Source organism: Nonomuraea monospora, from assembly GCF_039531895.1.
GTDB classification, from domain to species: Bacteria; Actinomycetota; Actinomycetes; order Streptosporangiales; family Streptosporangiaceae; genus Nonomuraea; species Nonomuraea monospora.
In genome coordinates, this window is the sequence record NZ_BAAAQX010000060.1 from 1 (window position 1) to 50,825 (window position 50,825).

Sequence of the window (50,825 nt, forward strand, 5' to 3'; positions counted from 1 at the left end):
TGCGATCTTGCCCTCGGCGACCAGGGCCAGGACCACGGTGGCGGTGAAGGTCTTGGTGTTGCTGCCGATCCTGACGTGCCCGTCCAGCGGCGGCTCGGCGGTGCCGCCCAGCTCGGCGAGGCCGGCGCTGGCGGTCCACTCGCCGTGCGGGTCGTTGACGCGCAGCGTCACGCCGACGATTCCGGCGTCAACCAGCTCCTGGAGGATCGTGCGCAGCTCGGGCCGGTCCTGCCCGGCGTCGAGCGCTTCGGTGATCTTGCGGGCCATCTCGGTCATGGTGGGGCTGGGCTTGCCCTGGGTGGCGGCCTCGACGGCGACCAGGACGGTACGGCGGAAGTTGCCTGCCTCGGCCCGGTTCTGCTGCCGCAGCAGGCTGACCGACGCGGTCAGCGCGGGCAGCACCTGGTCTGCGAGGCCGGCCACGCTCTTGTGATTGAGGCCGCTGGGCGCCTTGGCGAGCACGTGCCCGGTCAGGCCGGTCGCGGAGGTCAGGGCCAGGCCGGCCTGGGTGCCGGCCCGGTGGGCGGAACCGGCGGCGCCGGCGGCGGACATCAGCGCGACGGCGCCCCAGGCGGCGGTGCGCAGGGTGTGCTGGTCCTGCTCGGAAAGGGTGAGGGACATGGCGGTGCTCCTTGAAGGTCGTTCTGGCCTGTCGGCGCCGGGGGCCGGTGGCGACGACAGGAACGTTACGGCTGTTGCCACAGGTTTGGCAACTCTTTGCCAACACCAATTGCCAAACGGGCGGCAGGCCTCGCATTGAGGCTGGCAATAACTTGTCTCATGTGTGGCAAGTGAGCTACCCTCGGGCCTGACGCGCTCGCGTGACGCCACCTCGACCCGAAGGTCCGGACATGCTCGAACAACCAGTCTTCGGCCGCCGCCTCAGGCAACTGAGAACCGAACGCGGCCTCACCCTGGCCGCCCTCGCGGGCGACGGCATGTCAACCGGCTACCTGTCGCGGCTGGAGTCCGGCGCCCGCCAGCCCACCGAACGCGCCATCGCCCACCTGGCCGCACAGCTCGGCATCAGCCCCGCCGAGCTCACCCAGTCCACCGCCACCTCCCTGGCCCAGAGCCTGACCCTGGCCACCGGCCTCAGCCAGGACGAAGTCGGCCAGACCCTCAGCCAAGCCCTGAAGGTCTCGGGCGGTGAGGATCCGCTGCTGCGCTGGCAGGCGCTCTGGCAGGTCGCCGAATGGCGCCAGTGGCGGCAGGAGTACCCCGAGCAGCGGGCGCACCTCGACGAGCTGGTCACGCTCAGCGAGCAGATCGGGCTGCCCGAGCTGCAGTCCAGGGCGCTGGCGGCGCTGTCGCGCTGCCTGCGCAGCACAGGTGAGGTCGGCGGCGCCGTCGAAGCCGCGACACGCGCCCACGAGCTGGCCCGGCGGGAAGCGCTGCCCGCGCGCGTACAGGCCTCCACCCTGCTCGCGCTGGTCTCGGCGCTGGCCGAGGCCGGGCGGCTGCCCGACGCCGCCCGGCACGCCGACGAGCTGCTCACCGTGGCGGGCGAGGTCTCGGGCGCGCTGTGGGCGCAGGCCGTGTGGACCGTGGCCAACGTCCGGGTCCGCCAGGGCGACCTCGACACCGGCGCGGAGCTGATGAACCAGGCCATCGACGGCTTCGACGGCCGCGACGACCTGATCATCTGGATGCGGCTGCGCCTCAGCGCCGCCCGGCTCGCGCTCCTGGCCGTTCCGCCCAGAACGGAGTCCGCCCGGCAGCGCGTCCAGGAGGTCCAGGCCGCGCTGCCGTTCGCGGCGGCGCCCGCCATCGAGCAGCAACTCCTGGCCGTACGCGCCCGTATCGCCGTCCAGGCCGGCGACCTCGACGAGGCCCGCACCGTCCTGGACCGGCTGGCCGGCTTCGACGACCTGCTCAGCTACCAGGAGCGGATCAGGCTCGACGTGCTCCGCAACCGCGTCCTGCTCCTGGAGGGCGAGAAGGACAGCGCGCTCGCCGGGCTGCGCGCGCTCGCCGAGCAGGCACAGCAGAACGGCAGCATGGACCTGGCCGCGGAGATCTGGCGACTCGTCGCCGAATCGCTGGCCCAGTAGGGGGTTCAGCCCCGACGCAGCAGGCCGCGTTCCATGGCGACCACCACCGCGTGGGTGCGGTCACGGGCGTCGAGTTTGGCGAAGATCCGCAGCAGGTGGGTCTTGACCGTGGCTTCCGCGATCACCAGCCGCCTGCCGATCTCGGCGTTGGACAGGCCGTCGGCGACCGCCGACAGCACGTCCTCCTCGCGGCTGGTCAGCGGAACGTGTGCGGGCCTGCGCATCCGGGCGACCAGGCGTTCGGCGACCCTCGGCGCCAGCACCGTCTCACCGCGGGAGGCGGCGCGGATGCCGTCGGCGAGTTGCTCCCGGGTGGCGTCCTTGAGCAGATAGCCGACGGCGCCGGCCTCCACCGCGCGTTCGATCTCGGTGTCGGTGTCGTAGGTGGTCAGGATCAGGACCCTGGTCCTGACCGGTGCGGCGGTGATCTCGACGGTCGCCGCCACTCCGTCCATGACGGGCATCCGCAGGTCGAGCACGGCCAGGTCCGGTTCCAGGCGCAGGACCAGCTCGACCGCTTCCCTGCCGTTCCCCGCCTCGCCGACGACCTCGATGCCCTGGTCGTCGGCGAGCAGGGCGAGGACGCCGGCGCGCATCACCGTGTGGTCGTCGGCGACCACGATGCGGACCCGGTCCTGGACGTGTCCGGAGGTGCTGTTCATCAGGGGTTCGTCCTCAGAGGTATCGCGGCCAGGATCCGGGTTCCCGCGCCTGCCGCGCTGGTGATGGTGAGCTCGCCGCCGAGTTCGTCCAGCCGTCGCCGCATGCCGTCCAGGCCGAACCCGATGGACTCGCTGACGTCGAAGCCCCGGCCGTCATCGGTGATCTCCAGCTCGATGGCCTCCGGCCGCCGCGCCAGCACGACACCGACGGTGGTGGCCTGGGCGTGCTTGCGGACGTTCGCCAGGGCTTCCTGGGCGCAGCGCAGCAGGGCGATCCGGCCGGTCTGGTCGCAGTCCACGTCGGGCAGGTCGGCCACCATGGTCAGGCCGGTGTCCTCGGTGAAGCGCCGCAGGGTCCGGTGCAGGGTGCGGGAGATCGGATCGGGGGCGAGGCCGCTGCGCGGCGCGGACCCGACCAGGGCGCGGGCCTCGGTCAGGTTCTCCCTGGCGGTCTGCTCGATGGATCGGAGCTGGTCCACGGCTCGTGCGGGGTCGTCGTGGACGTTCGTGCGCGCCGCCACCGTGAGGGCCACGATGGAGGCGAAGCCCTGAGCGAGGGTGTCATGAATCTCCCTGGCCATGCGCTCGCGTTCCTCCGCCATCCCTCTGCGCCGGTGTGCCTCCGCCAGCTCCTCCTGGGCGTCGGCGAGCTGGGAGCGCAGCCGGGCCCGTTCGTCGCGCAGTGCCAGGGCGCGGGGTGTGGCCACGGTGATCAGCACGGCCACCGCCCACACCGCCGCGGAGGAGATGGTGTTGGTGGTCAGGGAGCCGGCGCTCCAGCCCTGCCTCAGGGCCCCGCCGATGGTGATGGCGACGGCACCCAGCCCGCTGGAGACGATGGCCGGGATCAGCGCGTCCACATAAATCATGAAATGCGGGAGCATCACCGTGTACAGCACCCCGTACCCCGGGCGCAGGTAGGCGAGTGCGCCGATGACCGCGATGAGCACGCCCACATAGGCGTACCCGAGCCGCACGGGGTTCGCCTTGCGGGTGCGGACGAGGACGCAGCAGGCGCCCAGCACGGCCATCAGCGCCAGCGATCCGTACTTGGGCCAGGGCGGGAGGTCGCTGAGTACGGTGATCAGGGCCAGCAGGCCGATGATCGCCCACGAGAAGACCTCCCACCAGTGGAGCATCCAGATCCAGAACGGGTCTCCGCGCTGTGGCCGATTGAGCATGGAGGTCAGCGTACGATCTCCAGAGAAGGCGCCGTCGCGCCGGGGCGGGACGTCAGGCCGGCGGCACCCGGGCCGCGCCGCCTGGGCCAGGCCCGGTCGCCGAGCAGCCGCAGCGCCGCGGGCAGGATCAGCAGCCTGATCACGAAGGCGTCCAGCAGGACGGCCAGGGCCAGGCAGAAGCCCATCTGCTTCATCTCCGTCAGGTGCAGGAAGACGAAGGCGGCGAAGACGGTGACCATCACGACAGCCGCGCTGGTCACCACCTGGGCGGAGCGCCCGATGCCCTCCACCGCAGCCTGCCTCGCCGGCACGCCACGGTCCATCGCCTCCTTGATCCTGCTGATGACGAAGAACTGGTAGTCCATCGAGAGCCCGAAGAGGATGACGAACAGGAACAGCGGCACCCGGGAGGCGATCGCGCCGAGCGAGTCGAAGTCGAGCAGGCCTTCCGCCCAGGTGCCCTGGAAGACGATGACGAGCACGCCCAGCGCCGCCCCCGCGGACAGCAGGTTGAGCAGGACGCCGAGCCCCGCGATGACCGCCGAACGATAGACCAGCAGCGTCATCAGGAAGGTCAGCAACAGCAGGCTGCCGATGACCAGGGGCAGCTTGCCGCTTTCATGCCGGACGTAGTCCTGGCCACGGGCCACGTCGCCGCTGACCGCGGTCTCCGCGCCGGAGATCTTGCCGATGGTGGCGGGGATGTAGCTCTCGCGCAGGCGTTGCAGGGAGGCGACGGCTCTCGCGTCCTGGGCGGGGTGAGGAACGGCCAGCTCCAGTACGGCGGTGCGGCCGTCGGCCGAGACGCGGATGATCGGTCCGGCGGACCGGCCGGTGGCCGTGGCCTTCTCGGTGTCGGAGTTGGTGCTGTTCGAGGCGGCGGTGGAGGCGAACAGCGGGTCGGACTGGGCGCGCCCGGCGAGCTCGGTGAGGGCCTGGCGGATCTGCGGGGCGCGCTCGGCGGTGGACCGCACCACCACCTCGTGCTTGACCAGGAGTTCCGGGTACGCGGCGGTGAGCCGGTCGTAGGATTGCATGGCCGGGATGTCCCTGGAGAAGGTGTCCCTGCCGGGGTCGATCAGCTTGATCGTGAGGACCGGAGCGGCCAGCCCCAGCATCAGCAGCGTCGATGCGACCAGGGTGACGACGGGATACCGCTGTGCGGGGCGGAGCAGGCGGCCGAGTACCTGGCGATCGGTGCGTACGCGTCCGGCCCTCTTCCGCGCGCGGCGCTCGGCTCGCCGTCCCAGCTTCACCAGCAGGGCGGGCAGCACGGTGAGCGAGCTGGCCATGGCGACCGCCACCACCAGGATGGTGCCGGTGGCCAGGGAGGAGAAGATCACGTCCGAGGCCAGGTAGAGGGTGGCGGTGGAGACGATCACGGCGAGGCCGGAGGCGACGATGGTCCTGCCCGCGGTCGCCGCCGCCAGCTCCACCAGCGCCTCGCTGCTCAACCGCCCGCCGGCTCGGGCTCGCTCATCGCGTTCCCGCTTGAGATAGAACAGCGTGTAGTCGACGCCGACGGCCAGGCCGATCAGCAGGATCATGTTCGTGCCCACGCCGGCGTCGGGCACCAGGTGGGAGACGACCATGGACAGGCCGAGCGCCGCGGCGATCGAGGAGAGCGCCAGCATCAGCGGGACTGCCGCCATCACGATCGACCCGAAGACGCCCAGCAAGGTGATCACCGTGACCGGGAATGTGATCTTCTCGGAGAGCGCGAGATCCTCGCCACGCTGATCGTTGACCCCCTGGCTGATGGAGGGCGACCCGGTCTGCTCGATCCGCAGGCCGGGATACCCCGCCGCGATCTTCTCGGTCAGCGCCCGCAACGGGACGACGTTCTTCTTGCCCTCCAGCTCGGGCCCGTGGAGGACCACCGGGACCCGCAGCGCCGTACCGTCCCTGGAGGCGACGGGCGCGCCGACCCGGTTCACCTCAGGGAGGCCGCGCATCGCGGCGGCCAGGTCCGTGGCGGCCTGTCTCGCCGAGGAGGTGGCCAGCGAACCGTGGACGGCGGTGATCAGAATGTGGTCGGTGGGTTCGCGCTGCATGCCTGCCTGCTCGGCGACCGTCTCGGCGCGTCCGGCCTCACCGACCCGGAAGTCCTGTGTGGTCGCCTCGTTGGAGCCGAGCGCGAGGCCGGCGCCGAGGCACAGGACGACAAGGACGATCCAACTGATGATCGCCCGCCAGGGATGGCGCGCGCTCCAACGAGCAGCCGTTGTGGGGAGATTCCTCATGCCCACGATGGTGCTCGTCAGAGCCTCCGTCTCGGCAGCGGCGATGGGTTGAACCTGTTGTCCACCGATCGGTGGACAGCCGGACCTCGGCCCGCCCCCAGAGATCAGCGTTTGCGCTTCTTTCGCCGGCCTCGATCCCCCGGCCGCCGGGTGGGGACGAGGCGGAGGGGATGGCGGGCGGTTCTGCGGAGCGGCTCGGCCACCAGCTCGCGTAGCTCCCGCAGCCCGACGACATCAGGATGCCCCGACGCCAGGATCGCCTCCACGAACCCGTACGCGTCCCCACCGCCCATCCCCCTGAGCTGCTCGACCAGCCCCTCAGGCCCCGCGAGCTCCAGCATGGAGAGGAAGTTCTCCGCCCCCATCAGCAGGTGCTCCCGCTCGCTCAACGACCCGGGATCCATCTCCCCGTCATCGATGAGCAGTGTCCACGCGGCGGGCCCCAGGACCGGGTCGTGACGGAGGTCGTGCAGGAGTCGCCTGCCGGGAAGGGCCTCGGCCAGGACGCGCAGCATCGCCGCCACCCGCGTACGGAACGGGCAATCCCGCACGGCCTGCAGCAACGTTTCGAGGTTCTGGCCCGGCCGGGCCAGCCACCCCTGGAGTTCCGTGGTGGCGTCCTGCGGCGGGTAGTGCTGGGTGAGCACGCCGAGCAGTTCGGCCGGCGGGGCGGTGGCGAGTTCGCCGAGGAGAGGGGCGTCGCGGCCGTCGGTGAGGAGGCTGTCGCGGACGGCGCGGAGGCCGAGCGGGGTGAGGCGGATCAGCGGGAGGTCGGGCTCGGCGAGGGCGGTGCGCAGGCGTTCGGTCGCCTCCGGCGAGAAGACCTCGTCGAGGTCGCTCGCGTAGAGGGGGTCGGCGGGGCCGCGGGTGAGCTCCACGGCTCCGAGGTCGGACAGCACCTCGAACATGCGCCCCAGGTCCTGGGCGACCTCGCGGCGCCAGAGATCACGCAGGCGCTCGTTCTCCTGGTCGAGAACGAAGTACTCCTCGCAGGCCAGCCACACCGTCTCTTCGAGGCGGACCACCGGCATGTCGTCCAGCCCGTACATGGAGTTGAGCACGTCCGGCAGGATCTCGCGGAAGATCTCGGCCAGGATGGGCTCGGGACGCCACGTCGTGACGGGCACGGTGACCACCCGGCCCAGCTCCGGCAGCACCTCGAACGCGCGCCGCCACAGCGCCTCCGGGTCGCGCAGCAGCGGTGCGGCCTTGGCCACGCGGAAGAGCCGGCCCTTGCTGGTGCGGGTCAGGCGCAGCTTCTTCGCCCAGGCGAGCAGGAGGTTGAGCTGCGGCAGATCGGTGGCGCTGCGGACGCGCAGCCCGTCCTCGCCGGTGCCCAGCAGGGCCGACACCTCGAGGGCGTCGGCGACGCGGAGGTTGCCCGCGGCGGTGAGGGCGCGGCCGTCCTTGCCCGCCCAGTCGGCCAGGGTGATGAGACGCTGGACGGTCTTGCTGCGTGCGGCGGCCTCCGTCAGCTCGGACGCGGGCGGCAGGGAGATGGGCGGCTGGGGGAAGGCGCGTTCCTCCTCGATGCCGCCGTACAGGAAGCGGTTCTGCATGATCTGGTCGAGCACCTGCTCGTCGTACGGAACGCGTCCGGCGTCCAGGTCGCGCTTGAACCGCTCGAACGCGCCCGGAACGGTGAGGTCCACGCCCTGGTCGAGCGCCGTGTGCGCCCAGAACGTCGCCACCCCTCGCAGCGTGGGATCGTCGAGCGCGGCCGAGTACTCCGCCCGCGTGCCGTCGATGATCTCCTCCGCCTCCGCGGGCGTGGCGCCGCGCGGGTCGCGCAGGCCCGTGACGTCGAGGAAGCGCAGGTACGTGCGCAGTGTGGCCGGGGCGAGGTCGAGCTCCTCCCGTGGGGCCGTCACCTTGTACGGCACGTACCGCAGCAGGAAGAACCTGATGCTCGCGCCGTCCCAGTACGCCAGCCGGCCGTCGCGGCTCTCGTGCCGCGCGTCCACGGCGGCGGACAGCAGCAGGTCGTCGACCGGGTGCCCGTGCTCCTGCGCCCAGGTGACACATCGCCGGATCAGCAGGTCCTTGGCGGCCTCGAACTCCTCGGCCTCTTCGGGATCGAAACAGGTACGCACCAGTCCAGCCTCCCATCCTTCGGGAGCTTCCGTGGCCCGGGCGATGAGATCGCCGTGCGGGCCGTCGAATCCCCCGCTGCGGGGGATGACAGGCCCCTGCCGGCGGCTCGATGCTGGCGCGGTCTGCCCCGCGAGCGGTCGAAGCGGTGCCCGGGACCGCGGCGCGGCGTCTGTGGACCGTGAGTGCCGAGAGGTGAGCGACATGGCCAAGAAGAACAAGAAGCACCAGGCGCCGGAGACTGCCGCCGACCCGGCTCAGAAGCTCAAGCGCAAGGACTACGAGGCGGAGATGCGGCGGCTGCACGGCGAGCTGGTCGCCATGCAGGAGTGGGTCAAGAGCACGGGGACGAAGGTCTGCATCGTGTTCGAGGGGCGGGACACCGCCGGCAAGGGAGGCACGATCAAACGCATCACCGAGCGGGTCAGCCCCCGCGTGTTCCGGGTCGTCGCCCTGCCCGCGCCGACCGAGCGCGAGAAGTCGCAGATGTACATGCAGCGGTACGTTCCGCACTTCCCGGCCGCCGGTGAGGTCGTGATCTTCGATCGCAGCTGGTACAACCGCGCCGGGGTCGAGCGCGTGATGGGCTTCTGCAAGCCGGAGGAGACCGAGCAGTTCCTCAAGCTGGTGCCGTCGTTCGAGAAGGCCATGGTCGACTCGGGGATCCTGCTGCTCAAGTACTGGCTGGAGGTCAGCCCCACCGAGCAGACGCGGCGGCTGAAGAGCCGCATCCATGACCCGCGCAAGGTCTGGAAGCTGTCGGACATGGATCTGAAGTCCTACAGCCGCTGGTACGACTACTCGCGGGCCCGCGACGCCATGTTCGCCGCCACCGACACCGCCTGGGCGCCCTGGTACATCGCCGTCACCGACGACAAGCAGCGGGGGCGGCTGAACATCATCAGCCACCTGCTGAGTCAGATTCCCTACAAGCCACTCGGCCACAGGGAGTTCGCGCTGCCCAGGCGGCAGCGGGCCGACGGGTATGTGGAACCCAAGGTGCCGCTGAAGTACATCCCCACTCCGTACTGAACAGCCTGCCGGGACGCTGGTCACTCACTGTCAGCTCATGGCGGCGAGGGCTTCCCGGCAGCGGCGGAGCAGGCTCTCGTCGTCGGTGATCTGCGCGCTGCCGTAGCCGCTGTCGGACGCGTTGTGCCTGCGCACCCGTCCCAGCTCGGCCTCCAGGAGCGGACGGGCCTGCGCCGCGGCCCGTCCGAGCTCGGCGCAGAGCTCGGCCGCCTTCGTCCGGGTGTGCTCGTTGAGCTGCCACACGCGCGCCACCACCGGCAGCGCCACCTCGGGGTCGCCGGTCAGCCGGTACAGGGCGCGGGCGGCGGCCAGCGGGACCCAGCCGTGTTCGTCCTTGCGCTTGGCCAGGCGGCGCAGCAGGGTGATCCTGGCCTTCGCGGCCCGGTCGTGCTCCGTCATCGCGGGGGCCATCTCGCCGAGGAGGTCCATCGCTGCGCCGATGGCGTACTTGTCGCCTTCGCTGAGGTGACGGTCCACGACGGTGATGGCCGCGTTTACGTCCCCTGTGACCAGCCATAACGCCTTCGCCGCCCGGATGGACAGGCCTCGCTCCGGCGAGGCCGCGGTCTCCCGCAGGATCGGCGCGCACGCGGAGGCGGCGGGCCCGATCGCCGCGATCGCCGCCAGCCAGCCCTCGGTGACCGGCTGGCCGAGCAGGTCGGGCAGGGCTTCGGCGGCTGCCGGTCCGATTCTGGACAGCGTCCAGGAGATGCTCTCAAGGCGGTGGTCGGCGGGCAGGTCGCGCAGGCGGCGGCGCAGCAGGGGCAGTAAGGGCGCGGCCCGGGGTCCGAAGCCGCCCGCGAGCTGGGCCGCGTCCCTGGGCAGGTGCTCGCGCTCCAGCGCCCAGGCCAGCATCGGCAGTGCGCGGTCGTCGCCCGTGCCGCTCAGCGCTCTCAACGCCGGACTCACGGTCGGCTGGTCGCCAGGCCATTCGATCACCCACGGCAGCTCCGCGTCCTCCGCGACGCGCCTCTTCGTGGCGGACAGGGCCTCCACCAGGGCGTCCGCGGCGGGCGCCGCCAGCTCGCCCAGATCCTCCAGTACGTTGATCGCTCTCGACCTCACCACGGCGTCCGGCCGCCCACTTCGGCGGCCGTCGAGAACGCGTTCGCCGAGGACGGTGACGAGCTCGGTGTAGTCGCCGCGCCAGTTCGCGAACAGGACGTGCGCGGGGCCCATGGCGTCCACCTGGCACTCCCGGTTGGATGAGCGCAGCAGGGCCGTGAGGAGGCGTACGCGATCGTCCACGCGGTCGCCCAAGCCTTTGGACACCGCATGCACGAGTTCGCCCGCGTCGCGTTCCTCACGTGCGCGCCGCAGCGCGCCGACCAGGGTCGGGGTCTCGAAGTCCGCGGGCGTGCCGGTCTCGTAGAGGGCGGTGAGCAGGTCGAGCGCCTCGCCGACCCCGACCCCCGGGCCGCCGCCGCCCAGCTCTGCCAGTGCCACCAGCCTGACCTGCGGTTCCGCCTCCGCGGCCAAGACCTTCCCCAGCCAATCGCGTACGTCCTGGTGGTGGCCCAGCGCGGCCACCGTCCGCACGATGGCCGCCCGTACGGTCGGATCGCCCTCGCTCTCCATGCGGCCGGTCAGGCTCTTCACCGCGGCCCGCGCCCCGTCCACGCAGGCGGCCAGCAGCCCGGCCGCGGCCTCGCGCACCTTCGGGTCGGGGTCGCCGAGCAGGCGCTCCCACAGGGGGAACGCGGCGGTCACCGCTTCGTTGGCCTTCTTGTACGGCCCGCTCAGCTCGGTCGGATCCTCGGCCGAGGCGATGCTCGCCAGCAACTCCACCACCTCCGCCCGGCCCGGCAGCTCGGGGGCCGCGGCGATGCGGAGGAGGAAGGGGATCGCGGCCAGGGTGCACGGGTAGACGTCGCCCTGGTGGTGCACGGCGCCGTACATGGCGTCGAGGGCCGTCTCACGTACGGCGGGGTCGGGGTCGGCCAGGCCGCGAAGCAGGTCAGGGACCTCCGTGGCGGGGCCGTAGGCGTGACGCATGCGGCTCCACCGGATGTCGCCCAGCCCGGCGAACAGGTCCACTTCGTTGGCCATGGTGGAGATCCTGCCGCAACCCACCGACATTCCTGGTCCTACAGCCAGGTCGCTTGCACTAATGCGCCAGTGGTACGCGCGCCGGAGCGAGCACCGGGTAGTCGGTGTAGCCGAGCGCGCCGCCTCCGTACCAGTGCTCCACGCGCACCGGGTTGAGCGGCGCGCTGCGGCGGAGCCGTTCGACCAGATCGGGGTTGGCCAGGAAGGCGCGGCCCAGTGAGATCAGGTCGGCGCCCGCCGACAGGAGCCGCTCGGCCGCGTGCCGTCCGCCGTCGGCGGGCAGCGGGGTCGGCCAGGGGAGCGACGGGTTGGCGATCAGCGCCGCCGGCCAGTCGTCGCGGATGCGGCGGAACAGGGGCTGCTCGGGGTCGGCGAACACGACGTGCAGGTAGGCCAGGCCCTTGTCCGCCAGCGCGCCGACGAGCGCGGGATAGACGTGCTCGATGTCGGTCTCCCGCATGGCGTTGGCCGTGACGCCGGGTGCGATGCGCAGGCCCACCCGCGACGGGCCGATCGCGTCGGCGACGGCCTCGACCACCTCGACCGCGAAGCGGATGCGGCCGGACACCGAGCCGCCGTAGGCGTCGGTCCGGCGGTTGGTGACGTCCGACAGGAACTGGTGGATGAGGTAGCCGTTGGCGCCGTGCACCTCCACCCCCTCGAACCCGGCGTCAATGGCCCTCCTCGCGGCGGCGGCGAAGTCCTTTGCCGTGGATCGGATCTCCGCCACGGTCATCTCCCTGGGCACGACCCCCGGCTTGGAACCGTTCGGTGTGTGGATGGAGTCGGGGAACGCCACCGGTGAGGGGGCGAGCGGCGTCAGGCCGGTGGTGTCGGGGTGGCCGATTCGTCCGCCGTGCTGCAACTGCAGGAACATCGTGCCGCCCGCCGCGCGCACCGCGCCGGTGACGCGCCGCCAGCCGGTCACGTGCGCGTCGTTATAGAGAGCGGGAATGTCGGGATAGGTCTGGCCGACCGCGTTCGGCGTGGTGGCCTCGGCGATGATCAGGCCGGCGGACGCGCGCTGGGCGTAGTACGTCGCCATGATCGGCTCGGGGACGCCGTCCGCCGACGCCCGGTTACGCGTCAGCGGCGCCATCACCAGGCGGTTCGGCAGGTGCAGGGCGCCGAGCCTGGCGGGCTCGAACAGGCGGGAGGTCAACGCTGTGCTTGACATGGTCGTCGTCCGATCTCTCATGTTCGCGGGGCAGTGACGACTGTGCTCTTGAGCGCTTCGGACCGGCTGATGATCCGCTGATGGTCCGCCGGCCGGTGCTGTGTACGGTGACCACTGTGTGGTTCGGGGTGCTTGGTCCGCTGATGGTGCGGGACAACGAGGGCCGGCCGGTCAAGGTGGTCGAGGTCAAGGTCCGGGCGCTGCTCGCCGACCTGCTCGTGCATGAGGGACGGCCTGTCTCCGCCGATCGGCTCATCGACGACCTGTGGGGTACGCAGCCGCCGGGCAATCCCGCCAACGCCCTTCAGGCCAAGGTCTCCCAGCTACGCCGGGCTGTGGGTCGTGAGCGCGTCGCCTACCAGGCGCCTGGCTACCTGTTGCGGCTCGGGCCGGCCGATGAGGTGGACGCTGATCGGTTCCAGGTGTTGGCGGCGCAGGCGGGCTCCAGCGATCCGGCGACACGGGTCGCGCTGCTCAACGAGGCGCTTGGGCTGTGGCGCGGACCTGCGTACGGCGACTTCGGTGACGAGGAGTTCGTCCGGGCGGCGGTGCATCGGCTGAACGAGCAGCGCCTTGCCGTCGTGGAGGAGCAGGCTGAGATCCGGCTGGTCGCGGGTGATCATCTGTTGCTCGTGGGGGAGCTTGCTGGGCTGGTGGCACGGTATCCGTTGCGTGAGCGGCTGCGGGGTGTGCAGGTTCGGGCGTTGTACCTGGCTGGGCGGCAGAGTGAGGCGCTGGAGTCGTACGAGGAGTTGCGGCGTCGGCTGGCGGAGGAGTTCGGGGTTGATCCTGGGCCGGAGCTGGTGGCGCTTCATCAGGCGATTCTTCGGCAGGATGTGGCGCTTGGCCTGCCTTTTGGTGTCGTTGCGGATCGGCAGCGGGACGACGCGTTCGGCTTCTCGGCGGACACTGCGCCTGGTCTTGCTGTGGACACGATGCCCAGCCCGCCGCCCGGCGTCCCGGAGGGTTCGCGTCGAGGCGCGTCGTCCGGCCTGGCTGGCGGCGGTCCGGCGAACCCGCGCTCAGGCACGTCGCCTGGCCTGGCCGGCGGCGGTCCGGGTCGTCCCCTAGCGAATCTTCCCGCCCAGCTCACCGCCCTGGTCGGGCGTCGGGATGACCTGGAGGAGATCGACGGGCTGCTCGGTGGTGCCCGTCTCGTCACGTTGGTCGGGCCTGGTGGGGTGGGCAAGACGCGGGTCGCGGTGGAGGTCGCGGCCCGGATCGCGGCGCGGGCGCCAATGGAGGGCTCGTCTCGGGATTCGCGCTTTTCGGACGGGGTTTGGCTGGTCGAGCTCGCTGACCGGCGCGGGGGCGTGGCCGACCTTGCGCAGGCGGTCGCGGCCACGCTGGGCCTGAGCGCCGACGTCCCAGCTGGTCCACCGCATCCCACCCCGACCCCGACTGGTCCCAGCCACGCACCGGTCGACCCGCCGGGTCCTAGCGCGTCGCAGGCACCCGTCGGCCGGCTCGCCGCCGCCCTGCGCGAGCGCCGGATCCTGCTCGTGCTCGACAACTGCGAACAGGTCGTCGAGCCGGCCGCAGAGCTCACGGACCTGCTGCTGCGCGCCGCGCCTGGGGCGCGCATCTTGGCCACCAGCCGGGAGCCGCTCGGCCTGACCGGCGAAACTCTGTACCAGGTCGAGCCGCTCCAGCCTGACGACGCGATCCAGCTGTTCACCGAACGGGCGAACGCGTCCGCCCCGGGCTTCGCTCTCGACGGCGAGACCCGCGAGGCGGTGACCGAGATCTGCCGCCGCCTCGACGGCATCCCCCTCGCGCTGGAACTGGCGGCCACCCGGGTGCGGGGCTTGGGCGTGCGGGAGCTGGCAGCGCGGCTCGAGAACCGGTTCCGGGTGCTCACGGCCGGGCAGCGGGGCGCGCCGGCGCGGCAACAGACCCTGCGGGCGATGATCGACTGGAGCTGGGAGCTGCTCAGCGAGCCGGAACGGGTGGTGCTGCGCCGCCTGGCCGTGCCCGCCGGCGGTTGCACGCTGGACGCTGCCGAGGCCGTGTGCGCGGGGGCCGGGGTTCCGCGCGAGGAGGTACTCGACCTGGTGACGCGCCTGGTCGACCGGTCCCTGGTGGTCATGACCGACAGTCCTGCGGGGGCTCGGTATCGGCTGCTCGAGTCGGTGGCGGCGTACGCGATGGAGCGGCTGCACGAGGCGGATGAGCTTGCCGGCGTCCGTGAGCGGCACCTGCGCCATTACCTGGGCCTCGCCGAACAGGCCGAGCCGCACCTCCGGGGGTCGCGGCAGCAGGAGTGGCTCGCCCGGCTCGACGCCGACGCCGCCAACTTCCGGTCGGCGCTCCAGGAGGCCGTCCTTTCGAGCGCGGACGCCGTCGGGGGTGGAGCTGCCGTCGCAAGCGCGGCTGCCGTCCCAGGCGGGACTGCCGTCGCAGGCGAGACCTCCACCACAGGTGAGATTGCCACCGCAGGAGGGGCCGCCGTCGCAGGCGAGGTCAGCGTCGAAGAGGGGGATGCGGTTACAGGCGGGGCTGCCAGCTCGGGCGCGGTTGTCCGGCTGGCCACCGCCCTCTGCTGGTGGTGGCTGCTGCGCGGCCGGCTGAGCGAGGGCCGCCGCGCCCTGTCATCGGTGCTCACCGTCGCCCCTCACGCCGCCGAACTACGCGTGCTGGAGAGCGCGTTCACGCTCCTCACCGGCGACCGCTCCCACCCCGAGCTGCCCCCGCACGAGGAAATAGCAGATCCGGTACGCCGGGGCCGGGCGTTGTGGCTGTACGCGTACGGCCTCTTCCACGCCGGCCTCCCGGACACCGCCGAACAGGTCAACGCCCAGGCGCTGAACCTCCTGTCCACCGACGAATGGGGCACCGCGGCCGTACTCGGACTGCGGGCCATCACCGCGCTGGCACGCGGCGACCTCGACGCCGTCGTCCAGGACGGCCTGCGCAGCGCCGCCCTCTTCCACCAGCTCGGGGATCGCTGGGGCGAGCTGCAGACCGCGTCGCCCCTCTCCACGCTCGCCGAGATCAAGGGCGACTACGCCGAGGCCACCCGCCGCCAGACCGAGGGGCTGGGCATCGCCGAGGAGCTCGGCCTGGCGGCGGAGGTCGCCGCCCGCCGCTCCGGGCTCGGCCGCCTGGCGCTGCTCTCCCACGACTGGGACCGCGCCCGCGACCTGCACGAACAGGCCCTGCGGCTGGCCAGGGAGCAGGGCTACGTGTACGGCGAGGTGCACGCGATCATGGGGCTCGCCCTCGGCGCCCGCCGCTCGGGCGACCTCGACGCGGCGGAGGCGTACCTGGCCCGGCTTCGCGACGAGCTCATGTCCTCACCGGCCGGCGAGCACCTGCTGCTCGTCGAGCTGGGCTTCACCGCCGAGCTGCGCGGCGACGCGGCGCGGGCCGCCGACTGTCAGCTGCGCGGGCTGGAGGTCGCCCGTTCGATCGGGGAGCCGCGGGCGGCGGCCCTGTCGTTCGAGGGGCTGGCGGGCGCGGCGGCACTGTCCGGCGACAGGAGCCGGGCTGAGGGCGCGGTGCTGCTGCTCGGCGCGGCGGACGCGGCACGGCGCAGCGTGGGCGCCCCGCTCCCGGCCGCCGAACGGGGGGACGTCGATCGGATCATGGCGGTGACGAGCGCCGTCCTGGGGCAGGCCGTGCACGCGGATACGTTCCTGCGGGGCACGAAACTGACGCCGGAGGAGGCCGCGCGCCTCGCCCGCACTTTGTTGACCGAGACGCGCACATCCTGACCAAGGGCTCGGGCGGGACCACCGGAACAACGCCTTGGCCTGACGACATCGCCCTACGTGTGGATACCTGGCAGGCCTTCGACGACGATTGGCGGCTCGTGCCGACGTCGTCCCATCTGACGCTTCAGACCAATCCAAGCGATTCGGTTGCTGCCGCCGATGGTGCACAGTCCAATGGCTCCCGTCTTCAAACCCCCAAGCCAAGCCGACGCGCCGAGGGAGTTCCTATGACCCGGGAGCAAGTGGAACAGGCCCTGCGCCGGGCGGAGCAACTCGCCGATCAAGCCAGACCTGCCCTCGACCGGGTAGCCGCGCTCATGGGCCAGAACATCTGGACCGGCCCCGCCTCACAGCGTTTCGCCGACGAGCTGGCCGCCCAGCGCCAGGCCCTCAGCAGGGGATGCGCGGATGTGGTGGACGAACTGCGGGCCCTGCTGGCCCGAACGCCGGCCGACCGGCCCGGTTAGCCCATGGGCCAGTTGGAGGGGATGGTTCCTGACGGCGTCCGCGCGTTGAAGGCCGAACTGCACCAGGCCGAAGTCGCGCTGGAATCCATCGGCGCGGAATTGTGGAGCATCCTGCGTGGCGCCTGGCTGCCGACTGCCTCGGCCGACACCATCCGCCAGACGGCTGCCTGGGCCGGCGGTCAGGGGCCGGAGATCAACAGGCGGCTGGTGCTCCTGGAGCGCATGGAACTGGCCAGGCCGGAACTGTTCGGCGCGGGCAAGCCACCGATCTCCGTCGACGACTCCCTGCTCGCGCCCGGAGCGCCCCTGCCCACGGCAGGCACCATATGGGATCGCCTCGGCCAGCAACTCCAGGACGTCTTCGACCCGAACCTGGTCTCCAACAACCCGCTGGCCGAGCAGGCCAAAGGCGCCGTGGAGAGCGTCGCCGGGCTGGGCCAGCTGGTGGTCGACTACTCCCCCACCCGCGCCGCCGTCGACTTCATGGGCTGGCAGCGCAGCGTCAACGACCTGACGCAGTCCCTGATCTCCGCCGTCCAGAACCCGGCCGAGTTCGGCAAGGCCGTACTGGATTGGGACACCTGGGCCTCCAACCCCGAGCGAGCCTTCGGCCGCCTCATCCCGGACATCCTTGCCGCCGTCACCTCCGCGGGCGCCACCAGCACCGCCTCGGCCGGCACCCGTGCGGTGGGAGCCCTCGGCAGAGCCGCCAGGAACACCTTCCGCCGCAAGCCGTCCTCCTCCTCTACACCCGGCGAACTCGGCCGCATCGGCGAAACCCCTCCCCCACTCCGGGCGGACGGCCAGCCGCACGGAAGCACTCCAGAACCCCGCCCCGGTGGAGACTCTTCAGCGAGCAAGCCGACGGCACCGAGTACGGACCTGCCGAAGGAACCTCTACGGCACCGCACCAACGCCGACGGACGCGCATGGGCCCAAGACCACATGCCGCTGCCAGAGCTGATCGAAGAGGAACTGCGCGCACTGCAGTACTACGGCAGATCCGGCTACGCGGAGATCAACTCCGCCCTGCGGAAGAAGGCCGCTGATCCCGGCGTCTCCTGGTCTCCCGAAGTGTCCGACTACATCACCGCCATGGACCAGGCGATCGCCAAATCCCACCTGCCAGCCGACGTGGTGCTGCACCGAGGCGTAGGGAAGAAGCTTCTGGACTCGCTGGGGGTCGACATCAAGTCGGTCGACGAGATGCAGCGACTGCGAGGACGCGTCATCACCGAGCCGGGATACTTGAGCACGAGCGTGGGCCGGCGAGGCGGCTTCGATGGAGATGTTCGGGTGATGTTGCGGGTCCCCAAGGGGTACGAAGCGCTCAACATGTACCCCATCACCGGGCTCATCACCGAACGCGAGATTCTCCTGCGTCGCGGCACGACGTACATCGTGCGTGGCGTGTACCGCAAGGACGGCAAGTGGTACATGGAGGCCGACGTCGTACCGGAGGGCTGGACCAAGCCGCCAGACTGGAATGCCCCGCCGTCCATGGATGCCGACCTGGGTTGGAAAGGACGATTCGATGACTGAGACGCCGAACCCCCGATTCCACGACGCCACCGCCATTTTCGCTTCGGAGAACGACTCCTACGATTTCAAGGCCACCGGTCCTGTACGGCGAGCCAAGGTGTACGACCAGCGCGGGCGACTGGTCGGAGATGTGTGGACCGATGACCGTCACGCCGCGGGGTTCACCCTCGTCGACGACCCTGCACCGGACATGGGGCATGTCGCGGGACGCATGGATCAGATCCTCGCCCAGGCATACAAGGCGGGTGTTCCCGCCGGCGAAGTGTTGAATCCCGCCTTGTACGTCCCGGACTTCGAAATGCGCGTAACGCCGTAGAGCGGTCACGTCTTCACGTCGGGAACCATGTGCGATTCACAGCCATGGAGGCGCTGGCGGTCCCACCGCAGGCGGCCAGGTCACCGGTGGTGAAGCCGTCCGGGGCGCAGGCCGCCGAACGGGCGGGGTCGCTCGAGGTGAGCGGCTGGGTACACAGACCCTCGTCACTTCGGTCACCTGCGGAAACGTGCGCCATCGAGCCTTTCCGTGTCAATGGCTCTTGACCGCCGTCAGCATCCGTGTCTAGATCGAAAAGGCCGTCCCGCCGCACCCTCCGGAGGACCCCACATGGCCGCAGCACCGACTCTCAGGCCCCGATGACCCGGCCGGACCACTCGACGACACGACCGCCCCGCCGAGGACAGGCGTTACGCATCTCCACCGTCCTGGCCGGGCTCCTCAACCTCGCCCTCGCCGCGCTGCTGGCCGGCATCCCGTCCAGTTCGCCCGTCCTCGATGAAGTGCCCATCCCCGAGAACCACGCCGCCGCCCCGCTGCCCGCCGTCGCCACCCGCGTCCATCTCACCGCCTCCCCCAGTACGAGCGCCACACAGCCGCGTCGCACCACCACCACCGCTCCGACCCGCGAGCACAGCCGTCACCGCCCGAAGACCACCCCCAGCCCGCAGCGCTCCACACGGCCGGCTGTCGTCCGCACGGCGCCGGCCAGGACGACCCAGGTGGCCGCCGCGCCGACCACGTCGCGCCGCCCGGCGCCGGCGACGTCCAGCCCCGCCAAGGCCGAAGAGACATCGGAGCCTCAGCCGTCCAGCACGCCGGAAGCGGCCTCCCAGCACACCCCGCCGGGACAGACCCGAGAGCCACCGGGGCAGGTGAACAAGGAGAACAGCGAGGACACGCACACCCCGCCCGGCCAAGCCAAGAAGTCCGAGGGATAGCCGCCCGGCGATTGCCGGTACGCCATGTCGGATGGCGCGCCGCATTGCGGCAAGACGCCTGAGCGGGGCCGCCGGGGTCCGGCGACGCGACCGAGGCGCAAAGGCTTGAGAATGACCTCACCGTCGCCGGGCGGGCACGCCGTCCGCACCGGTGACAACGGGCTGCGCACCGTACGAACAGGCCAGCAAGCCCACGCGGGTGCTGGTGGATCGCCCGCGAGCGGGTGCTCAGTTCAGGTGTGAGTCGCCCCGATGGCGATGTCACCAATTGTCGTGCCCGGCGCCAGCTCCGCCGTCCCTCGGCGAAGCTCTCCAGCGATGTGCCAGTACATAGCGATGTCGCATCGACCCAAGTTGGCGAGGCCGTCCTCCCCGCCCAGGAAGAGCGGGACGCCATACCCCACGCACTCACCGAAGCCCAGGGGCGCCGCGTCGGTGGCGCGCCACTGTTCGTAGAAGCTCTTGGCCAAGGCCTCGTCCGCGTACTCGACCAGTTCGCCCTCGTGAAACTCGGAAAAGGGCAACGGAATCTCAAGCACCTCTCCCGCCCCCGGCTCCAGCATGGGCGTTGAAGGCGTCGGCCTGAGCGCGGGACTGCCACGTGTGGATCCGGTAGAGGCCGCCGTTGAAGGTGGATCCGCCGAAGGCCGACAGCAGGCGGTCGGCCGCTGAAGGGCGTTCCTCGGGGACGTGACCGTCGGTTCCCGCCGTCAGTGAGAAGGCTCGCAGGAACCGATCCAGCATGCTGTTGACCTCATCTTCCACCCACGGGAAATCGCACTATATCCCCATATGTCCGGGTTGTGAGGAGGTCATGCCGGGCCGGTGATCACATCCATGGGCGGCGAACGCGGCGGCCAGCAGAGTTGCACTCAGACGATGCGAGGGAGTCATCATGAGCACGCGACTGCTGCAACAGGAACAGAAGGTCACCACCTGGCACGGCCCGCTCGGCTGGTGCGCGGCGGCGATGGCGGTGCTGGCCACGGTGAGCGCCCTGGGGCTGGTGATCGACGCGCGGACGCTGGTGGACGGCCAGGGCGTATGGCTCAAGCCGTTCAAGTTCGCGATCTCCTTCGGCCTGTACGCCGGAACCCTCGCCTGGATGATCAGTCAGGCCGGGCGCCGGCGGCGGACGTTGTGGTGGCTGGGCACGGTGACCGTGGCGGGGTTCGTCGTTCCGGAGATCTCGGCCATCACCTTCCAGGCGGCCCGCGGCGTCCCCAGTCACTTCAACTTCTCCACCGGCCTGGACGAGACCGTGTTCATGGTCATGGGCGGCGCCGCGTACCTGGGCTGGTTGATGACCTTCGCGCTGGGGGTCTTCCTGGTGGCGCAGCGGCGGGTGGATCGGGCGATGGCGTGGGCGATCCCGCTGGGGATGGTGATCTCGCTGGCCGGCATGTCGGTCGGTTATCTGATGACCGCTCCCACCCCTGGGCAGGCGGAGGGTCTGGCGAGCGGGCTGCGGCTGGCGACGATCGGGGCGCACAGCGTGGGGGCTCCTGACGGGGGCGCGGTCATGCCGGTTACCGGGTGGGAGACGGGCGCTGGTGACCTGCGGGTGGCGCACTTCGTCGGGCTGCACGCGATGCAGGTGGTTCCGCTGGTCGCGATCGGGTTGAAGCTGGCGTGCCGCCGCTTTCCCGTGCTGGCGGGCGTCCGCACGGCGTTGGTGGTCGTCGCGGCGTCCGGTTACGCGGGGGTCACCGGGCTGGTGTTGTGGCAGGCGCGGCGCGGTCAGGCTCTGGTCCAGCCCGACGCGCTGACCGTGATGGCCGCGGCGGCTCTGGTCGCGGGAGTGTGCGCCTGCGCGGCTGCGGTGGTCAAGTCTGCCGCCAGGACTCGGGAAGTGCCTCGACTGAGGCCCTGACATCCGTAAGATATGCGGCTCAAGCATCGGATGCTACTTAAAGGGGCATAAGTGACGGTCCTTTCCCGCAGGACTCTTCTGGCGGCGGCGCCCGCGGCGGCGCTGCTCGCCGGACGACCGGCGCAGGCGGCGCCGCCGACCCCTGTCGTACGCACGTCGGGAACGGTGCCGGCCCAGCTGGCCGGGTTCGACAACGTGCTCAAGAAGTTCGTGCTGGACCGCGAGATCAGGGCCGCGCAGCTCGCGATCATGAAGAACGGCAAGATCCTGCTCGCCCGCGGCTACTGCTTCGACGACTACTCCAGGGCGCCCGTCACCCCGACGCCCACGTCGTTGTTCCGGATCGCCAGCCTGAGCAAGAACATCACCTCGGCCGCCGTCATGCGCCTCGTGCAGGACGGCAAGCTGAGCCTGTCGGCCAAGGTCACCCAGTTGCTCGGCCTCACCCCGGCCGACGCCCGGATGGAACAGGTCACCGTCCTGCGCCTCATGCAGCACCTCGGCGGCTGGGACCGCGACGTCTCCGGCGACCAGCTCTGGCGGGACCACACCATCTCGGCCGCGCTCGACGTGCCGCTGCCGATCGGGCATGACGACATCATCCGGTACGCCACCGCCCGCCCCCTCGATTACGCCCCGGGCACCAAGATGGTCTACAGCAACTACGGGTACCTGCTGCTCGGCCGGATCATTGAGAAGGTCTCGGGGCTGCCCTACGAGGCGTACGTCCAGAGCAAGCTGCTCCAGCCGCTCGGCATCACCCGCATGCAGCTCGGCCAGAGCCTCAGGACCGAGGCCGTGGCCGGCGAGGTCAGGTACGAGTCGCAGTACACGAACAAGACCGTGCTGGACACGTCCGGCACCACCGTGCCGTACCCCTACGGCGGCTTCAACATGCCCAACCAGGACGCCAACGGCGGCTGGCTGGCCTCCGCCGTGGACCTGGTCCGCTGGACGCTCGCCTTCGACCGGCCGGGCACCGTGCTCAGCTCGGCCTCGATCGCCAAGCTGGTGGCCAAGCCGGAGATCGGGGTCAACGAGTACGGCTCCTGGTACGGCGGCGGGTGGTGGTGCCGCCAGGTCACCGGTCACCTCAACACCTGGCACAACGGGTCGATGCCGGGGACCTTCAGCTATCTGGCGCGGCTGCAGAACGGGTTCAGCTATGCCCTGCTGTTCAACCGGCGCGAGGAGACGGGGTCGCTCGACTACGACGGGATCGACGACGACATGAACAAGGTGACCGTGTCGTCCTGGCCGACCACCGACCTGACCTCGAAGTACTTCTGACCTGCCGCGTCAGGGGGCGTGGACGACGGGCACGTCGAGCGCTCGCAGCGTGGCGTTGCCGGGATCGACGTCGGTGACGATCCCCGCGACCTCCGCCAGCGGCAGGACGGCGAACCGGGAGGCGGCGCCGATCTTCTCCGCGCTGCCCAGCACGTACGTGTCCGCGGCCTGCCTGGCCAGGGCGCGTTTCATGGCGGCCTCGTCGGCGTCGCCGGTGGTCAGCCCCGCCTCGGGATGAACGCCGGTCACGCCGAGCAGGAACAGGTCGGCGTTCAGGCCGCGGGCGGCCTCCACCGCGGCGGCGCCGCAGGCGACCATGGAGTGCTTGAACAGCCGGCCGCCGATCAAATACACCTCCACGTCGCGGTGCTCGGCCAGCGCGCTGCCCACGGTGGGGCTGTGCGTGATGACGGTGGCGCGCAGGTCGAGCGGGAGGGCGCGGACGACCGCGAGCGCGGTGGTGCCGCCGTCCAGGATCGCGGTGCTGCCTGGCTGGATCAGCGCCGCGGCGGCGGCGGCCACGCGTTGTTTGCCTGACACCTCGACCCCCTGCCGGGTGGCGTAGTCGGCGATGGCCGGCGAGACGGGCAGCGCGCCGCCGTACACGCGCTGGCACAAGCCCGCGGCGGCGAGGTCGCGCAGGTCGCGGCGGATGCTGTCCTCGGAGATGCCGAGTTCGGCGGCGAGGTCCTTGGCGATGATCCGGCCGTCGCGGTGGAGGCGGTCGAGGAGCAGCTCACGGCGTTGGGCGGCCAGCATGCACGTTTCTCCTTGTTCTTTCCGATTGTTTCCGATTATAGTGACGCATCGTGATGATTCTGATAGCAGGTCCCTACCGTTCCGGCACGGGCGACGACCCGGCACTCATGGCGAGCAACCTGGCCCGGCTGGAGGAGGCCGCTTGGCCGATCTTCCGTAGCGGCCACGTCCCGATGATCGGCGAGTGGGTGGCGCTGCCCGTGCTGCGCGGCGCGGGCGGCACCGGGCCGACCGACCCGGTCGCCGAGCAGATCATGTATCCCACGGCCGAGCGGCTGCTGCGGCACTGCGACGCGGTCCTGCGGCTGCCGGGTGAGTCGAGCGGCGCCGATGAGGACGTGCGGATCGCCGTCGAGCGCGGCCTGCCCGTCTACCACCGCGTCGAGGACATCCCCGGCTACCGGGCCGCCGCCTGATCGTCTCCGACGATCTAGAGTGAGGCCCGTGTGGTACGCGCTCATCGCCGTCGCAGTGCTCGCCGTCGTCGCGGTCGTCGCCCGGCGCCGGCTCGTCGTCGTCCAGGTGAGCGGTGTGAGCATGGCGCCGACCTACCGTCCGGGTGACCGGGTGCTGGTCCGCAGGACCGGCGCGGTGCGGCGCGGCCAGGTGGTGGTCTTCGAGTCCACGCGGCCGTCGGGGTGGGGCACGGGCCCGCCGGCGCCTCCCTGGGCGATCAAGCGGGTGACCGCGCTGCCGGGCGACCCCGTGCCCGCCGACGTGGCGGAGGCCGCGGCGGCGACGCCCGGCGCGCGCGTGCCCGAAGGTGCGCTCGTGGTGGTGGGGGACGGCACGTCGAGCGCCGACTCACGGGTGTACGGCTATCTCCCGGCAGACCGCGTGCTCGGCGTGGTGGTACGCAGACTGTCCTCCGGCCCGTCGGGAGACCCGGTCGCGTAGCCGTCGGCCTGCAGCGTGAACAGGCGGGCGTACTCACCGCCCATGGCCATCAGCTCGTCGTGCGTGCCGCGTTCGGCGATCCGCCCCTCGCTCAGCACCACGATGAGGTCGGCGGCGCGCACGGTGCCCAGCCGGTGCGAGATGAGCACGCTGGTGCGCTCGCCCCGGTAGGCCCGCAGGCTGGTGTGCACCTCGTGCTCGGCCTGGGCGTCGAGACCGGAGCTGGGCTCGTCCAGGATGAGCAGGTCCTGGCGCTGCCGCATGAACGCGCGGGCCAGCGCGAGGCGCTGCCACTGCCCGCCGGACAGGGAGACCCCGGCCTGCTCGTCGCGGTCGCCGAACAGGCGGCTGAGCATGGTGTCGTACCCGCGCGGCAGCGCGGTGACCGTCTCGTGGACGCCCGCGCGGCGGGCCGCGTCGCGGACCTGCTCGCCGTCCGCCGTCAGGTCGCCCAGCAGGATGTTCTCGGCGGCGGTGAGGTCGTAGTCCATGTAGTCCTGGAACACCGCGCCGATACGGGCGCGCAGGTCGGCCGGGTCCGCGTCGCGCAGGTCCACCCCGTCCCAGGTGATGCGTCCGCGGATCGGGTCGTACATCCGGCACAGCAGCTTGACCAGCGTGCTCTTGCCCGCGCCGTTCACCCCGACGAGGGCCACCGTCCGCCCGGAGGGGATGAACAGGTCCACCCCGCGCAGGATCCAGGGGTGCTCCTCGCTGTAGCGGAACCACACGTCGCGCAGCTCGATCCCGTCGCGCAGCGCGGGCAGCGCGGCGGGCTCGCGCGGAACGGGCAGGTCGGGCTCGGCCGCCACCACGTCCGTGTAGTGGCCGAACATCAGCAGCGCGTTGTGCACGTCCGCCCACTGGCTGACGATCGCGGTCAGTGCCGCCTGGACGCCCGCGACGGCGGCGACGAAGACCGTCACGTCGCCCACGCTGATGCCGCCGGAGGCGGCGCTGAGGATCGCCCACAGCAGCCCGCCGGCCGCGACAGCGCTCCCGAGCAGCGCCATCACTCCCTGGCTGCGCAGCGCACGGCGGTCCACGTCGCGCTCGGCCCTGTTGATGCCGCGCACCTCGCCGAGCATCCGCTCGCGCAGGTGGTCGCCCAGGCCGAACAGCCGCACCTCCTTGGCCGCCTCCGGCCGGGTGAGCAGGTCGCCGTAGAACACCTGGCGCCGCATGGCGGGCGTGATGTCCCACATCACCTCGGCACGCTTGCGGCTGAGCACAAGCTGGATGCGCACGGAGGGCAGCGCGGCGACGACGATGACGGCGACCATGAGCGGGTTGACGGCGGCCAGGGTGACGGTGAAGCCCGCGAGGGTGATGACCGCCTGGCCGATCGCCAGCGCGCCGACGACCAGGCGGTCCGGCGCGCTGTGACTCGACTCGTACGCCAGCCGCAGCGTGTCGTGGAAGCCCGGCGTCTCGAACCGGCTGAGCCCGGGATGGCGGTTGACCGCCCGGAACAGCCGGTCGTAGATGAGCAGGCAGATCGACCTGCGCAGTTGCGCCTTGGCGTAGTCGGACACGTGCGGCAGCACGATGACGGCCAGGCCGCTGAGTGCGAGCCCGCCGGCCGCCGGGGCGAGCGCGGCGAACCCGTCGCCCCTGACGAGCGCGTCGAGGACGAGTTTCGTCAGCCAGGCGGTCGCGACCGGCGCCAGCCCGCCGAGCACGCCGAGGACGGCCGCGCCCACGGCGGCCACCGGGTGGGCCTTCCAGGCGAGGGCTGCGGCGACGCGGATCCGGCCGGGCATGGGGGTCGCCATGCCGGTCAGACGTTCGCGGGGATCGGCAGCTCGTGCGTGGAGTGCGCCGACGCCGTCACGGCGCCCGCGCCGTCCACGAGGTAGAAGCCGGGGAACGGCGGGCGTCCGAAGGCCGTGTAGAGGTGGCCGTCGCGCTCCTCGGTGACCACGGTCGCGTGGCCGGCGAGGGCGGCGGTGAACGTCTCCGCCTTCGGCCCGCCGCCCACGACCAGCGCCAGGACGCGGTCACGGCCCAGGTGGCGGACTCGTTCGGCGAACTCGGGCAGGTGCTCGTCGCAGGCGGAGCAGTCGGTGGAGAACATGCCGACGACGGTCGTGCCGCCCGCGGCGCCGAAGGTGGCCCGGCTGACGGGCGCGCCGGTGGTGTCCGTCGCGGTGAAGTCGGGGAGCCGGGTGCCCGGCGGGGTGAAGGCGGGGGGCACCGGACTTCCAGCCACGGTCCGCAGGACGTTCGCGTGCTCGCGCAGGCGGCGGATCACGGCCAGCAGCAGCAACAGGTTGACGGCGCTCAGCAGGCCGACGAAGACGACGGCGGCCACGAGGAAGGACATCGGCGTCCCTTACGGTTCAGCGGGGCGGGGGTGGGACCGGGTGCAGGAGGTCGGCGAGGTCGTCGGTGAAGACGGCGAACAGCGCGATCAGGCCGCCGGCGGCGAGTGCCAGGACCGCTCCGGCGGGGTGCGCCTGCGTGCCCGCCTGTGTGGATGAGGCTGCCAGGCCGGTGACGGCCACCGCGATCAGGACGGCGTTGCGGACGAGGTGCCGGCGGCTCAGCGGCGCCGACGAGGTGCTGAAGCAGTTGCAGGGGGCCCGGCTGCCCGAGCGGAGCGCGTACCGGATGCCGAGGGAGAAGGCCAGCAGCACGGCACCGGCCAGGCCCAGCCCGGCCGGCGCCGTGAACTCCATTGTCAGCAGCAGGACGGTGGCCGTCTCGACGGCGACCACCGTGGCGGGCAGCGCGGCCGGGACCCGGCCGCGCGGCAGCGGGACGAGCGCCGGCACCGATCGCCGGAACGCCTCGAACGCCTCCCGCCCGCGCACCTTGCCGGCCACCGCCGCCAGGAAGACGATCCCCAGGGCGCAGCGGGCGGCCAGCGCGACGTACTCCATGCCGCTGATCCGTTCGGCCGGAGGGTCAGCGGCAGTAGGTCTTGCCGGCGTAGATGCAGCAGCGGATGCCGGTCGAGGTCCACCAGCAGGGCTCGGCCTCGGCGGTGGTGGTGGGCAGCAACCTGCTCAGCAGCCGATCGCTCATCTCGTTGAGTGCACGGAACACAGGGATCCTCCTCTGGTGCGAGCCGGCGGTGGGGGAATGCCAGCCAAGGCCGACATACGCGATTTGGGTGATCAGCGCCGCCGACACCTGGACAATAACCACGGATGATCAACTGAAGTAAGCAGTCGGGGCCGACAGCAACCTGCAATGCCGTGCAGCTTGCTGTCACAGGCGCACCACCAGCCGCGCCGGCCCCTTTCGCTACATCGGGAGCCACATGAGCCTCAGCAGTCTCGGACTGACCGACTTCGAGGAGATCGTTTACCACGACCTCCTGTGCGGCCGCGAAACGACGGCGTGCGACCCGGACGGCCTGCGAGCGGCGCTGCAGCGGCTCTCGGCGCTCGGCCTCATCCGCTTCGACCCGTCGGGCCGGCCCGTCGCCGTCGATCCGGAGATCGGGATCAGCCGCCTCATCCGGCGGCGGCTGCTGGAGACGAACGCCGAGCAGCGCCGCATCTCGGCGGCGTGGGAGGCGGTGCACCTGCTGAGCGCGCAACAGCGCGGGCCCGACCGCACGGTCGCCGTCGAGCAGATCGACGGCGCCGACCGGATCAACGAACGCATCTGGTCACTGGCGCTCGACGCGCAGGAGGTGCTGGCCATGCAGCCCGAACGCTACCGGCCCTGCCTCGGCAGGCTGCCCGTCCACCTCCAGCGGCTCGGCGAGGGCGCCCGCTGGCGCACCATCGTCTCCCGGCAGAGCCTGCTCGACCCTGAGCTCATGGAGTACTGCGTCACGCTGCACCGCGCCGGCGACCACCACCGGCTCGTCGACGACGACGGGCAGCAGATGGTGATCGTCGACCGTTCGGTGGTCTTCGTCCCCAGCGAGCCCGGCGGCGGCGAGCGGAGCGCCCTGATGATCTCGCAGGCGGGGGTCGTCGCGACGATGACGGACCTGTTCGAGCGCGTCTGGGCCCACGCGCAGGACCTCGAACCCCGCGACGCGCCCGATTTGACCCTGCGCGAGCGGCGGGTGCTGTACCTGCTGGCCGGCACCCGCAAGGACGAGGTGGCGGCCAGGGAGATGGGGGTGAGCCTGCGGACCTATCGGCGGCACGTGGCCGAGCTGCTCGAACGGCTCGGCGCCGCCAACCGGTTCCAGGGCGCCCTGCTCGCCAAGCAGCAGGGGTGGATCTGAGCCTGGGACGAACCCGTTCCCTACGTTTCGATGGTGCTCGATCACCCGCAGTGACAAAGTGACCGTGTGCTGACTGGAGTCGCTTCCCGTGGGCTGCCGCAGTGGTCCCGCCAACGCAGCCCGGGGCTCGCCGCGCTCGCCGTGCTGCTGGTGCTCGGTGGCGCGCTGGCCACGATGACGCTGGTGATGCGGGCCGACGAGCGTACGTCCGTCGTCCGCGTCGTCAAGCAGGTCGGCGCCGGTCAGCCCTTGGGCCCCGACGCGCTGCAGGAGGCGCGCGTCGCCGACGACGGGGCCGCGTACTGGCCCTGGTCGGAGCGTGAGAAGGTGGCGGCGGCCGTGGCGGCGGTCACGGTGCTGCCTGGCACGTTGCTCACCCGGCCGATGATCAGGGGTGGTGACGGCGGTGCGGTGGCGGGGCGGGCGGTCAGGGTGGGGCTGGCGCTCAAGCCCGGCCAGGCGCCCTATGACCTGCAGCGGGGGGAACGGGTTCAGCTCATCCACGTGCCCGGCCGCAGGCAGGCTTCCGACGTGCCGGTTCTTGTCGCGGAGGAGGCGATCGTGGACGGCGTGAGCTACACGTCCGGGTCGGCCGATCTGGCCACGGTCATCGTCGACAGTGTGGTGGCGCCCGTGGTCGCGGCGCACGCCGTCAGCGGCGAGATCGCCATCGCCGCCATCCGCTCCCAGCCCTGATCCGTTCGGTGGTGTTCAGCGCGGCATCGCCCGGGCGTGCCGCGCCGTGAGCTCCGCCCAACGCCCGGCGCTGCCCTCCGGCAGTCGGGTGGCAGGCCCGCTCACCTGGACATCCCGCCAGCCGTCGAGCTCTGATCGGTGGAGTTCGGCGCCGCCGCGCTGGACGAGCACCAGTGCGGTGGCGATGAAGCCCTCCATGAGGGCGTGCAGGATGGGATGGTTCGTCCGCTCGTAGCGCTCGACCAGGGCGCTCACGAAGGCGGTGAAGACCTCCAGGTCGATCTGGCACTCGTCGTTCTCCATCGGGCTGAGCCCCGTCGGCAGGCCCGTTTCCGGGGCGAGGGCGTCGGCTGATCGCAGGAACAGCGCGGACACCCCGTTCGACGGGTTCCAGAGGACTTGCTCGCCGACCTGGTAATACTGGCTCACCACACCTCCCGCCGGGAATGCTTGTCATCCCCCCATGATGAGCCTGACGATCGCCGGCGGACGCCCGGTCAGCTCGCGGCGGCGCGATGCCCCACGGGGCGGCGGCGCAGGGCGGGGTCGGTCAAGGGGGCCGGGCTCCAGAGGCCGACCGGGTGGTAGACGTTGGTGCCGGGCGGTACGAGCTCGTCGATCCGGTCGAGCACGCTGTCGTCGAGCACCAGCGAGGCCCCCTTCAGCAGGCCTTCGAGCTGCTCCATGGTGCGCGGGCCGAGGATGACCGAGGTGACGGCCGGGTGGGACGCGGCGAAGGCGATGGCCAGCGCGGGCAGGGTGCAGCCGATCTCGTCCGCCAGTTTCACCAGCTCCTCGACGACGTCCAGCTTGGCCGCGTTGACCGGGATGGACGGGTCGAAGCGTTCCGGCGCGCGGGCGGCGCGGCCGCGCGCCAGGTCGACGTGCCGGTCCTTGCGGTAGCGGCCGGTCAGGAAGCCCCAGCCCAGCGGGCTGTAGGTGAGCACGCCCAGGCCGAGCCGCTGCGCGGTGGGCAGGACGTCGCCCTCGATGCCGCGGGCCAGGATGTTGTACGGCGGCTGCTCGGTGCGGAAGCGGTAGAGGCCGCGCTGCCGGGCCACGTGGTAGGCCTCGACCGTCTCGTGGGCCGGGAAGGCGGAGCTGCCGAAGGCGCGGATCTTGCCCTGCCGCACCAGGTCGGTCAGGGCGGAGAGGGTCTCCTCGATGTCGGTGCGGTGGTCGGGGCGGTGGATCTGGTAGAGGTCGATCCAGTCGGTACGCAGCCGCTTGAGGCTCGCCTCGACCTCGCGCACGATCCAGCGCCGCGAGTTGCCGCCCCTGTTGGGCCCCTCCCCCATCGGGAAGTGCACCTTGGTGGCCAGGACGACGTCGTCCCGCCGCCCCTGCAGCGCCTTGCCGACGATCTCCTCGGACTCGCCCGCCGAGTACATGTCGGCGGTGTCGACGAAGTTGATGCCGTGGTCGAGGGCGGTGTGGATGATGCGGATGCTGTCTGCGTGGTCGGGGTTGCCGGCCGAGCCGAACATCATGGTGCCCAGGCAGTGGGTGCTGACCTCGATACCGGTGCCGCCGAGGATGCGATGTCTCATGCTTCGGAACCGTAGAACCTAGAGCCGACTCTAGGGCAAACTGGGCCGCATGTCGGGTTTGAGCATCGGCCAGGTCGCCGAGCGCACCGGGCTCAGCGTGCACACGCTCCGCTTCTACGAGCGGGAGGGGCTGCTGGCCCAGCCGGTGAGCCGGGGGGTCGCGGGGCACCGAATCTACAGCGAGGACGACGTCGGCTGGCTGGGCGTGTGCATGCGGCTGCGGGCGTCCGGCATGCCGTTGACCGACATCCGGCGCTACACCGAGCTGGTCAGGGCGGGGCAGGGCAATGAGGTGGAGCGGCTGGAGGTGTTGCGCGAGCATCGGGATCGGGTGGTCGCGCAGATGCGTGAGCTGGACGAGTGCCTCAAGCTGATCTCCCACAAGGTGGCGATCTACGAGGGTCGGCTGGGTCTGCGGGACGGCGTCACGGAGTGCACACCCTGACGTCAGCCCCTCGACGCCGCGGACATCAGCACGTCCACCTCGCAGCCCGGCAGGGCCGGGTCGAAGCCGTGCTCGGCCAGCCAGCGGATCGCCAGCAGGCTGCGCAGCGACCACCCCGCGCGGATCACCTCGACCTCGGCGTCCGCGCCGTAGCCGGCCACGACGTCGGCGAGGTGCTCCTCGTGGCCGAGCGTCAAGGTGGCCAGGTCGTACATGGGGTCGCCCTGACCCGCCTCTGACCAGTCGATCACGCCGGTGATCTCGTCACCCTCGACGAACACGTGCGTGAGCTGCAGGTCTCCGTGCGTGAACGCCGGGGCGCCCGGCCGCAGCGCGTCCTCGGCGATCCGGCGGTTGCGCTTGACGACGTCGGCGGGAAGGACGTCGTTCGCGATGAGCCAGGCGCATTCGTCGTCGAGGCGCGACGCCTCCTCCTCCAGGTTCCGGCCGCCCGGCCAGGGCGGCGGCGGGGCGTCGTGCAGCATGCGGGCGGCGGCGCCCGCCGCGGCCCAGGCCGCAGGGGACGCGTCCGACGGCTCGCCCAGGCGGCCGAGCGCCGTACCAGGGACGGCGGCGAGCGCCAGAACGGGCGGGTTGCGCCACAGGACCTGCGGGGTCGGGATCGGCGCCAGGGCCATCGCCTCGACCTCTACGTCGATGCGTGTCTGAACGCTGTCGATCTTCAGGAAGACGTCGCCTGCGCGTAACGTCGCGCGTTCGCTGTGGGCGACGACGACCTCGATCTCTGTCACATCGGCCCATTATGGCGAGGACGCCTCCCGGCGTCGCCACATTTATCGCCCGCCACCGCCCGGCGGCGGCGCGCTCAGCTCCGGGCCGAGCCTCCGCCGCCGCCGATGACGGCCTGGCTGCTGCGGAGGAACGAGGCCGCGACGGCCGCCGGCTCGTCGAGGTAGCCGGCGACCATGGCGCCATCCCGGACCAACATGAGATCGTCGGCGACCTCCGCCGGGTTCCGGATCCCGAGCGGCGCGATGAGCTGCTCGAACGTCGCCCTGTTCCACCGGCGATGCGCGTCCACGGCCTTGCGGATCGGGCTGTCAGGGTCGGGGTACTCGGCGGCGGCGTTGATGAAGGGGCAGCCGCGGAAGCCGGGCGCGCAGGCGATGGCCCCGATCGCCTCGGAGATCACCCGCAGCGTGGCCTCGACGTCGCCGTCGCCCTGCTTCATGGCCTGGCCGATGCCGTCCCGCTCCAGTGCGGCGCGGCGTTCGAGGTAGGCGACGACGAGCTCGTCCTTGCTCTTGAAGTGCCGGTAGAACGTCACCTTCGTGGTGGCGGCGAGGTCGATGACCTTGTCGACGCTCACCGCGCGCAGCCCGTGCGCGTAGAACAGCTCGCTCGCGGCTTCGAGGAGTCGTTCGCGCATGGGGCTGACCATGCCCGAGATCATACGCGTCCCTCCTCTTGCGCCGGCCGTCCCGCCGGGCTAACGTCAGCATCGGTAGAGTTACTAGTCATTCTACCTAGCTCCGAGCGTACGAAGAAGGACAGAGCATGACCACCGCCACCGACACGAACACCCGCCCCACCGCCGTGGCACTGCGGAACCTCTACGTGACGCGCTTCGGGTTCGCCCTCGTCTGGGCGATCCTGCTGTTCCTGACCGGGCCGTCCATCGGCCCGGTGAGCGTGGCGCTGCTCGTCGTCTACCCCCTGTTCGACGTCGCCGCCGCCATCGTGGACCTGCGCTCGTCCAGGACCGCCCGCCCCACCGCGGCCCTGTACGTCAACCTGGCCCTCAGCTCGCTCACCGCCGTCGGCTTGGCCGTCACGGCCGGCACGGGCGTGACGGCCGTGCTGCGCGTGTGGGGCGTCTGGGCCATCACCGCCGGGATCGTGCAGCTCATCGTGGCCGTCAGCCGCCGCGGGCTCGGCGGCCAGTGGCCGATGATCCTCAGCGGGGGGATCTCCACGCTCGCCGGGACGGGGTTCATCCTCCAGTCCGGTACGCCGGCCGCGTCCCTGACCAGCCTCGCCGGGTACGCGACCGTCGGCGGCGTCTTCTTCCTCGTCTCCGCCCTCCGCCTGCACCGCACCGCGAAGACCGCCTGAACCCCGTTGTGGCGACCTCAGGCGCGGCGGCCCGACCAGGCCCGCACCACCAGCACGACGCTCCCGCCGAACAGCAGCGTGCCGAGAGGCACGTGCAGCTCGGGCGCGTGCAGGTCACCGAGCGCCGCCGCGGCCAGGGACAGGACGAGCATGAACGCGCTGCCGGCGATGAACCGCGGCGACCCGCCGCCCGGCCGCCACACCAGGACCGCGACCAGAAGCTGGGCCGCCGCGGTGGCCACGACCGCCAGCGCCGTGACGCCGTGCAGCGCCCGCCCGTCAGGTGAGGCCAGCAGCGTCCCGGCAGTGGCCGCCTGGACCAGCAGGGCCACCGCCTGGAGGATCACCGTGACCCGCATCGCCGCGAGGAACCGGGGCCTGGCGGCCAACGCGCTCCCGGTCACGGGGTGCTCCCGATGAAGCCCGCGATCGTCTCGGCCAGCCGCCGCGGCTGGTCCTCCTGGAGGAAGTGCCCGGCGTCGGCGATCGTGACGTGCGGCTGCCCCTTGGCCCCCGGGATGCGCTCGGCCATCCGCTCCCCGTGGACGCGGCTCACCGGGTCGTGCTCGCCGAACGCGCACAGGAACGGAAGGTCGAGCGTCTCCAGCACGCGCCACGCCTCACGGTTGCCCGGGGCGGCCTCGTCCTGCGGGGAGATCGGCACGAGCAGCGGGAACTGCCGCGCGCCCTGGAGGTAGGGCTCGCCGGGGAACGGCGCGTCGTAGGCGGCCAGCACGGCGGGGTCCGCGCCGGCGCGCAGGTTGCGCGCCAGGACAGCGGCCACCTTGAACGGGTTCGAGCGCTGGCTGGACTGCAGCCAGTGGACGAAGAACGGGCCCATGTCCTGGTCGCCCGCGGGCAGCATCGTGTTGGTGGCGACGGCGCGGCGGAAGCGGCCGGGGTGCTCGGCGAGCAGCCGCAGCCCGAGCAGGCCGCCCCAGTCGTGGCAGACCAGCGTGACCCCGTCCAGGTCGAGCGTGCCGAACACGAGGGCGCGCAACCAGTCGAGATGGGCCTGGTAGGTGTAGTCGAAGCGGTCGGCGGGCTTGTCGGAGCGTCCGAACCCGACCAGGTCCGGCGCGACACACCGGTGACCGGCCGCCACCAGCGGCGGGATGAGGTCACGCCAGAGGTAGCTCCAGGTCGGCTCGCCGTGCAGGAGGAGCACGGTCTCCCCCGACGGCTCACCGGCGGGGCGTTCGTCGAGGTAGTGCACGCGCAGGGCGGTGCCGTGGCCGTCGCCCGCGTCGATCTCGGCGTAGTGCGGCTGGAACGGGTAGCCGGGGAGGCCGTCGAAGCGGTCGTCCGGCGTTCTCAGCACCCTCATGGGTTGTCTGCTCGTCATGCCCCTAAGAGGCCGAACGGGCCGGAAAGGTGACACGCCCGCGGGCGTTAAGGTCGGCGGGAGGAAGACCTTAAGACATCCGTAAGCCCGCTCCGAGAAGCTACGAGCACATCAGGAACGCAGAGCCGGACCACAGGAGCGAACATCATGAGGACCATCGCCGCCAGCCTCTTCATCTCCCTCGACGGCGTCGTCGAGGAGCCCGGAGAGTGGCACTTCCCCTACTTCAACGACGAGATGGGCGCGGCCGTGGGCAGCCAGATGGCCGACACCCTGCTGCTGGGCCGCAAGACCTACGACAGCTTCGCCGGCGCCTGGCCCGCCATCGAGGCCGAGGGCGGCGAGGACGCCGGCTACGCCAAGATCCTCGGCGACTCGCGCAAGATCGTCGTCTCGCGGCAGGCGCTGGAGTTCACCTGGCGCAACAGCGAGCTGCTGCGGGGCGACCTGACCGAGGCCGTCACCGCGCTGAAGAACGAGGAGGGCGGGCGCATCGCGGTCAGCGGCTCGGTCTCGGTGGTGCGGCAACTGCTGCAGGCTGGGCTGCTGGACGAGCTGCACCTGCTGGTGCACCCGATCGCGGTGCGCAAGGGCGAGCGGCTCTTCGACGAGGGGGACACCACCGTGCCGCTGGAACTGGTCAAGTCGGAGACGTTCTCGACGGGCGTGCTGTACCTCGTCTACCGTCCCGCGAAGACGTCCTGACCGCGAAGGCGAGGATGTTCAGGCGCGGTGCGGCGCGGCCTCCGGGCTAGGGCAGAGCGGTTCCCTGTACGGCCTGGATGTCCAGCTCGACCTTGACCGTGGCGCCGACCAGGTTGATCCCGGCCCGCACCACCTGGTTGTACGTCATCGCGAAGTCCTCGCGCCGCAGCTCCGTCTCGGCGTGGAAGGCCGCCCGCAGGCCGCCCCACGGGTCCGGGCCGGTGCCGAGGTAGGCCAGGTCGAGGTCCACGGGCCGCGTCACCCCCGCGAGGGTCAGCGTTCCGTGGACGGTCCAGCAGTCGGGGCCCGCCGGGCTGAGCCCCGTGCCGCGGTAGGAGATCATCGGATGCGCGGCCACGCTCAGGAAGTCGGCCGAGCGCAGGTGGTCGTCCCTGGTGGCGTTGCCCGTGTCGATCGAGGCGGCGGCGATGTCGGCGGCCACCCTGGACGTCTCCGGGCTCGCGCCGACCTCGATCCGCCCGGCGAACTGCCGGAACCGCCCGCGTACGGTGCTGAGCCCGAGGTGCTGGGCGGTCGCCGCGATCGTGCAGTGCGCCGGGTCGAGCGTCCAGGGGCCGGGCGGCGGCAGGTCGGAGCCGCCCTGCCTGGCCAGCACCACGGTGCCCAGCTCGGCCACGCCGGACGCGGTCACGATGGCCGTCAGCGCGGCCGGCGCGTAGCCGATCGCGGTGGCGACGGCCGTGTACACGCCGGGCCGCAGCGGGCCGCTCGACACGACGCCGTCGGCGTCGGCCTCCGCCCGGACGACCTGCTGCCCGGACGTGTCCGTCACCGTGACGACCGCGTGCTGCACGGCCCAGCCGTCCTTCGTGCGGACCGCGGCCCGCAGCCCCCGCCGGCCGGTCGAAAGGTTGGTGTCCATGGTCGTGCTCCTGCTCTCCCCCTGCTCGTACGTCCGGAGCAGTGCTTGGTTCGAAAGACCTGGGCCGGTCAGTCCTTGTGGGCCAGCCACAGGTCGCGGTCGTCGTCGTCGCGGCCGTTGATGGTCACGGTGTCGGCGACGGGCGGGTAGCCGGTGGCGATGAGGGTGTACTGGCCGCCGGTCAGGTCGGCGAAGGCGTACGCGCCGTCGTCGGCCGTGGTCGTGGTGCCGACCACGTTCCCGGCGGCGTCCAGCAGCGTGACCCGGGCGTCGGCCAGCGGGACCCCGTCGCGCACCCGTACGGTGCCGCGGATCCGGGTGCCCGGCCGCAGCTCGACGTCCTGCCTGGTCTGGCCGGTGCCGTGGGTCTCGACGAAGACGGCGGTCGGGCGGTAGGTGTCGGCGCTGACGGCCAGCGTGTAGTGGCCGGCTGTCATCCCGGAGAAGGAGTAGGCGCCGTCCGGGTCGGTGGTGCTCGTGGACAGCACCTCGCCGCGGACGTCGGTGAGGACGAGCACCGCGCCGGGCACCGGCTTGCCCTCCAGGTCGCGTACGGCGCCGATGAGCTTGCTCGATCCGGCGAGGATCAGGTTGAAGTCGAGCGGCTGTTCGCCCACGACGAGGGTGGCCACCTGGGGGTCGCGGTGGGCGGCGGAGGCGATCAGGACGTAGGTGCCGGTGCCGGGCGTCCAGATGCTGTAGCCGCCGTCGGCCAGGCTCATGGCCCTGCCGAGCTGGTGGCCGCGCAGGTCGATCAGGGTCAGCGTGGCGTGGCCGACCGGCTGGCCGTCGTCGCCGCTGACGAAGCCGCGGATCTCGACCGCGCCTTCCTGGCGGGCCGCGTCGGGGATGGCGTACGCGAGCTGCGGCTCGTCCTCTGTGAAGGCCGGAACCACCGGGGCCGTCTGAGTGACCGGGGCTGGAGCGTGGTGGGAGACCGCGGGGACAGCGGACGCGTTGCGGCGGGGCAGGAAGGCGGCGAGCAGGAAGGACAGCAGGGCGGCGCCGGCGCCGATGGCCAGCACGACGCGGAACCCGTCCTCGGAGGGCAGCTCGGCGGGCCCGAACCTGGTGGTCATCTCGGCCAGGATCACCCCGGCGACGGCGCTGGACACGGAGGTGCCGATCGCCCGCATCAGCGTGTTGAGGCTGTTGGCGGCGGCCGTCTCGGACACCGGCACCGCGCCCATGACGAGGGCGGGCATGGAGGCGTACGCGAACCCGATGCCCGCCCCGATGACGCAGGAGACCAGGACGAGCTGCCACACCTCGGACATCAGCACGATGTTGAGGCCGTAACCGGCGGCCACGATGATCGCGCCGAGCATCAGCGTCACCTTCGGCCCGTAGGCGGCGGACAGGCGGGCCGCGACGGGCGCCAGCAGCAGCATGACCACGCCGGACGGCGCCATGACCAGGCCCGCGGCCAGCACCGACTGGCCGAGCCCGTACCCGGTGGCCTCGGGCAGCTGGAGAAGCTGCGGCAGCACCAGCGACATCGCGAACATCGCGAAGCCGAGCATGATGGAGGCGAGGTTGGTGAAGAGCACCTGGCGCCGGGCGGTGGTGCGCAGGTCGACCATCGGCTCGCGGGTGCGCAGCTCCCACCAGCCCCACAGCAGCAGCACCACGACCGCCACGGCGAACAGGCTGATGGTGAGCGCGTCGCCCCAGCCCCAGTCGGCGCCCTTGGAGATGGCCAGGAGCAGGCACACCAGCGCGCCGGACAGCCCGATGGCGCCGACGAAGTCGAAGCGTCCGCCGCTGCGTACCGCGGATTCCGGCACCAGCGTCAGCACCAGGACGAACGCGACGGCCCCGAGCGCCGCCGCGGTCCAGAACAGGACGTGCCAGTCGAAGTTCTCGGCGATGAGGGCGGCGGCGGGCAGGCCGAGCGCGCCGCCCACGCCGAGGGAGGCGCTCATGGAGGCGATGGCGGAGCCGAGGCGTTCGGCGGGCAGCTCGTCGCGCATGATGCTGATGCCGAGCGGGATGACGCCCGAGGCCAGGCCCTGCAACGCCCGGCCGACGATCATGGGTGTCAGTGAGTCGCTGAGGCCGCACAGGACGGATCCGGCGATCAGCAGGAACAGGCTGACCAGCAGCATGCGCCGCTTGCCGTACATGTCGCCCAGCCGCCCCATCACCGGTGTCGCGGCGGCGCTGGCGAGCAGCGTGGCGGTGATCGCCCAGGCGGCGTCGGCGGCCGAGGCGTTCAGCAGCTTGGGCAGCTCGGGCACCAGCGGGATCACCAGGGTCTGCATCAGCGACACCGCGATCCCGCTGAAGGCGAGCACCACCACGAAGGTGCTCGCCCTCGGCGGGCTGGCCGCGTGCGCGGCGCGGGCGGGGTTGTCAGTCATGCGGGAAAGCCTCCGTAGCGGCGGGGGAAGTCAACGTCCAAGGATTAAATCAATCACTTGAGTTAACATTAGCAGCGGCGATCTGGTCACCAACCGCGGGATGGAGGTTTGGCGAACTTCACGGAGCGGCGAGATCATGGTGAACGGACGTGGACGCAGGGCGACCCAGCACATTTCAGGTGAGATGGTGATGATGACCGGCAGGACCGCGCGTGCCGAACGCGTCGAAGTGACCCGAGACCACATCCTGACGGCGGCCGAGCGGCTGTTCGCCGAGCACGGCGTCTTCTCCGTGTCCAACCGGCAGATCAGCGAGGCCGCGGGGCAGGGCAACACCGCCGCGGTCGGCTACCACTTCGGTACCAAGACCCACCTGGTCCAGGCCATCGTGCGCAAGCACAGCGAGTCGATCGAACGGCACCGCGCCGAGATGCTGGCCGCCGTCGAGGGCTCCGGCGACGTCCGCGACTGGGTGTCCTGCATGGTGCGGCCCGTCACCGAGCACCTCGCCCGGCTCGGCTCCCCCACCTGGTACGCCCGCTTCCTCGCGCAGGTGGGCACCGACCCCGCGCTCAACGCGATCACCGCCGAGGAGAGCCGCGCCTCACCGTCGCTGCAACGCAACATCGAGGGGTTCAACCGCTGCCTGCCCGCGCTGCCGCCCGCCGTGCGCACCGAGCGGGGCGAGATGATGCGCCAGCTCGTCCTGCACGCCTGCGCCGTGCGCGAACGGGCGCTCGCGGAGGGCGCTCCCACGCCGCGGGAGAGCTGGCAGGGCACCGCGACCGGGCTGATCGACGCCCTGGTCGGGCTGTGGCTCGCCCCCGTCACAAGCGACGAGACGACCGGCTGCCCCGAGCCAGGAAACCCAGACAAGACCGGCCACCCCGAGCTCGGAAAGCCCGGGGTGGCCGGTCAGCAGGTGTCCTGATGGCGCGTCAGTTGCCCACGCCCAGGTCGGCCATGAACACGGCCGGGTAGCGGTCACCGCGCGCCGCCCCCGACGGCACCGCCTTCTCGATCTCGGCGAGGTCGTCCGCTGTCAGAACCAGGTCGAGCGCGGGCAGCGCCTCCGCCAGCCGCTCGCGGGTGCGGGCGCCCACCAGCGGCACGATGTGCTCCCCCTGCGCGGCCACCCAGGCGATGGCGAGCTGGGCGACGGTGCAGCCCTTCGCCTCCGCGACCCGGCGCAGCGCGTCCACGAGGGCGAGGTTGTGCTCCACGTTCCCGCTGGAGAAGCGGGGGCTGAGGCCGCGCAGGTCGCCGGGGCCCGCGGTGTGACCGGGGGTCCAGTGCCCGGAGATCAGGCCGCGGCCGAGGATGCCGTAGGCGGTCAGGCCGATGCCGAGCTCCTTGAGGGTGGGCAGGACGTCCGCCTCCACCGCCCGCGAGAGCAGCGAGTACTCGATCTGCAGGTCGGCGATGGGGTGCACGGCGTGCGCCCGGCGGATCGTCTCCGCGTCGACCTCGGAGAGCCCGATGTGCCGGACGTGCCCGGCCTCCACCATCTCCTTGATCGCGCCCACCGTCTCCTCGATCGGCACCGACCGGTCCAGCCGGGCGGGCCGGTAGATGTCGAGGTGGTCGGTGCCCAGCCTGGTCAGCGAGTAGGCCAGGAAGTTCTTCACCGCTTCCGGACGGCCGTCCTGCCCGCCGAACTCGCCGCCGGGCCCCCGGAGCTGGCCGAACTTGACGCTGAGCTGGTAGCTGTCGCGGTCCCGGCCGCGCAGCGCCTCGGCCAGCAGCAGCTCGTTGTGGCCCATGGCGTAGAAGTCGCCGGTGTCGATCAGCGTGACGCCGGCGTCCAGAGCCGCGTGCACGGTGGCGATGCTCTCCGCGCGGTCGCTCTCGCCGTACCCGCCCGACATGCCCATCGCGCCCAGCCCGAGCGCGGAGACGGCCGGTCCTGTGCTGCCCAGGATTCGTGTCCGCATGATGTCCTCCCCTGTCCGATATCGTCCCCTCACTCTGAACCGCAGGTCAGGGCGGGCGTAAGCGGAGCGTTCATCATGGGAGAGCCGCTCCCTGGCTCGGCTCGCCGGTCGCGCGGCAGTATGAGGGCATGGAACGTGAGCAGCTCGCCGACTTCCTGCGCCGCCGCCGCGAGGCGATCCGCCCGGCGGAGGTGGGGCTGACCGGCAGCCCGCGCCGCCGTACCAGCGGCCTGCGCAGGGAGGAGGTGGCGATGCTCGCCGGCATGTCGGTCGACTACGTCGTACGCCTGGAGCAGGGCCGCAGCAGCCAGCCGTCCACGCAGTTGCTGGGCGCGCTGGCGCGGGCGCTGCGCCTGTCCGACGACGAGCGCGACCACCTCTTCCACCTGGCCGGTCACCGTCCGCCGCCCGCCGACGGGGTGGCCCGGCTGGCCCGCGCCGGCCTGATCCGCATGCTCGACCTGCTCGGCGACACGCCGGCCGTGGTGCTGTCCGACCTGGGCGAGGTGCTGGCCCAGAACCGGGTGGCGCTGCTGCTGATGAGCGACCTCGCCCAGTTCGCCGGCGAGCGGCGCTACATCGCCTACCGGTGGTTCACCGACCCCGCCGCCCGCGCCGTCCACCCGCCGGAGGAGCAGGAGCATCAGGCCCGCCAGATCGTCGCCGACCTGCGCGCGGTCGCCGGCCGCCGGGCCGGTGACCCGGTCGTCACCGAGCTCGTCGAGCGGCTGGAGGCCGAGAGCGCCGACTTCCGGCGGCTGTGGGCGGAGCACGAGGTGGCGGTGCGCCGCGCCAACCGCAAGACGCTGCTGCATCCGCGGGTGGGGCGGCTGGTGATGAACTGCGAGACCCTGTTCACGCCCGACCAGGGGCAGCAACTGCTGGTGTTCACGCCGGCGGACGACGAAACGCGCGAGCGGCTGGAGCTGCTGCGGGTGCTCGGGATCGAGGAGTTCCCCACAGGGGTGGCCGCCGCGGGGAGCCGGGAGGAGCCGGGCGAGCGCGACTGACGCGGCGGTCTGCCGGGAGTACGCCCTTTGTGGCGCCTTTACGCCCTGCGGAGCGTCCCCGATTCGAGCGCCGGGTAGGGCCCTGGCCATACGGGTCGTGCCGGGCAAAAGGGGGAATCGGCTGCGATGTCGCTGGCTGTCCGAGGCGTCTTCTGGACGGGGACCTACGTGGTCGTCTCCGTGGCCCCGCTGGTGTTCGCCCTGCTCGGCGACAGCCCGCCCGGACGCGGCTTCGTCGTGGACTTCTCGGTGGCCCTGGGCTTCGTCGGATTGTCGATGATGGGGCTGCAGTTCGCGCTGGTGGCCCGGTTCCAGACGGCCAGCGCGCCGTTCGGCGAGGACGCGGTGGTGCAGTTCCACCGGCAGATCAGCTACGTCGCGACCCTGTTCGTCCTGGCCCACCCGGTGCTGCTGCTGGTGCGGGACCTCGACCTGATCGCGCTGTTCAACCCGGTGACGGCGCCCTGGCGGGCCCGCTTCGCGGTCGTGTCGACCCTCTGCCTGCTGGCCGTCATGGCCACCTCCAGGTGGCGGCGGCGCTTCCGCCTGCGGTACGAGGTGTGGCAGGGCCTGCACGCGGCGCTGTCCGTCGTGGCCGTGCTGTTCGCCCTCGTACACGTCGAGCTGGTCAACTACTACGTGGACACGCTGTGGAAGCAGGTGCTGTGGGCGGTGATGACGGCCGCCTTCCTCAGCCTGATCGGCTGGGTGCGCCTGGTCCGCCCGCTGCGCAGGCTGCGGCAGCCGTGGGAGGTCGCGGAGGTCACCGCGGAGCGGGGCGACACCACCACGCTCACGCTGCGGCCGGTCGGGCACGACGGGTTCGGCTTCGAGCCCGGCCAGTTCGGCTGGATCAGCGTGGAACGTTCCCCGTTCGCCCTCACCCAGCATCCCTTCTCCTTCTCCTCCAGCGCGGAGTCCGACGGCGGGGTGCAGCTCAGCATCAAGGCGCTCGGCGACTTCACCCGTGGCGTGGCGGGCCTGCGTCCCGGCACCCGCGCCTACCTGGACGGCCCGCACGGCGTCTTCACCCCTGACAGGAACGAGGGCCCCGGCTTCGTCCTGATCGCCGGCGGGGTCGGCATCGGGCCGCTGATGAGCATGCTGCGCACCTTCGCCGACCGCGACGACCGGCGGCCCTGCCTGCTGATCTACGCCAGCCGCACGCTCGACGACGCCACGTTCCTGGAGGAGATCGGGCAGCTTCAGGGGCGGCTCGACCTCACCACGGTGCTCGTCCCTGAGGTCCCTCCGGAGGGCTGGACGCAGGAGAGCGGCCGGATCGACCAGGCCCTGATCCGCAGGCACCTGCCGCCGCGCTTCGAGCGGATGCAGTACTTCGTCTGCGGGCCGCCGCCCATGCTCGACGCCGTGGAGGCCACCCTGGCCGAGCTGGGCGTGCCGGCGGAGCGCGTCCACACCGAGCGCTTCGTCTTCGTCTGACGAGCTGATCGAAGCTTCTCGGAACTGATCGGAGGTAGGCCGATGCGCCACATCTACACCACGCGGGCCGTCGTCCTCATCGGCGTCCTGCTCGCCGTCGCCTCAGCGGCCTTCGCTGTCGTGAAGAACGCCTGACCGCCGTAGGAGGAACCCGGCATGCTCGATCCCGATCCACCGTTCCGCCCGGTCCGCAGGCACGGCGGCTACCTGCCGCTGGAGGATCACGGGCTGATCGGTGACGGCGCCACGGCGGCCCTGGTGGGCCTCGACGGCTCGATCCCGTGGTTGTGCCTGCCGCGTTTCGACAGCGATCCGCTGCTGTGCGGGCTGCTGGACCACGCGCGGGGCGGGCACTTCACGGTGACGATCGAGGATCTGGCCGAGGCCCGCCACTACTACGAGCCCGACACGGCGGTGCTGGTCACCGAGCTGCGCGGCCCGTCCGGCGTGGTGCGGATCACCGACGCGCTGGCCCTGCGGGCCGGCGCGGACCTCGGCGACGACGCGGGCGCGGGCCGGTGCGAGCTGGTGCGTCGCGCGGTGGTGCTGGACGGGACGGTCCGTCTGCGCGCGGAGCTGTCGCCGCGTGGCGGCGGGCAGGGCAGGGTCAGGGCCAGCGGTCTGGAGGTGCGGGCGTCCCGGCGGCCGGACCTGCGGCTGCATCTGCGGGCCGGCCGTCCGCTGGACGGCCTGGAGACCGTGCACGAGCTGGGGCAGGGTGACCGTCTCGACCTGGTGTTGTCCTGGGGACGCATCCACCGCCACCACCGGTTCGACCCCGAGGCGATGCTGCGGGACACCGCCGGGGCGTGGCGCCGCTGGATGCGGCACTGCGGGTACGACGGCCCGCAGGAGCCGCTGGTCCGGCGCTCCGCGATCACGTTGAAGCTGTGCGACGACTGGGTCAACGGCTCGCTGGTCGCCGCCCCCACCTCGTCGCTGCCCGCGCCGATCGGCGGCGTCCGCAACTGGGACTACCGCTACGCCTGGATCAGGGACGCCGCCTACGCCGTGTTCGCGCTGCGCCGCATCGGCTTCGGCGGTGAGGCCGACGCCTTCCTCGGCTGGGTGCTCGACGCGTTCGAGAACAGCCGCGTGCCGCGCATCATGTACACGCTGCACGGCGAGGCCGTGCCCGAGGAGGTGCGGGACGCCGAGCTGGAGGGTTACCGGGGCTCGGCTCCGGTGCGGTGGGGCAACGGCGCGGCCGGCCAGCGCCAGCACGACGTCTACGGCGAGGTGCTCGACTGCGCCGCGCAGTGGCTGCGCTCGGGCGGCGAGATCCAGCCGCCGCTGTGGGCCGGCCTGGCGGAGCTGGCGGACAGCGCCGCGACCGCGTGGCGGCAGCCCGACCAGGGCATCTGGGAGGTGCGCAGCGAGGGCCGCGTCTTCACCTACTCGACCGGGATGTGCCAGGTGGCGCTGGAGCGGGCCGCCACGATCGGCGAGCGGCTCGGCCTGCCGGGGCCGGTCGCGCGCTGGCGCGCCACCGCCGACGAGCTGCGCCGGCTCATCCTGGAGCAGTCCTGGAACGAGGACGCCCAGTGCCTGAGCGAGCACCTCGACGGTGACGGCGACCTGGACGCCAGCCTGCTCGCGCTCCCGCTGCGGCAGGTCGTCCCCGCCGATCATCCGCGGATGGTGGCCACCACGAAGGCCGTCGCCGAGCGGCTGTCCGCCGGGGACGGGCTGCTCTACCGCTACCTGCACGACCGCTCCCCTGACGGGCTGCCCGGCGACGAGGGGGCGTTCCTGCTGTGCAGCTTCTGGCTGGTCGACAACCTCGCCTTGCAGGGACAGGTGGAGCAGGCGGAGGCGCTGTACGAGTCGTTGTGCGCCCGGGCCAGCCCGCTCGGGCTGCTCCCCGAGCAGATCGATCCGGCGACGGGGGCGTTCATGGGCAACTTCCCGCAGGCGTTCAGCCACATCGGGGTGATCGCCAGCGGCGTCACCCTGGCGCGGGCGCGCCGCGATCGGAGCAACTGATGGCACCGGCGGAGCTGCGCAGCCAGGCGTGGTGGGACAACGCGGGCAACCCGGAGATGACGGCCCTGTATCTCGAACGGTTCCTCAACTTCGGGCTGACCCCGGCCGAGCTGAGGTCCGGGCGGCCGATCATCGGCATCGCCCAGACGGGCAGCGACCTCGTCCCCTGCAACCGCCACCACCTCGCCCTCGCCGACCGGGTCAGGGACGGGATCCGCGACAACGGCGGCATCCCGCTGGAGTTCCCCGTCCATCCGCTGCAGGAGACCGGCAAGCGCCCGACCGCCGCGCTGGACCGCAACCTCGCCTACCTGGGGCTGGTCGAGGTGCTCCACGGCTATCCGCTCGACGGGGTCGTCCTGACGACGGGCTGCGACAAGACCACGCCCGCGTGCCTGATGGCGGCGGCCACGGTGAACCTGCCGGCGATCGTGCTGTCCGGCGGGCCCATGGTGAACGGCTACCACCAGGGGCAGCGGATGGCCGCGTCCGGCTCGGGGCTGGTCATCTGGCAGTCGAAGCGGCTGCTGGCCACCGGGGAGATCGACTACGACGAGTTCATGGCGCGCGTGTGCGCGTCCGCTCCCAGCGTCGGCCACTGCAACACGATGGGCACCGCGCTGTCGATGAACAGCGTGGCCGAGGCTTTGGGCATGTCGCTGCCCGGCTGCGCGGCGATCCCCGCCCCGTACCGGCGGCGGGCGCAGATCGCGTACGAGACCGGGCGGCGGGCGGTGGACCTGGTGCGTGAGGACCTCACCCCGCGCGAGGTCATGACGATGCGGGCCTTCGAGAACGCGATCGTCGTGGCCTCCGCCATCGCCGCGTCCACCAACGTGCCCGTGCACGTCAACGCGATCGCCCGGCACGCCGGGGTGCCGCTGACCATCCAGGACTGGCAACGCGTCGGGGCCGACGTCCCGGTGCTGACGAACGTCGCCCCAGCGGGCGAGTTCCTGGGCGAGGACTTCTACCGCGCCGGCGGCGTCCCCGCTCTCATGCGGTCGCTGCTGGACGCGGGCCGCCTGCACGGCGACGCCGTCACCGTCTCCGGCCGGACCGTGGCCGGGAACCTGGCCGACGCCCCGCCCGCCGACCCGGCGGTCATCCGCCCCTACGCCGAGCCGCTCGCCGCGCGGGGCGGGCTCCTCGTCATGACGGGCAACCTGTTCGACTCCGCGGTCATGAAGACCTCGGTGCTCACCGACGACTTCCCCGCGGTGTCCGACTACCGCGCCGTCGTCTTCGAGGGGCCCGAGGACTACCACGCCCGCATCAACGATCCCGGGCTGGGCGTGGACGAGGGCTGCATCCTCGTCATCCGCTACACCGGGCCGATCGGCTACCCGGGCTCCGCCGAGGTCGTCAACATGGAGGTGCCCGCCGCGCTGCTCAGGATGGGCGTCACCACGCTGCCCACGCTCGGCGACGGCCGCCAGAGCGGCACGTCGGACGCGCCGTCCATACTCAACGCCAGCCCCGAAGCCGCCGTCGGCGGCAACCTCGCCATCCTGCGCACCGGCGACCGCATCCGCGTGGACATCGGTCAGGCGCGGGTGGACGTCCTGCTGACGGACGAGGAGATCGCCGCGCGGTGGGCCACGTACACGCCGCCCGCCCTGGAGAACCAGACGCCGTGGCAGGAGATCTACCGCGCCACGGTCGGGCAGCTCGACAGCGGGGGCTGCCTGGAGCTCGCCCTGTCCTACCAGGACCTCGCACACACCAAGGGGATACCCCGTGACTCGCACTGACCCGAGAGGCACCATCATGATCGCCGACTCCGACTTCGGCGACGTGGACATCGAGCGCGCGATCGTCGAGGGCGCCGGGTTCGAGCTGCTCGCCGCGCAGTGCAAGAGCGAGGACGAGGTGATCGAGCGGGGCAGGGACGCCGACGGCGTGCTGACCCAGTACGCCAGGGTCGGGTCCCGCGCCATCGACGCCTTCACCCGCTGCCGGGTGATCGCCCGCTACGGCACGGGCGTGGACATCGTGGACGTGGACGCCGCCACCCGGCACGGCATCCAGGTCACCAACGCGCCGAACGAGTGGTGCGCCGAGGAGGTCGCCGACCACGCCGTCGCCCTCTGGCTCGCCGCCGCCCGCAGGATCTGCGTCTACGACCGGGCGACCCGGCAGGGCGAGTGGCGGTGGCAGAGCGGGCAGCCGATCTGGCGGCTGCGGGGGCGGGTGTTCGGGCTGCTGTCCTTCGGCGCCATCGCCCAGCTCATCGCCGGACGCGCGCAGGCGTTCGGCGTCGAGGTGTGGGCGCACGACCCGTTCGTGGACGAGGCCGAGCTGCGGACGCGGCAGGTGCGGCCGGTCTCCTTCGACGAGCTCGTGGAGGGCGCCGACTACCTGGTGATCCAGGCGCCGCTCACCCCCGAGACGCACCACACCTTCGACCGGGCGACGCTGCGCAGGATGAAGCCGACGGCCGTCCTGGTCAACACCGCCCGGGGGCCGATCGTCGAGGACGCGGCGCTGCACGAGGCGCTCACGCAGGGGTGGATCGCCGGCGCGGCGCTGGACGACCTGGAGGAGGAGCCCGCCAAGCAGCGCGGCTGGCGGCCCGTCAACCCGCTCCTCGCGCTGCCGAACGTGATCGTCACCCCGCACGCCGCCTACTACTCCGAGCAGGCCGTCGAGACGGTGCGGCGGGTCGCCGCCGAGGAGGCCGTGCGGGTGCTGACCGGGCAGGGCGCCCGGTATCCGGTCAACGACGTGCCGAGGGCCGGCTGAGCCCGTTCCGTAGCGCCGCCACCCGCGCCGAGGCGGTCACTGCGTGCCGACGATCTGCCGCTCGGGCTCGACGAGGGCGACGACGCGCGCCACGTCCCGCGTGTAGGGCCCGCCGATGTACTTGGCGGCGATCCGGTCGATGATCTCCCAGGCCGCGTCGCCTTCGAGCCATTCGACGACCCGCCCCCGGACGATGACGGGCTCGAACGGGTTGTCGGCCGTCGTCAGTGAGAGCGCCACGCGCGGGTCGCGGCGCAGGTTGCGGGCCTTGCGGGAGTCGGGGCCCGTGAGGAAGACGACGTGGTCGCCGTGGGTGCCGATCCAGAGCGGGACGGTGTGGGGCGAGCCGTCGGGCAGGACGGTGGCGAGGTGGGCCAGGGAGTTGCCGTCGAGTGCGCTGCGGACGTCGTCGTTGAGCATGTCTTCTCCTACGCGGGGTTCCTTCAAGAGACTCCATGACCGTAACACCCGGAGTTCCTTCAGGGAACCCCAATGGCTAGACTGATCGCATGCAACGCACGAACTTCGCGGAGATGGCCTGCTCCATCGCCCGCACCCTCGACGTGATCGGCGAGCCCTGGTCGCCGCTGATCCTGCGTGACGTGTGGGCCGAGCTGAACCGCTTCGACCAGCTCCAGGCCGATCTCGGGATCTCCCGCAAGGTGCTGACCGAGCGGCTCAACCACCTGGTCGGGCAGGGCGTGCTGGAGCGGCACCCCTACGACAACCGGCCGCGATACGAGTACCGGCTGACGGTGAAGGGCGCCGAGCTGGTGGATCTGCTCATGGTGATGGCGGGGTGGGGAGACCGGTGGCTGGCGGGCGAGGCGGGGCCGCCGGTGCTCTACCGGCATCACGCGTGCGGCGAGATCAGCCACGTCGAGCTGCGCTGCGCCGGCTGCGGCGAGCCGATGCGCGCCGGCGACGTCGAGCTGCTGCCAGGCCCGGGAGCGGCTGCCTGACGCGCGCACAGGCGCTGGACGCGAGCGCGACTCGCGTCCCAGCCGTCGCGCGGCCGGGAGGCGGTGTCGGGCATGTCATACTTACGCACCGAATGAACGGTCTCCCTGGCAGGAGGTGTCTGTGGAGCTGCGCGACATCGAGATCTTCCTGACCCTCGCCGAGGAGCTGCACTTCGGCCGCGCCGCCGAGCGGCTGCACGTCTCCGTGGCCGCCGTCAGCAAGGCGCTCAAGAAGCAGGAACGGGCCGTCGGCGTCGAGCTGTTCGCCCGCGACAGCCGCAACGTCCGCCTCACCCCGGTGGGCGAGCAGCTCCGCGACGACCTGCGCCAGGTGCACCAGGGGCTGACGCAGAGCCTGGAGCGGGCCCGGCTGGCGGCCCGGGGCAAGAGCGGCACCCTGCGGGTCAGCCTGTTCCCCGTCAACGTCCAGGAGCAGCGCCGCTACTGGGAGACCTTCCGCTCCCTGTACCCGCAGTGGGAGCTGCGGCTGCGCGTGTCGGCCTACTCCGACCCGTTCGCCCAGTTGCGGAACGGAGAGGTGGACGTGCTGGTCACCTGGCCGCCCGTGGACGAGCCCGACCTGACCGTGGGACCCCTGCTCTTCGCCGAGCCCAGGGTGCTGGCCGTCGCCGCCGACAACGCGCTGGCCAAGTGGTCCACGGCCTCCCTGGAGGCGGTCAGCGACTTCCAGCACATCGACGTCGAGGGGGTGCCCGGTGAATGGCTGGATCGCTACGTGCCCAGGCTCACGCCGAAGGGCCGGTCGATCGAACGTGTCACCGTCGTGCACACCTTCGAGGACATCCTCATGCACACGGCCATCGGCGAAACGGTCTCGCTCTTCCCTGCCCACGTGTCCCGCTACTCGCCGCGCCCTGACATCGTGTACCTGCCGGTCACGGACATGGCGCCGCTGCCGTACGGGCTGGTGTGGCATACCGAGGCGGAGAACGACATGATCCGCGCGCTCGCCCGCGTGGTGCGGGACCTGGGACCGTCAACCACAGGTTGACGACCGTTGCGATAGTCGCCGTTGATCCACGGTGTCGCCCGCCACGATGCTTGACCCGTCGGAAAATCACGCCTTTTGCGAGGTAGATGGGTTCATGTCTTTTTCTGGTGTGGCGGTGTGAACATCGTCTCTTCCGCGATCTCCCTGACCGTCGTAGACCCGGCCGTCTCCAGCGGGTTCTTCACCAGCCACCTCGGCTTCCGCGAGATCCTGGCCGGCGAGGGCTTCACCGTGCTGGGCCGTGACGACGGGGCCGTCGATCTGATCCTGGTCCGGCTCGACCCCGAGCGGTGGCAGCCGGGGCAGGGCCTGGCGGACGCCACCGTCGTCTTCTCGATCACCGGCCTGGCCGCCGAGTACGAGCGGCTGCGCGCCGAAGGCGCCCCCATCACCGTCCCGCTGCGGCGGGAGCCGTGGGGCGAGCTGGTGACGCGGCTCGCCGACCCCAACGGGGTGACGGTCCAGCTCACCGAGTGGATCTCCCCGATCACGAGCTGACACGGCGACCGCCGGCCGGAGCACGCCGTGTCAGGAGCACGACGGCCCGGTATCAGCGCGATCCGTTGCAATGAACAACACCAACCAGCTTCCAAGGAGCACGCAGCCATGTCCGTCACCCTTTCCGAGCAGGACCAGCACACCCTGCGGACCGCCGCCTGGGGCGCGGTCTCGCTGATGACCGCCGCCGGCGCGGCCGGCTCGCCGCACAAGGCCGCCACCGAGGGCTCGATCGCCCTGACCTCCGCGACCGGCCTGGTCGGGCATGTGCTCGCCAAGGCGCCGAAGGGGCTCTCCGCCAAGAGCACCGCCGCGCTCGCCGACGAGGTGCTGCCCGCGCTGACCGCCTCGGTGAGCCTGCTCAAGGAGCAGGCGCCGGCCGAGGCAGGCAACTTCCGCCGCACCGTCCTGGTCGCCGTCGAAGCCGCCACCCAGGGCAGGCCCAGCCCCACCATGACCGAGATGGCCCGCAAGATCACTGAAGCGCTCGACGCCGGGCAGGACCGCTCCGGGCTGCGCAAGGTCATGCAGGAGATGGTCGACGCCGGCTTCGTCGGCGTGGCGCTGCGCGTGCGCGACGAGCAGGGCGAGTGGGCCGGCAGCGCCGGCCTCGCCGAGCTGGGCGGCACCGCCGAGCCGCCGGTGGACGGGCACGTCAGGATCGGCAGCAACACCAAGACCTTCACCGCCACCGTGGTCCTGGCCCTGGTCGCCGAGGGCAGGATCGCC

Annotated in this window: 50 protein-coding genes and 1 pseudogene; 26 read left to right on the forward strand and 25 right to left on the reverse strand. The window is 71.6% G+C overall.

Annotated elements, in window-relative coordinates; translation table 11 throughout:
• Positions 1–621, reverse strand: a 621-nt coding sequence (locus ABD331_RS56930) for a serine hydrolase (RefSeq protein WP_344495291.1), incomplete at its 3' end; no start/stop codon positions are given.
• Between the two features lie 230 nt (positions 622–851).
• Between ABD331_RS56930 and ABD331_RS56935 the strand changes: the two genes are divergently transcribed.
• Complete coding sequence (locus ABD331_RS56935) at positions 852–2,054, forward strand: helix-turn-helix domain-containing protein (RefSeq protein ID WP_344495293.1); 1,203 nt, start codon at positions 852–854, stop codon at positions 2,052–2,054.
• A gap of 5 nt (positions 2,055–2,059) precedes the next feature.
• Here ABD331_RS56935 and ABD331_RS56940 read toward each other — a convergent pair whose 3' ends face one another.
• The 4 genes from ABD331_RS56940 to ABD331_RS56955 form a co-directional block, all read right to left on the reverse strand.
• The gene (locus ABD331_RS56940) at positions 2,060–2,716 is read right to left on the reverse strand and encodes a response regulator (protein ID WP_344495295.1); all 657 of its coding nucleotides are present in this window, start codon (positions 2,714–2,716) and stop codon (positions 2,060–2,062) included.
• Positions 2,716–3,897, reverse strand: coding sequence for a sensor histidine kinase (locus tag ABD331_RS56945; protein WP_344495297.1), 1,182 nt, complete (start codon positions 3,895–3,897; stop codon positions 2,716–2,718). Before ABD331_RS56945 ends, ABD331_RS56940 begins: the two co-directional genes overlap by 1 nt.
• A gap of 5 nt (positions 3,898–3,902) precedes the next feature.
• A complete protein-coding gene (locus ABD331_RS56950; RefSeq protein ID WP_344495299.1) occupies positions 3,903–6,140 on the reverse strand; it encodes an MMPL family transporter in 2,238 nt (745 codons plus the stop codon).
• Positions 6,141–6,244: 104 nt separating this feature from the next.
• On the reverse strand, positions 6,245–8,233 hold the full coding sequence (locus ABD331_RS56955; protein ID WP_344495301.1) for a hypothetical protein: 1,989 nt from the start codon (positions 8,231–8,233) through the stop codon (positions 6,245–6,247).
• Positions 8,234–8,435: 202 nt separating this feature from the next.
• Here ABD331_RS56955 and ppk2 point away from each other — a divergent pair, with 202 nt between their 5' ends.
• On the forward strand, positions 8,436–9,263 hold the full coding sequence (ppk2, locus tag ABD331_RS56960) for a polyphosphate kinase 2 (RefSeq protein WP_344495303.1): 828 nt from the start codon (positions 8,436–8,438) through the stop codon (positions 9,261–9,263).
• 30 nt (positions 9,264–9,293) lie between these two features.
• On the opposite strand, the gene ABD331_RS56965 is transcribed toward ppk2, so the two are convergent.
• A complete protein-coding gene (locus tag ABD331_RS56965; RefSeq protein ID WP_344495305.1) occupies positions 9,294–11,312 on the reverse strand; it encodes a HEAT repeat domain-containing protein in 2,019 nt (672 codons plus the stop codon).
• A 58-nt stretch (positions 11,313–11,370) separates the two neighbouring features.
• A complete protein-coding gene (locus ABD331_RS56970; protein WP_344495307.1) occupies positions 11,371–12,489 on the reverse strand; it encodes an alkene reductase in 1,119 nt (372 codons plus the stop codon).
• Positions 12,490–12,569: 80 nt separating this feature from the next.
• Between ABD331_RS56970 and ABD331_RS56975 the strand changes: the two genes are divergently transcribed.
• The 5 genes from ABD331_RS56975 to ABD331_RS56995 all read left to right on the forward strand — a co-directional run bounded on the left by ABD331_RS56975 (position 12,570) and on the right by ABD331_RS56995 (position 19,429).
• Entirely contained in the window at positions 12,570–16,205 is a 3,636-nt protein-coding gene (locus tag ABD331_RS56975; protein ID WP_344495309.1) for an AfsR/SARP family transcriptional regulator, read from the forward strand.
• A 227-nt stretch (positions 16,206–16,432) separates the two neighbouring features.
• On the forward strand, positions 16,433–16,672 hold the full coding sequence (locus ABD331_RS56980; protein ID WP_344495311.1) for a hypothetical protein: 240 nt from the start codon (positions 16,433–16,435) through the stop codon (positions 16,670–16,672).
• Positions 16,673–16,675: 3 nt separating this feature from the next.
• Positions 16,676–18,214: an ADP-ribosyltransferase gene (locus ABD331_RS56985; protein WP_344495313.1), complete on the forward strand. Its 1,539-nt coding sequence runs from the start codon at positions 16,676–16,678 to the stop codon at positions 18,212–18,214.
• Entirely contained in the window at positions 18,207–18,530 is a 324-nt protein-coding gene (locus ABD331_RS56990; protein ID WP_344495315.1) for a hypothetical protein, read from the forward strand. Before ABD331_RS56985 ends, ABD331_RS56990 begins: the two co-directional genes overlap by 8 nt.
• Before the next feature lie 317 nt (positions 18,531–18,847).
• Positions 18,848–19,429 carry a hypothetical protein gene (locus tag ABD331_RS56995; RefSeq protein WP_344495317.1) on the forward strand — a complete coding sequence of 194 codons (582 nt, stop codon included), beginning with the start codon at positions 18,848–18,850 and terminating at the stop codon, positions 19,427–19,429.
• Positions 19,430–19,662: 233 nt separating this feature from the next.
• Here the strand turns inward: ABD331_RS56995 and ABD331_RS57000 are convergent, their stop codons facing one another.
• Both ABD331_RS57000 and ABD331_RS57005 read right to left on the reverse strand, forming a co-directional pair.
• On the reverse strand, positions 19,663–19,968 hold the full coding sequence (locus ABD331_RS57000) for a hypothetical protein (RefSeq protein WP_344495319.1): 306 nt from the start codon (positions 19,966–19,968) through the stop codon (positions 19,663–19,665).
• Positions 19,961–20,173 carry a hypothetical protein gene (locus ABD331_RS57005; RefSeq protein WP_344495321.1) on the reverse strand — a complete coding sequence of 71 codons (213 nt, stop codon included), beginning with the start codon at positions 20,171–20,173 and terminating at the stop codon, positions 19,961–19,963. The genes ABD331_RS57000 and ABD331_RS57005 overlap by 8 nt, the downstream gene beginning before the upstream one ends.
• Positions 20,174–20,324: 151 nt before the next feature.
• On the opposite strand from ABD331_RS57005, the gene ABD331_RS57010 reads away from it, so the two are divergent.
• The gene (locus ABD331_RS57010) at positions 20,325–21,302 is read left to right on the forward strand and encodes a hypothetical protein (RefSeq protein WP_344495322.1); all 978 of its coding nucleotides are present in this window, start codon (positions 20,325–20,327) and stop codon (positions 21,300–21,302) included.
• Between the two features lie 51 nt (positions 21,303–21,353).
• Positions 21,354–22,592: a serine hydrolase domain-containing protein gene (locus ABD331_RS57015; RefSeq protein WP_344495324.1), complete on the forward strand. Its 1,239-nt coding sequence runs from the start codon at positions 21,354–21,356 to the stop codon at positions 22,590–22,592.
• Between the two features lie 9 nt (positions 22,593–22,601).
• On the opposite strand, the gene ABD331_RS57020 is transcribed toward ABD331_RS57015, so the two are convergent.
• Entirely contained in the window at positions 22,602–23,351 is a 750-nt protein-coding gene (locus ABD331_RS57020) for a DeoR/GlpR family DNA-binding transcription regulator (RefSeq protein ID WP_344495326.1), read from the reverse strand.
• Positions 23,352–23,401: 50 nt separating this feature from the next.
• On the opposite strand from ABD331_RS57020, the gene ABD331_RS57025 reads away from it, so the two are divergent.
• Positions 23,402–23,767 (forward strand): hypothetical protein, encoded by a 366-nt coding sequence (locus ABD331_RS57025; protein WP_344495328.1) that lies wholly within the window; start codon positions 23,402–23,404, stop codon positions 23,765–23,767.
• Between the two features lie 28 nt (positions 23,768–23,795).
• The gene (locus tag ABD331_RS57030) at positions 23,796–24,248 is read left to right on the forward strand and encodes a S26 family signal peptidase (RefSeq protein ID WP_344495330.1); all 453 of its coding nucleotides are present in this window, start codon (positions 23,796–23,798) and stop codon (positions 24,246–24,248) included.
• On the opposite strand, the gene ABD331_RS57035 is transcribed toward ABD331_RS57030, so the two are convergent.
• The 4 genes from ABD331_RS57035 to ABD331_RS57050 are packed head-to-tail and all read right to left on the reverse strand — an operon-like array spanning position 24,170 to position 27,299.
• Complete coding sequence (locus ABD331_RS57035; protein ID WP_344495332.1) at positions 24,170–26,023, reverse strand: ABC transporter ATP-binding protein; 1,854 nt, start codon at positions 26,021–26,023, stop codon at positions 24,170–24,172. The two genes, ABD331_RS57030 and ABD331_RS57035, sit on opposite strands and share 79 nt — an antisense overlap.
• A gap of 5 nt (positions 26,024–26,028) precedes the next feature.
• Complete coding sequence (locus ABD331_RS57040; protein ID WP_344495334.1) at positions 26,029–26,574, reverse strand: TlpA family protein disulfide reductase; 546 nt, start codon at positions 26,572–26,574, stop codon at positions 26,029–26,031.
• 16 nt (positions 26,575–26,590) lie between these two features.
• Positions 26,591–27,133 carry a MauE/DoxX family redox-associated membrane protein gene (locus tag ABD331_RS57045; protein WP_344495336.1) on the reverse strand — a complete coding sequence of 181 codons (543 nt, stop codon included), beginning with the start codon at positions 27,131–27,133 and terminating at the stop codon, positions 26,591–26,593.
• 25 nt (positions 27,134–27,158) lie between these two features.
• On the reverse strand, positions 27,159–27,299 hold the full coding sequence (locus ABD331_RS57050; protein ID WP_187415001.1) for a hypothetical protein: 141 nt from the start codon (positions 27,297–27,299) through the stop codon (positions 27,159–27,161).
• A 217-nt stretch (positions 27,300–27,516) separates the two neighbouring features.
• Here ABD331_RS57050 and ABD331_RS57055 point away from each other — a divergent pair, with 217 nt between their 5' ends.
• Both ABD331_RS57055 and ABD331_RS57060 read left to right on the forward strand, forming a co-directional pair.
• Positions 27,517–28,443, forward strand: a complete 927-nt coding sequence (locus ABD331_RS57055) for a helix-turn-helix transcriptional regulator (RefSeq protein ID WP_344495339.1) — start codon at positions 27,517–27,519, stop codon at positions 28,441–28,443.
• 66 nt (positions 28,444–28,509) lie between these two features.
• Positions 28,510–29,139 (forward strand): hypothetical protein, encoded by a 630-nt coding sequence (locus ABD331_RS57060; protein WP_344495341.1) that lies wholly within the window; start codon positions 28,510–28,512, stop codon positions 29,137–29,139.
• Between the two features lie 15 nt (positions 29,140–29,154).
• Here the strand turns inward: ABD331_RS57060 and ABD331_RS57065 are convergent, their stop codons facing one another.
• Positions 29,155–29,568, reverse strand: a complete 414-nt coding sequence (locus ABD331_RS57065) for a DUF6086 family protein (RefSeq protein ID WP_344495343.1) — start codon at positions 29,566–29,568, stop codon at positions 29,155–29,157.
• A 68-nt stretch (positions 29,569–29,636) separates the two neighbouring features.
• Entirely contained in the window at positions 29,637–30,689 is a 1,053-nt protein-coding gene (locus ABD331_RS57070) for an aldo/keto reductase (RefSeq protein ID WP_344495345.1), read from the reverse strand.
• A gap of 49 nt (positions 30,690–30,738) precedes the next feature.
• Here ABD331_RS57070 and ABD331_RS57075 point away from each other — a divergent pair, with 49 nt between their 5' ends.
• A complete protein-coding gene (locus tag ABD331_RS57075; protein ID WP_344495347.1) occupies positions 30,739–31,134 on the forward strand; it encodes a MerR family transcriptional regulator in 396 nt (131 codons plus the stop codon).
• 2 nt (positions 31,135–31,136) lie between these two features.
• Here ABD331_RS57075 and ABD331_RS57080 read toward each other — a convergent pair whose 3' ends face one another.
• Both ABD331_RS57080 and ABD331_RS57085 read right to left on the reverse strand, forming a co-directional pair.
• Positions 31,137–31,886 (reverse strand): phosphotransferase family protein, encoded by a 750-nt coding sequence (locus ABD331_RS57080; RefSeq protein WP_344495349.1) that lies wholly within the window; start codon positions 31,884–31,886, stop codon positions 31,137–31,139.
• A gap of 74 nt (positions 31,887–31,960) precedes the next feature.
• Positions 31,961–32,524 carry a TetR/AcrR family transcriptional regulator gene (locus ABD331_RS57085; protein ID WP_344495351.1) on the reverse strand — a complete coding sequence of 188 codons (564 nt, stop codon included), beginning with the start codon at positions 32,522–32,524 and terminating at the stop codon, positions 31,961–31,963.
• Between the two features lie 128 nt (positions 32,525–32,652).
• Here ABD331_RS57085 and ABD331_RS57090 point away from each other — a divergent pair, with 128 nt between their 5' ends.
• Entirely contained in the window at positions 32,653–33,210 is a 558-nt protein-coding gene (locus ABD331_RS57090; RefSeq protein WP_344495353.1) for a hypothetical protein, read from the forward strand.
• Between the two features lie 17 nt (positions 33,211–33,227).
• Here ABD331_RS57090 and ABD331_RS57095 read toward each other — a convergent pair whose 3' ends face one another.
• The gene (locus tag ABD331_RS57095; RefSeq protein WP_344495355.1) at positions 33,228–33,614 is read right to left on the reverse strand and encodes a hypothetical protein; all 387 of its coding nucleotides are present in this window, start codon (positions 33,612–33,614) and stop codon (positions 33,228–33,230) included.
• Positions 33,611–34,537, reverse strand: coding sequence for a haloalkane dehalogenase (locus tag ABD331_RS57100; RefSeq protein WP_344495357.1), 927 nt, complete (start codon positions 34,535–34,537; stop codon positions 33,611–33,613). Before ABD331_RS57100 ends, ABD331_RS57095 begins: the two co-directional genes overlap by 4 nt.
• Before the next feature lie 165 nt (positions 34,538–34,702).
• Between ABD331_RS57100 and ABD331_RS57105 the strand changes: the two genes are divergently transcribed.
• A complete protein-coding gene (locus ABD331_RS57105; protein ID WP_344495359.1) occupies positions 34,703–35,260 on the forward strand; it encodes a dihydrofolate reductase family protein in 558 nt (185 codons plus the stop codon).
• Positions 35,261–35,306: 46 nt separating this feature from the next.
• Here the strand turns inward: ABD331_RS57105 and ABD331_RS57110 are convergent, their stop codons facing one another.
• The 3 genes and pseudogenes from ABD331_RS57110 to ABD331_RS57120 all read right to left on the reverse strand — a co-directional run.
• Positions 35,307–36,143, reverse strand: a complete 837-nt coding sequence (locus ABD331_RS57110) for a YceI family protein (RefSeq protein ID WP_344495361.1) — start codon at positions 36,141–36,143, stop codon at positions 35,307–35,309.
• Positions 36,144–36,211: 68 nt separating this feature from the next.
• Entirely contained in the window at positions 36,212–36,865 is a 654-nt protein-coding gene (locus ABD331_RS57115; protein ID WP_344495389.1) for an MSCRAMM family protein, read from the reverse strand.
• A gap of 225 nt (positions 36,866–37,090) precedes the next feature.
• A pseudogene (locus ABD331_RS57120) lies at positions 37,091–38,506 on the reverse strand (MFS transporter); the annotation flags it as partial.
• A gap of 190 nt (positions 38,507–38,696) precedes the next feature.
• Between ABD331_RS57120 and ABD331_RS57125 the strand changes: the two are divergent.
• Complete coding sequence (locus tag ABD331_RS57125; RefSeq protein ID WP_425566285.1) at positions 38,697–39,437, forward strand: TetR/AcrR family transcriptional regulator; 741 nt, start codon at positions 38,697–38,699, stop codon at positions 39,435–39,437.
• 7 nt (positions 39,438–39,444) lie between these two features.
• On the opposite strand, the gene ABD331_RS57130 is transcribed toward ABD331_RS57125, so the two are convergent.
• Entirely contained in the window at positions 39,445–40,440 is a 996-nt protein-coding gene (locus tag ABD331_RS57130; RefSeq protein WP_344495365.1) for an aldo/keto reductase, read from the reverse strand.
• Between the two features lie 128 nt (positions 40,441–40,568).
• Here ABD331_RS57130 and ABD331_RS57135 point away from each other — a divergent pair, with 128 nt between their 5' ends.
• The 5 genes from ABD331_RS57135 to ABD331_RS57155 all read left to right on the forward strand — a co-directional run bounded on the left by ABD331_RS57135 (position 40,569) and on the right by ABD331_RS57155 (position 47,624).
• On the forward strand, positions 40,569–41,450 hold the full coding sequence (locus tag ABD331_RS57135) for a helix-turn-helix transcriptional regulator (RefSeq protein ID WP_344495367.1): 882 nt from the start codon (positions 40,569–40,571) through the stop codon (positions 41,448–41,450).
• A 126-nt stretch (positions 41,451–41,576) separates the two neighbouring features.
• Complete coding sequence (locus ABD331_RS57140; protein ID WP_344495369.1) at positions 41,577–42,893, forward strand: ferredoxin reductase family protein; 1,317 nt, start codon at positions 41,577–41,579, stop codon at positions 42,891–42,893.
• Positions 42,894–43,049: 156 nt separating this feature from the next.
• On the forward strand, positions 43,050–44,879 hold the full coding sequence (locus ABD331_RS57145; RefSeq protein WP_344495371.1) for a glycoside hydrolase family 15 protein: 1,830 nt from the start codon (positions 43,050–43,052) through the stop codon (positions 44,877–44,879).
• A complete protein-coding gene (locus tag ABD331_RS57150) occupies positions 44,879–46,633 on the forward strand; it encodes an IlvD/Edd family dehydratase (RefSeq protein ID WP_344495373.1) in 1,755 nt (584 codons plus the stop codon). The genes ABD331_RS57145 and ABD331_RS57150 overlap by 1 nt, the downstream gene beginning before the upstream one ends.
• Positions 46,620–47,624 carry a C-terminal binding protein gene (locus ABD331_RS57155; protein WP_344495376.1) on the forward strand — a complete coding sequence of 335 codons (1,005 nt, stop codon included), beginning with the start codon at positions 46,620–46,622 and terminating at the stop codon, positions 47,622–47,624. Before ABD331_RS57150 ends, ABD331_RS57155 begins: the two co-directional genes overlap by 14 nt.
• A gap of 36 nt (positions 47,625–47,660) precedes the next feature.
• On the opposite strand, the gene ABD331_RS57160 is transcribed toward ABD331_RS57155, so the two are convergent.
• Positions 47,661–48,044 carry a PPOX class F420-dependent oxidoreductase gene (locus tag ABD331_RS57160; RefSeq protein WP_344495379.1) on the reverse strand — a complete coding sequence of 128 codons (384 nt, stop codon included), beginning with the start codon at positions 48,042–48,044 and terminating at the stop codon, positions 47,661–47,663.
• An 89-nt stretch (positions 48,045–48,133) separates the two neighbouring features.
• Between ABD331_RS57160 and ABD331_RS57165 the strand changes: the two genes are divergently transcribed.
• From ABD331_RS57165 to ABD331_RS57180, 4 genes are all read left to right on the forward strand, one after another.
• Positions 48,134–48,586 (forward strand): winged helix-turn-helix transcriptional regulator, encoded by a 453-nt coding sequence (locus ABD331_RS57165; protein ID WP_344495381.1) that lies wholly within the window; start codon positions 48,134–48,136, stop codon positions 48,584–48,586.
• Positions 48,587–48,707: 121 nt separating this feature from the next.
• Entirely contained in the window at positions 48,708–49,598 is an 891-nt protein-coding gene (locus ABD331_RS57170; protein ID WP_344495383.1) for a LysR family transcriptional regulator, read from the forward strand.
• A 117-nt stretch (positions 49,599–49,715) separates the two neighbouring features.
• The gene (locus ABD331_RS57175) at positions 49,716–50,096 is read left to right on the forward strand and encodes a VOC family protein (protein ID WP_344495385.1); all 381 of its coding nucleotides are present in this window, start codon (positions 49,716–49,718) and stop codon (positions 50,094–50,096) included.
• A 108-nt stretch (positions 50,097–50,204) separates the two neighbouring features.
• Positions 50,205–50,825 (forward strand): serine hydrolase (locus tag ABD331_RS57180; RefSeq protein WP_344495387.1); only part of this gene is annotated, 621 nt, incomplete at its 3' end.

What these genes read in the sequence shown, in the direction of transcription:
- ABD331_RS56935 (WP_344495293.1), top strand. Translation starts at nt 852, where the DNA reads ATGCTCGAACAACCAGTCTTCGGCCGCCGCCTCAGGCAACTGAGAACC.
- ABD331_RS56940 (WP_344495295.1), bottom strand. Translation starts at nt 2,716, where the DNA reads ATGAACAGCACCTCCGGACACGTCCAGGACCGGGTCCGCATCGTGGTC.
- ABD331_RS56945 (WP_344495297.1), bottom strand. Translation starts at nt 3,897, where the DNA reads ATGCTCAATCGGCCACAGCGCGGAGACCCGTTCTGGATCTGGATGCTC.
- ABD331_RS56950 (WP_344495299.1), bottom strand. Translation starts at nt 6,140, where the DNA reads ATGAGGAATCTCCCCACAACGGCTGCTCGTTGGAGCGCGCGCCATCCC.
- ppk2 (WP_344495303.1), top strand. Translation starts at nt 8,436, where the DNA reads ATGGCCAAGAAGAACAAGAAGCACCAGGCGCCGGAGACTGCCGCCGAC.
- ABD331_RS56965 (WP_344495305.1), bottom strand. Translation starts at nt 11,312, where the DNA reads ATGGCCAACGAAGTGGACCTGTTCGCCGGGCTGGGCGACATCCGGTGG.
- ABD331_RS56970 (WP_344495307.1), bottom strand. Translation starts at nt 12,489, where the DNA reads ATGTCAAGCACAGCGTTGACCTCCCGCCTGTTCGAGCCCGCCAGGCTC.
- ABD331_RS56975 (WP_344495309.1), top strand. Translation starts at nt 12,570, where the DNA reads ATGGTCCGCCGGCCGGTGCTGTGTACGGTGACCACTGTGTGGTTCGGG.
- ABD331_RS56980 (WP_344495311.1), top strand. Translation starts at nt 16,433, where the DNA reads ATGACCCGGGAGCAAGTGGAACAGGCCCTGCGCCGGGCGGAGCAACTC.
- ABD331_RS56985 (WP_344495313.1), top strand. Translation starts at nt 16,676, where the DNA reads ATGGGCCAGTTGGAGGGGATGGTTCCTGACGGCGTCCGCGCGTTGAAG.
- ABD331_RS56990 (WP_344495315.1), top strand. Translation starts at nt 18,207, where the DNA reads ATGACTGAGACGCCGAACCCCCGATTCCACGACGCCACCGCCATTTTC.
- ABD331_RS56995 (WP_344495317.1), top strand. Translation starts at nt 18,848, where the DNA reads ATGACCCGGCCGGACCACTCGACGACACGACCGCCCCGCCGAGGACAG.
- ABD331_RS57005 (WP_344495321.1), bottom strand. Translation starts at nt 20,173, where the DNA reads ATGCTGGATCGGTTCCTGCGAGCCTTCTCACTGACGGCGGGAACCGAC.
- ABD331_RS57010 (WP_344495322.1), top strand. Translation starts at nt 20,325, where the DNA reads ATGAGCACGCGACTGCTGCAACAGGAACAGAAGGTCACCACCTGGCAC.
- ABD331_RS57020 (WP_344495326.1), bottom strand. Translation starts at nt 23,351, where the DNA reads ATGCTGGCCGCCCAACGCCGTGAGCTGCTCCTCGACCGCCTCCACCGC.
- ABD331_RS57035 (WP_344495332.1), bottom strand. Translation starts at nt 26,023, where the DNA reads ATGGCGACCCCCATGCCCGGCCGGATCCGCGTCGCCGCAGCCCTCGCC.
- ABD331_RS57040 (WP_344495334.1), bottom strand. Translation starts at nt 26,574, where the DNA reads ATGTCCTTCCTCGTGGCCGCCGTCGTCTTCGTCGGCCTGCTGAGCGCC.
- ABD331_RS57045 (WP_344495336.1), bottom strand. Translation starts at nt 27,133, where the DNA reads ATGGAGTACGTCGCGCTGGCCGCCCGCTGCGCCCTGGGGATCGTCTTC.
- ABD331_RS57055 (WP_344495339.1), top strand. Translation starts at nt 27,517, where the DNA reads ATGAGCCTCAGCAGTCTCGGACTGACCGACTTCGAGGAGATCGTTTAC.
- ABD331_RS57070 (WP_344495345.1), bottom strand. Translation starts at nt 30,689, where the DNA reads ATGAGACATCGCATCCTCGGCGGCACCGGTATCGAGGTCAGCACCCAC.
- ABD331_RS57075 (WP_344495347.1), top strand. Translation starts at nt 30,739, where the DNA reads ATGTCGGGTTTGAGCATCGGCCAGGTCGCCGAGCGCACCGGGCTCAGC.
- ABD331_RS57085 (WP_344495351.1), bottom strand. Translation starts at nt 32,524, where the DNA reads ATGCGCGAACGACTCCTCGAAGCCGCGAGCGAGCTGTTCTACGCGCAC.
- ABD331_RS57090 (WP_344495353.1), top strand. Translation starts at nt 32,653, where the DNA reads ATGACCACCGCCACCGACACGAACACCCGCCCCACCGCCGTGGCACTG.
- ABD331_RS57100 (WP_344495357.1), bottom strand. Translation starts at nt 34,537, where the DNA reads ATGAGGGTGCTGAGAACGCCGGACGACCGCTTCGACGGCCTCCCCGGC.
- ABD331_RS57105 (WP_344495359.1), top strand. Translation starts at nt 34,703, where the DNA reads ATGAGGACCATCGCCGCCAGCCTCTTCATCTCCCTCGACGGCGTCGTC.
- ABD331_RS57110 (WP_344495361.1), bottom strand. Translation starts at nt 36,143, where the DNA reads ATGGACACCAACCTTTCGACCGGCCGGCGGGGGCTGCGGGCCGCGGTC.
- ABD331_RS57115 (WP_344495389.1), bottom strand. Translation starts at nt 36,865, where the DNA reads ATGAGCCTGGCCGACGGCGGCTACAGCATCTGGACGCCCGGCACCGGC.
- ABD331_RS57125 (WP_425566285.1), top strand. Translation starts at nt 38,697, where the DNA reads ATGATGACCGGCAGGACCGCGCGTGCCGAACGCGTCGAAGTGACCCGA.
- ABD331_RS57130 (WP_344495365.1), bottom strand. Translation starts at nt 40,440, where the DNA reads ATGCGGACACGAATCCTGGGCAGCACAGGACCGGCCGTCTCCGCGCTC.
- ABD331_RS57135 (WP_344495367.1), top strand. Translation starts at nt 40,569, where the DNA reads ATGGAACGTGAGCAGCTCGCCGACTTCCTGCGCCGCCGCCGCGAGGCG.
- ABD331_RS57140 (WP_344495369.1), top strand. Translation starts at nt 41,577, where the DNA reads ATGTCGCTGGCTGTCCGAGGCGTCTTCTGGACGGGGACCTACGTGGTC.
- ABD331_RS57145 (WP_344495371.1), top strand. Translation starts at nt 43,050, where the DNA reads ATGCTCGATCCCGATCCACCGTTCCGCCCGGTCCGCAGGCACGGCGGC.
- ABD331_RS57150 (WP_344495373.1), top strand. Translation starts at nt 44,879, where the DNA reads ATGGCACCGGCGGAGCTGCGCAGCCAGGCGTGGTGGGACAACGCGGGC.
- ABD331_RS57160 (WP_344495379.1), bottom strand. Translation starts at nt 48,044, where the DNA reads ATGCTCAACGACGACGTCCGCAGCGCACTCGACGGCAACTCCCTGGCC.
- ABD331_RS57165 (WP_344495381.1), top strand. Translation starts at nt 48,134, where the DNA reads ATGCAACGCACGAACTTCGCGGAGATGGCCTGCTCCATCGCCCGCACC.